Source organism: Glutamicibacter sp. AOP12-B1-11, assembly GCF_052379245.1.
Taxonomy (GTDB): domain Bacteria; phylum Actinomycetota; class Actinomycetes; order Actinomycetales; family Micrococcaceae; genus Glutamicibacter.
Window position 1 is genome coordinate 1 of record NZ_JBQSYL010000027.1, and the last position, 55,624, is coordinate 55,624.

General features: G+C 64.4%; 55 protein-coding genes. 19 read left to right on the plus strand and 36 right to left on the minus strand.

Translation table 11 applies throughout. From position 1 onward, the window contains the following. A partial coding sequence (locus tag ACT3UQ_RS15160; RefSeq protein ID WP_444637442.1) for a macrolide 2'-phosphotransferase occupies window positions 1–801 on the plus strand: 801 nt, incomplete at its 5' end. A 75-nt stretch (window positions 802–876) separates the two neighbouring features. Here ACT3UQ_RS15160 and ACT3UQ_RS15165 read toward each other — a convergent pair. Both ACT3UQ_RS15165 and ACT3UQ_RS15170 read right to left on the minus strand, forming a co-directional pair. Then, on the minus strand, window positions 877–1,416 hold the full coding sequence (locus tag ACT3UQ_RS15165; protein ID WP_096288890.1) for a 2'-5' RNA ligase family protein: 540 nt from the start codon (window positions 1,414–1,416) through the stop codon (window positions 877–879). A gap of 275 nt (window positions 1,417–1,691) precedes the next feature. Next, window positions 1,692–2,189 (minus strand): GNAT family N-acetyltransferase, encoded by a 498-nt coding sequence (locus tag ACT3UQ_RS15170; RefSeq protein WP_096288945.1) that lies wholly within the window; start codon window positions 2,187–2,189, stop codon window positions 1,692–1,694. Window positions 2,190–2,325: 136 nt separating this feature from the next. Between ACT3UQ_RS15170 and ACT3UQ_RS15175 the strand changes: the two genes are divergently transcribed. From ACT3UQ_RS15175 to ACT3UQ_RS15195, 5 genes are all read left to right on the plus strand, one after another. Then, window positions 2,326–2,703, plus strand: coding sequence for a PadR family transcriptional regulator (locus tag ACT3UQ_RS15175; protein WP_096288893.1), 378 nt, complete (start codon window positions 2,326–2,328; stop codon window positions 2,701–2,703). Further along, the gene (locus tag ACT3UQ_RS15180; RefSeq protein WP_444637443.1) at window positions 2,700–3,782 is read left to right on the plus strand and encodes a hypothetical protein; all 1,083 of its coding nucleotides are present in this window, start codon (window positions 2,700–2,702) and stop codon (window positions 3,780–3,782) included. The genes ACT3UQ_RS15175 and ACT3UQ_RS15180 overlap by 4 nt, the downstream gene beginning before the upstream one ends. Window positions 3,783–3,918: 136 nt before the next feature. After that, entirely contained in the window at window positions 3,919–4,626 is a 708-nt protein-coding gene (locus ACT3UQ_RS15185) for a histidine phosphatase family protein (protein ID WP_105553053.1), read from the plus strand. Window positions 4,627–4,635: 9 nt separating this feature from the next. Further along, a complete protein-coding gene (locus ACT3UQ_RS15190; RefSeq protein ID WP_444637444.1) occupies window positions 4,636–5,196 on the plus strand; it encodes a DUF3090 domain-containing protein in 561 nt (186 codons plus the stop codon). After that, entirely contained in the window at window positions 5,196–5,963 is a 768-nt protein-coding gene (locus ACT3UQ_RS15195; protein ID WP_444637445.1) for an SCO1664 family protein, read from the plus strand. The genes ACT3UQ_RS15190 and ACT3UQ_RS15195 overlap by 1 nt, the downstream gene beginning before the upstream one ends. A gap of 240 nt (window positions 5,964–6,203) precedes the next feature. Here ACT3UQ_RS15195 and ACT3UQ_RS15200 read toward each other — a convergent pair whose 3' ends face one another. Then, window positions 6,204–8,018 carry a 2-isopropylmalate synthase gene (locus tag ACT3UQ_RS15200; RefSeq protein ID WP_444637446.1) on the minus strand — a complete coding sequence of 605 codons (1,815 nt, stop codon included), beginning with the start codon at window positions 8,016–8,018 and terminating at the stop codon, window positions 6,204–6,206. A gap of 171 nt (window positions 8,019–8,189) precedes the next feature. On the opposite strand from ACT3UQ_RS15200, the gene ACT3UQ_RS15205 reads away from it, so the two are divergent. After that, complete coding sequence (locus tag ACT3UQ_RS15205) at window positions 8,190–8,858, plus strand: FadR/GntR family transcriptional regulator (RefSeq protein WP_096288905.1); 669 nt, start codon at window positions 8,190–8,192, stop codon at window positions 8,856–8,858. Between the two features lie 705 nt (window positions 8,859–9,563). Here ACT3UQ_RS15205 and ACT3UQ_RS15210 read toward each other — a convergent pair. The 5 genes from ACT3UQ_RS15210 to ACT3UQ_RS15230 all read right to left on the minus strand — a co-directional run bounded on the left by ACT3UQ_RS15210 (window position 9,564) and on the right by ACT3UQ_RS15230 (window position 12,278). Continuing rightward, window positions 9,564–9,866 carry a HigA family addiction module antitoxin gene (locus ACT3UQ_RS15210; RefSeq protein WP_096288907.1) on the minus strand — a complete coding sequence of 101 codons (303 nt, stop codon included), beginning with the start codon at window positions 9,864–9,866 and terminating at the stop codon, window positions 9,564–9,566. Then, window positions 9,853–10,134, minus strand: coding sequence for a type II toxin-antitoxin system RelE/ParE family toxin (locus ACT3UQ_RS15215; protein ID WP_096288909.1), 282 nt, complete (start codon window positions 10,132–10,134; stop codon window positions 9,853–9,855). The genes ACT3UQ_RS15210 and ACT3UQ_RS15215 overlap by 14 nt, the downstream gene beginning before the upstream one ends. Before the next feature lie 93 nt (window positions 10,135–10,227). After that, window positions 10,228–10,380: a hypothetical protein gene (locus ACT3UQ_RS15220; protein ID WP_176484299.1), complete on the minus strand. Its 153-nt coding sequence runs from the start codon at window positions 10,378–10,380 to the stop codon at window positions 10,228–10,230. A 1-nt stretch (window position 10,381) separates the two neighbouring features. Further along, window positions 10,382–10,618 (minus strand): dicarboxylate/amino acid:cation symporter, encoded by a 237-nt coding sequence (locus tag ACT3UQ_RS15225; RefSeq protein WP_141393613.1) that lies wholly within the window; start codon window positions 10,616–10,618, stop codon window positions 10,382–10,384. A gap of 703 nt (window positions 10,619–11,321) precedes the next feature. After that, window positions 11,322–12,278, minus strand: a complete 957-nt coding sequence (locus ACT3UQ_RS15230; RefSeq protein WP_444637447.1) for a GlxA family transcriptional regulator — start codon at window positions 12,276–12,278, stop codon at window positions 11,322–11,324. A gap of 71 nt (window positions 12,279–12,349) precedes the next feature. Between ACT3UQ_RS15230 and ACT3UQ_RS15235 the strand changes: the two genes are divergently transcribed. Further along, on the plus strand, window positions 12,350–13,294 hold the full coding sequence (locus ACT3UQ_RS15235; RefSeq protein ID WP_217990434.1) for an NADP-dependent oxidoreductase: 945 nt from the start codon (window positions 12,350–12,352) through the stop codon (window positions 13,292–13,294). A gap of 337 nt (window positions 13,295–13,631) precedes the next feature. Here the strand turns inward: ACT3UQ_RS15235 and ACT3UQ_RS15240 are convergent, their stop codons facing one another. Next, window positions 13,632–13,937: a helix-turn-helix domain-containing protein gene (locus tag ACT3UQ_RS15240; RefSeq protein ID WP_096288917.1), complete on the minus strand. Its 306-nt coding sequence runs from the start codon at window positions 13,935–13,937 to the stop codon at window positions 13,632–13,634. Window positions 13,938–14,353: 416 nt separating this feature from the next. On the opposite strand from ACT3UQ_RS15240, the gene ACT3UQ_RS15245 reads away from it, so the two are divergent. Together ACT3UQ_RS15245 and ACT3UQ_RS15250 are read left to right on the plus strand one after the other, a co-directional pair. Continuing rightward, window positions 14,354–14,728 carry a VOC family protein gene (locus tag ACT3UQ_RS15245; RefSeq protein WP_444637448.1) on the plus strand — a complete coding sequence of 125 codons (375 nt, stop codon included), beginning with the start codon at window positions 14,354–14,356 and terminating at the stop codon, window positions 14,726–14,728. A gap of 589 nt (window positions 14,729–15,317) precedes the next feature. After that, entirely contained in the window at window positions 15,318–16,883 is a 1,566-nt protein-coding gene (locus tag ACT3UQ_RS15250; RefSeq protein WP_444637449.1) for a hypothetical protein, read from the plus strand. A gap of 398 nt (window positions 16,884–17,281) precedes the next feature. Here the strand turns inward: ACT3UQ_RS15250 and ACT3UQ_RS15255 are convergent, their stop codons facing one another. The 3 genes from ACT3UQ_RS15255 to ACT3UQ_RS15265 all read right to left on the minus strand — a co-directional run bounded on the left by ACT3UQ_RS15255 (window position 17,282) and on the right by ACT3UQ_RS15265 (window position 19,660). Continuing rightward, window positions 17,282–18,439, minus strand: coding sequence for a low temperature requirement protein A (locus ACT3UQ_RS15255; RefSeq protein ID WP_444637450.1), 1,158 nt, complete (start codon window positions 18,437–18,439; stop codon window positions 17,282–17,284). A gap of 106 nt (window positions 18,440–18,545) precedes the next feature. Further along, window positions 18,546–18,875, minus strand: coding sequence for a nuclear transport factor 2 family protein (locus ACT3UQ_RS15260; RefSeq protein WP_444637451.1), 330 nt, complete (start codon window positions 18,873–18,875; stop codon window positions 18,546–18,548). A 29-nt stretch (window positions 18,876–18,904) separates the two neighbouring features. After that, on the minus strand, window positions 18,905–19,660 hold the full coding sequence (locus ACT3UQ_RS15265) for an SDR family oxidoreductase (RefSeq protein WP_444613861.1): 756 nt from the start codon (window positions 19,658–19,660) through the stop codon (window positions 18,905–18,907). A gap of 64 nt (window positions 19,661–19,724) precedes the next feature. On the opposite strand from ACT3UQ_RS15265, the gene ACT3UQ_RS15270 reads away from it, so the two are divergent. From ACT3UQ_RS15270 to ACT3UQ_RS15280, 3 genes are all read left to right on the plus strand, one after another. Then, window positions 19,725–20,417, plus strand: a complete 693-nt coding sequence (locus ACT3UQ_RS15270) for a TetR/AcrR family transcriptional regulator (RefSeq protein WP_444636007.1) — start codon at window positions 19,725–19,727, stop codon at window positions 20,415–20,417. 479 nt (window positions 20,418–20,896) lie between these two features. Then, on the plus strand, window positions 20,897–21,217 hold the full coding sequence (locus ACT3UQ_RS15275; RefSeq protein WP_146112441.1) for a hypothetical protein: 321 nt from the start codon (window positions 20,897–20,899) through the stop codon (window positions 21,215–21,217). 220 nt (window positions 21,218–21,437) lie between these two features. Next, complete coding sequence (locus ACT3UQ_RS15280) at window positions 21,438–21,665, plus strand: hypothetical protein (RefSeq protein WP_105553067.1); 228 nt, start codon at window positions 21,438–21,440, stop codon at window positions 21,663–21,665. Window positions 21,666–22,625: 960 nt separating this feature from the next. On the opposite strand, the gene ACT3UQ_RS15285 is transcribed toward ACT3UQ_RS15280, so the two are convergent. The 7 genes from ACT3UQ_RS15285 to ACT3UQ_RS15315 form a co-directional block, all read right to left on the minus strand. Beyond that, on the minus strand, window positions 22,626–23,501 hold the full coding sequence (locus ACT3UQ_RS15285) for a DUF6414 family protein (protein ID WP_444636008.1): 876 nt from the start codon (window positions 23,499–23,501) through the stop codon (window positions 22,626–22,628). Between the two features lie 88 nt (window positions 23,502–23,589). Then, on the minus strand, window positions 23,590–24,414 hold the full coding sequence (locus tag ACT3UQ_RS15290) for an alpha/beta fold hydrolase (RefSeq protein WP_444636009.1): 825 nt from the start codon (window positions 24,412–24,414) through the stop codon (window positions 23,590–23,592). Continuing rightward, window positions 24,411–24,713: a HigA family addiction module antitoxin gene (locus ACT3UQ_RS15295; protein ID WP_044496365.1), complete on the minus strand. Its 303-nt coding sequence runs from the start codon at window positions 24,711–24,713 to the stop codon at window positions 24,411–24,413. Before ACT3UQ_RS15295 ends, ACT3UQ_RS15290 begins: the two co-directional genes overlap by 4 nt. Continuing rightward, a complete protein-coding gene (locus ACT3UQ_RS15300) occupies window positions 24,700–24,981 on the minus strand; it encodes a type II toxin-antitoxin system RelE/ParE family toxin (RefSeq protein ID WP_028850008.1) in 282 nt (93 codons plus the stop codon). The genes ACT3UQ_RS15295 and ACT3UQ_RS15300 overlap by 14 nt, the downstream gene beginning before the upstream one ends. 33 nt (window positions 24,982–25,014) lie before the next feature. Then, window positions 25,015–26,100 carry a redox-regulated ATPase YchF gene (gene ychF / locus ACT3UQ_RS15305; RefSeq protein WP_096283047.1) on the minus strand — a complete coding sequence of 362 codons (1,086 nt, stop codon included), beginning with the start codon at window positions 26,098–26,100 and terminating at the stop codon, window positions 25,015–25,017. A gap of 46 nt (window positions 26,101–26,146) precedes the next feature. After that, a complete protein-coding gene (locus ACT3UQ_RS15310; protein ID WP_096283046.1) occupies window positions 26,147–27,241 on the minus strand; it encodes a 4-hydroxy-3-methylbut-2-enyl diphosphate reductase in 1,095 nt (364 codons plus the stop codon). Window positions 27,242–27,340: 99 nt separating this feature from the next. Next, window positions 27,341–28,435, minus strand: a complete 1,095-nt coding sequence (locus ACT3UQ_RS15315) for an SH3 domain-containing protein (RefSeq protein ID WP_444637452.1) — start codon at window positions 28,433–28,435, stop codon at window positions 27,341–27,343. Between the two features lie 373 nt (window positions 28,436–28,808). Here ACT3UQ_RS15315 and xseA point away from each other — a divergent pair, with 373 nt between their 5' ends. Genes xseA through ACT3UQ_RS15330 form a run of 3 tightly spaced genes read left to right on the plus strand, consistent with a single transcriptional unit; the run spans window position 28,809 to window position 31,082 of the window. Then, window positions 28,809–30,077, plus strand: a complete 1,269-nt coding sequence (gene xseA / locus ACT3UQ_RS15320) for an exodeoxyribonuclease VII large subunit (RefSeq protein WP_444637453.1) — start codon at window positions 28,809–28,811, stop codon at window positions 30,075–30,077. 9 nt (window positions 30,078–30,086) lie between these two features. After that, window positions 30,087–30,314 carry an exodeoxyribonuclease VII small subunit gene (locus tag ACT3UQ_RS15325; protein ID WP_096283043.1) on the plus strand — a complete coding sequence of 76 codons (228 nt, stop codon included), beginning with the start codon at window positions 30,087–30,089 and terminating at the stop codon, window positions 30,312–30,314. A gap of 48 nt (window positions 30,315–30,362) precedes the next feature. Continuing rightward, window positions 30,363–31,082 carry a ZIP family metal transporter gene (locus ACT3UQ_RS15330; RefSeq protein ID WP_444637454.1) on the plus strand — a complete coding sequence of 240 codons (720 nt, stop codon included), beginning with the start codon at window positions 30,363–30,365 and terminating at the stop codon, window positions 31,080–31,082. Between the two features lie 4 nt (window positions 31,083–31,086). On the opposite strand, the gene ACT3UQ_RS15335 is transcribed toward ACT3UQ_RS15330, so the two are convergent. The 4 genes from ACT3UQ_RS15335 to ACT3UQ_RS15350 all read right to left on the minus strand — a co-directional run bounded on the left by ACT3UQ_RS15335 (window position 31,087) and on the right by ACT3UQ_RS15350 (window position 34,599). Beyond that, on the minus strand, window positions 31,087–31,950 hold the full coding sequence (locus tag ACT3UQ_RS15335; protein ID WP_105553077.1) for a PPK2 family polyphosphate kinase: 864 nt from the start codon (window positions 31,948–31,950) through the stop codon (window positions 31,087–31,089). Window positions 31,951–31,971: 21 nt separating this feature from the next. Then, the gene (locus ACT3UQ_RS15340) at window positions 31,972–33,192 is read right to left on the minus strand and encodes a pyridoxal phosphate-dependent aminotransferase (RefSeq protein WP_444637455.1); all 1,221 of its coding nucleotides are present in this window, start codon (window positions 33,190–33,192) and stop codon (window positions 31,972–31,974) included. Between the two features lie 67 nt (window positions 33,193–33,259). Then, window positions 33,260–34,087, minus strand: a complete 828-nt coding sequence (locus tag ACT3UQ_RS15345) for a glycine betaine ABC transporter substrate-binding protein (RefSeq protein ID WP_444637456.1) — start codon at window positions 34,085–34,087, stop codon at window positions 33,260–33,262. 38 nt (window positions 34,088–34,125) lie between these two features. Beyond that, complete coding sequence (locus ACT3UQ_RS15350; RefSeq protein ID WP_105553079.1) at window positions 34,126–34,599, minus strand: NUDIX hydrolase; 474 nt, start codon at window positions 34,597–34,599, stop codon at window positions 34,126–34,128. Window positions 34,600–34,711: 112 nt separating this feature from the next. Between ACT3UQ_RS15350 and ACT3UQ_RS15355 the strand changes: the two genes are divergently transcribed. Next, the gene (locus tag ACT3UQ_RS15355; protein WP_444637457.1) at window positions 34,712–35,212 is read left to right on the plus strand and encodes an Lrp/AsnC family transcriptional regulator; all 501 of its coding nucleotides are present in this window, start codon (window positions 34,712–34,714) and stop codon (window positions 35,210–35,212) included. 61 nt (window positions 35,213–35,273) lie between these two features. Here ACT3UQ_RS15355 and ACT3UQ_RS15360 read toward each other — a convergent pair whose 3' ends face one another. Together ACT3UQ_RS15360 and ACT3UQ_RS15365 are read right to left on the minus strand one after the other, a co-directional pair. Next, window positions 35,274–36,053 (minus strand): hypothetical protein, encoded by a 780-nt coding sequence (locus ACT3UQ_RS15360; protein ID WP_444637458.1) that lies wholly within the window; start codon window positions 36,051–36,053, stop codon window positions 35,274–35,276. A 182-nt stretch (window positions 36,054–36,235) separates the two neighbouring features. Then, window positions 36,236–36,853, minus strand: coding sequence for a GNAT family N-acetyltransferase (locus tag ACT3UQ_RS15365; protein ID WP_105553082.1), 618 nt, complete (start codon window positions 36,851–36,853; stop codon window positions 36,236–36,238). Between the two features lie 74 nt (window positions 36,854–36,927). On the opposite strand from ACT3UQ_RS15365, the gene ACT3UQ_RS15370 reads away from it, so the two are divergent. Next, a complete protein-coding gene (locus tag ACT3UQ_RS15370; protein WP_444637459.1) occupies window positions 36,928–37,545 on the plus strand; it encodes a 5-formyltetrahydrofolate cyclo-ligase in 618 nt (205 codons plus the stop codon). 64 nt (window positions 37,546–37,609) lie between these two features. Further along, a complete protein-coding gene (locus ACT3UQ_RS15375; RefSeq protein ID WP_444637460.1) occupies window positions 37,610–38,308 on the plus strand; it encodes an RcpC/CpaB family pilus assembly protein in 699 nt (232 codons plus the stop codon). Here ACT3UQ_RS15375 and ACT3UQ_RS15380 read toward each other — a convergent pair. The 11 genes from ACT3UQ_RS15380 to ACT3UQ_RS15430 form a co-directional block, all read right to left on the minus strand. Beyond that, a complete protein-coding gene (locus ACT3UQ_RS15380; RefSeq protein WP_444637461.1) occupies window positions 38,305–38,604 on the minus strand; it encodes a hypothetical protein in 300 nt (99 codons plus the stop codon). The two genes, ACT3UQ_RS15375 and ACT3UQ_RS15380, sit on opposite strands and share 4 nt — an antisense overlap. Continuing rightward, window positions 38,601–42,695, minus strand: coding sequence for a DNA helicase (locus tag ACT3UQ_RS15385; RefSeq protein ID WP_444637462.1), 4,095 nt, complete (start codon window positions 42,693–42,695; stop codon window positions 38,601–38,603). The genes ACT3UQ_RS15380 and ACT3UQ_RS15385 overlap by 4 nt, the downstream gene beginning before the upstream one ends. Before the next feature lie 221 nt (window positions 42,696–42,916). Further along, window positions 42,917–44,503 (minus strand): glutamine-hydrolyzing GMP synthase, encoded by a 1,587-nt coding sequence (gene guaA, locus ACT3UQ_RS15390; protein WP_105553345.1) that lies wholly within the window; start codon window positions 44,501–44,503, stop codon window positions 42,917–42,919. Between the two features lie 149 nt (window positions 44,504–44,652). Continuing rightward, a complete protein-coding gene (locus ACT3UQ_RS15395) occupies window positions 44,653–45,117 on the minus strand; it encodes a DUF3817 domain-containing protein (protein WP_096283031.1) in 465 nt (154 codons plus the stop codon). Between the two features lie 36 nt (window positions 45,118–45,153). Further along, window positions 45,154–45,942, minus strand: a complete 789-nt coding sequence (locus tag ACT3UQ_RS15400; protein WP_444637463.1) for an SURF1 family protein — start codon at window positions 45,940–45,942, stop codon at window positions 45,154–45,156. A gap of 180 nt (window positions 45,943–46,122) precedes the next feature. Then, complete coding sequence (locus ACT3UQ_RS15405) at window positions 46,123–47,274, minus strand: GuaB3 family IMP dehydrogenase-related protein (protein WP_105553087.1); 1,152 nt, start codon at window positions 47,272–47,274, stop codon at window positions 46,123–46,125. A gap of 145 nt (window positions 47,275–47,419) precedes the next feature. Beyond that, entirely contained in the window at window positions 47,420–48,748 is a 1,329-nt protein-coding gene (locus tag ACT3UQ_RS15410; RefSeq protein WP_444637464.1) for a DUF4872 domain-containing protein, read from the minus strand. Window positions 48,749–48,939: 191 nt separating this feature from the next. Beyond that, entirely contained in the window at window positions 48,940–49,911 is a 972-nt protein-coding gene (locus tag ACT3UQ_RS15415; RefSeq protein WP_444637474.1) for a DUF222 domain-containing protein, read from the minus strand. Between the two features lie 898 nt (window positions 49,912–50,809). After that, window positions 50,810–51,640: a class I SAM-dependent methyltransferase gene (locus ACT3UQ_RS15420; RefSeq protein WP_444637465.1), complete on the minus strand. Its 831-nt coding sequence runs from the start codon at window positions 51,638–51,640 to the stop codon at window positions 50,810–50,812. Window positions 51,641–51,804: 164 nt separating this feature from the next. Further along, window positions 51,805–53,310 (minus strand): IMP dehydrogenase, encoded by a 1,506-nt coding sequence (gene guaB, locus ACT3UQ_RS15425; protein WP_096283025.1) that lies wholly within the window; start codon window positions 53,308–53,310, stop codon window positions 51,805–51,807. Window positions 53,311–53,423: 113 nt separating this feature from the next. Further along, window positions 53,424–55,523: an acyltransferase family protein gene (locus ACT3UQ_RS15430; protein WP_444637466.1), complete on the minus strand. Its 2,100-nt coding sequence runs from the start codon at window positions 55,521–55,523 to the stop codon at window positions 53,424–53,426. Window positions 55,524–55,624: the final 101 nt, after the last annotated feature.

Genomic DNA, 55,624 nt, shown 5'->3' on the forward strand with positions numbered 1-55,624 from the left:
CTAGGCTTGGATTTCCAGGTCGCCATCGGCACCACAAATTCCGGCGATTCCTGGGTACTGCGGATTCCACGTCGCCCCGATGTCACCGAACGCGCGGCGGTAGAAGGCCGGCTGCTCCACTGCCTAGCGCCGCACCTGGACGTAGCGATTCCCGATTGGAAAATCCATAGCGAGCAGTTGATCGCCTATCCGCTATTGCCCGGCGAACCGGGGCTCACCCTCGACGAGGCAGGGCAGCCACACTGGCATTTCGACCTGGAATCCCGGCACTACGCGCACTCCTTGGCGGATGTGATTGCGCAATTGCATGCGGTGGATCCACGGGTAGTTGCCGACAGCGGGATCGAGGTGTTCACTCCCGACTCCGTGCGCCAACGCAAGCGAGAGGACATCGCCACAGTCGTGAACGAATTTGAGGTAGCCCCAGATTTGCAGGACCGCTGGAACGCCTGGTTGGCCGATGACCGGTACTGGCCGCAGCACACCACCGTGACGCACGGAGAAATTTATCCCGCGCACCAACTGATGACCGGCGAGCGCATCGACAGCATACTGGACTGGACCACCGCGGCCATCGGCGACCCGGCCCGGGATTTCGTCTTCCACCAGGCAAGCGTTTCTCCGCAGGCGTTCGATGCCACCGTGGCCCGGTACGTAGCTCAAGGCGGGGTGGTTTCTCCGCTTTTGGCGGAGCACTGCGCCGAACTTTTCAGTACCGCCGCCGTTGATTACGGCCTCTTCGCGCTGCAGACCGGGGCCGACGAACATCTCAAGGCCGCAGCGGCCCAGCTCAATTCCTAGGCCGACTGCCCAGAGACTTTGCCGCCGCGCTGAGTACCGGACTTCGTCCATGGCTGTCCGGCCGACAAGTGCAATCTAGTCCGCTCGGATTCTTGTCTCGTGAGCGTTGCTCGCCTCGGCAAGTACGGTGAGCTCACCGCTGATTGGTTTCCACAGTGCCGCCCGGATAGCGGTGAGCTGCTCCAAATTCCGTGGAGTCAGCTCATCCAATGCACGAATGTAGTCCGGGACGATTTCTCGTGGCAACCGCAGGCCCATCGTCAGATGCGGAGTCCATCTCGACCCTCGACCATCCGGGTTCAGCGCGCTAATCTCGCGTGCAGCAGATTCCAGTTCTTCGGAGGTTTCAAGCAACCAGGCGACGGTTTGCTTTCGCTTCGTTCCGAAAACAACGGTGCCCACACGCTCCAGCCGTGCCGGGATCAGCGCAGGAAGCAACCGCGCAGAACATTGCGCAACCTCATCGGCCATTGCAGGTGAAAAGGTGATGGTGATATGCGGCGTCTGCTGTTGCACCGGAAACCCACACTCGGAAAGACGCGCGAACACCTCGCGGATCTGTTGCTCCTCGGCATCCGCCAATCGCAACAAGATGTTTTCTGGCGAGCTTCTCATCAGCGCTTCCTTATCCTGCACCTTATCCCTTGACGGCGACAGTTTACCGGTTGGGCTTCCCCACCATATCGCTCATGGAGCGGGTCGATGAAAAGGCAGAGGTATTCCCAATAACTCTCGTTGGCCGGGGTAAACAACAGAGTGCTTACTCCCTTGGCTTTGCCACAGCTTAGAGGCCTAGTGCTTGAGGCAGTTCAAGGGCTTCCCGGCGGTCCATATAATTGCGCGAATCCCGGATTGCAGTGCGGTACAGATCAGACCCAAGAATAGTCGGTTCAGCTTCGACGCCTGATTGTTGCCTTCGGGAATAGCGGCTTCACCATAATCAGACAAGGGGTATCTTCGCCCCACAGGTTGGTCTCCTCCAGAGCAAGAAAACCGCACTTTTCATAAAAGTGGCGCGTGCGTCGATATCCTTCATCCGGATGCGATGCTCCGAGCGTCTTCACTTCCAGCAGCTTGACCCCGTTGCCGAGCGCCTCGGCTTCGAGCGCCTCAACCATCGCACTGCCCACGCCGGATCCATGGAATTCACGATCAACAACTGTCAGATGGATTTCCGCGACGTGCGGAAAATGCCGGTCGACCAGCGTGAGTCCGATGACTTTCCCTGCGTTGTCCCGAACCGTCCAGGTTTCTTTGGTGCGCGCGGCGTCGATGTACTCCGCATTGGATTCAGGCTGCCCAAACCATTCGGGAACGGTTGACAACAATCGTGCGGTGTCTTCCGGGAGCTGGGCATCACGTCCCGCCGTCCAAGGTGCACTATTCATCTTCACAACCGCATCGACCTCTCGCAAAGCGCGCTAACCGTCCTATCCGAGCGTAGCCCAGCACGTCGATTGGCAGAGCGACAGTCATCCCTGATTTCGTGGTTCAAATATCTAGATACACGTTATACTTAGATACATGAACGACGATGAGGTGAAACCGGAATGGCCGTCAACGTGGACCCGCGCCGCACTGGGAACGGCTGTTCTCGCCAGTCTTGAGAATGGGCCGCTGCACGGGTACGGAATCGCGCAGGCAGTTAACGAACTTGGCTTCGGGCGCCCAAAAGGCGGATCCCTCTACCCGCTGCTCACCGGCCTGGAAAACGATGGCGCCGTGATCGCGCAATGGGAACAAGGGCAGAACGGCCCCGGAAAACGCAACTATGCACTGACTCCGCCCGGGTATACAAGGCTCCAAGAGGAACGCCGGGCCTGGCATGCTCTAGCCGAATCGCTAGGCGCGCCAAAACCAGCTACTGATTACGACTCGGACCTCCAAGGAAGGAAGCCATGACTCAGCATTCCCCACAACCACTCATCGAGCTTGATCTCACCGGGCTCATCGAAGAATTTCGTGCGGCCCGGGGAGCGGAAAGCGACGTTGAGTGGCTTCGAACCGTTGCAGGGCGCCTCATGCTCGACGACGTCAAGCTTTCTACCGCCAAAGAGGCACTCATCAAGCTTTTGCCGGTACTCAGAGATGCGCAGGAACCGGCGGAAGACCTGTTTGGGGATCCAAAGGTCTGGGCCAAGGATCAGCAGGAGCGCTGGCAGCAGTCCGGAACCCCTGCCTACGACCGGCACGAACTGCTCTCCACGGGGCAGTTCACGCAAGCCGTCTGCTTCAGCGCGACATTGATTGCGGTAGCAGTAACCATTGTTGCGCTGATCGACGATGGGTGGACAGCACCCTTGAGCTGGATGATGTTCGCCCTTCCCTTCTTTTTGGCAGCAGCAACCATAGGCCTAGTGCAGGTTTGGAATCTGGCGGTGCGCAAATTTACGCGCCCGATGGCGATGGTCTGGACCGCGGTGTCCTTAATCGTTGGCACTCTTGCCCTCAGCTCTCTCGCCATGCTCTTGCAAGGTTCGGCTGGGACAGGAAGCGTTCTTTGGTATCTGGCAGCGGTGCCGCCGTACGTGCTCATTCACTACGCAATCGGCGTCGTCCTGAAGCGCAAGCCAAAGACCACTACGCACCTCGCACCGGAAGCCACTGCAGTTTCTCAAGACGAATGGGTGGGCGAGCTCCAGGCGAATCTCCGGCTTCGTGGTGATCTCAGCGACCGGCGGATTCGCGTGATCGTGAACGAAACCCGCGCCTACGCCGCGGAGGCCGAGGCATCTCTGCAGGAGGAATTCGGTACTCCGGCCAGATATGCGGCCAGCTTCACACCGAATGAGCCCTATCGCGCACGCCGTGCAGCGTGGGCCTGGACTGCTGGCAGCGCGCTGATCGCGGCGCTCATCGCAGTTTCGATCCTCAACGCGCAATCATTCTTGACCTGGCAGACAACGATTTTCGCAGCATTGCTGGTCGGCACCCTCTGCTACGCAGTTCAGAGTTGGCGGGCGTCTTTCAAGAATCGGTAGCATCGAGCAATAATGCGGAGTTCGCGTCCGGCAGCGAAGCCCAGTTTTCGCCAATCCTGGCAGTTGCATGATTCCGCCACGGGCAACAGTGGAGCGGTCGCTGTGTTTGCCGATGGCAAATGGATAGGCTGGGTGGATGGCAACAGTTCTTCTCGTGCGGCACGGCCGCACCACAGCCAACGCCACGGGCCTGCTGGCCGGCCGGGCGTCCGGCGTCAACCTGGATCAGACCGGGATGGATCAGGCGGCACTGGCCGGAGAGCGGCTCGCCCAAGTGCCCTTAGCCGGGGTGGTCACGAGCCCGCTGGAACGCTGCCAGCAAACCGCACGCTACATTCTGGACCGCCAAGCCGGCGCTCCCTACGCGCCCACCGATCTTGATCTCACCGAATGCGACTACGGCCAGTGGCAAGGCCGCACGCTCAGCGAGCTGGCTGCCGAAGAGCTCTGGCCGGTGGTGCAGTCGCAACCCTCGGCAGTCACCTTTCCCGGCGGTGAATCCATGGCACTGATGCAGGCGCGATCGGTCGCGGCGATTCGACGCCACGATGCGGCCTTTGAAGCCGAGCACGGGCCAGAGGCCGTGTGGGTTGCGGTGAGCCACGGGGATATCATCAAGTCAGTTCTCGCCGACGCGCTCGGCATGCACCTTGACCTGTTCCAGCGCATTAACGTGGGCCCAGCCTCCATCTCGATCGTGCGCTACGGCGCCAGTCGGCCTAGCGTCTACGCAATGAACACCGATGCGGGTGATCTGTCGTGGCTGGCCAAAGGCCTCCACTCGGCAGATGCCCCGGTGGGCGGCGGCGCAGGGCAACAGACACCACGGACTTCAGGAGCCTAGAATATTTATATGCCTACACGTATTCACGAATTTTCCTGGCCCGATCGGGTCGTCGTTGGCGTCACCGGCCTTCCAGGGTCGCGTACGTTCTACCTGCAGGTGCGCGCGGGCAAGCAGCTGGTGAGCATCGTGCTGGAAAAGCAGCAGTCGGCTCAGCTCGCGGAGAATATCGATGACATTCTCGACCAGCTCCTCACCGTCGACGGCAACCCGTTCAGCATTCCCACCGGAACTCCCCCTGAACTTGTCGACAATGACCCGATTGAGGAGGACCAGGAGCAGTTCCGCGCTGGTGCAATGAGCCTGGGCTGGGACCCATCCACGTCCCAGATCGTGATCGAGGCCCATCCCCTCGCCGAGGAAGATCCCGATGCGCAGCTCGGCGAGGAGTCGCTTCACCCCGAGGAGGCCGAGGAGACCGAAATGCTGCGCGTCCGGATGCCGGTGGGCACCGCCCGCGCATTCGCCAAGCGCACCCGCGAGATCGTAGATGCCGGGCGTCCGATGTGCCTGCTGTGCGGCTATCCCGTGGACGCTGACGGACACACCTGCACCCTTCCCGAGGTCTAATGCAATCTCCTGAACTCATGGAAGCCGAGTTGGCGCTCACCGGCCGCATCACCACCGCGTCAAACGCCACCTTTCTAGGCAGCATCGGCGAGACGGTGGTCGTCTACAAGCCGATCGCCGGCGAAAGCCCGCTGTGGGATTTCCCCCAGGGAACGCTGGCCCACCGGGAGGTGGCCGCCTACCAGGTCTCGCAGGCCCTCGGCTGGGACGTGGTGCCCCGCACATGGCTGCGCGATGGCCCGCTCGGCGTTGGCATGGTGCAGCTTTGGCAGGAGCCGGACCCCGCCCAAGATGCCGTGAACCTTATCGCGTCGGAGCATGTACCGGCAGCTGGTTGGAAACAAGTTCTCCAGGGACAAGATGGGAGCGGACGAGCGGTCTCCCTCGTTCACGAAGACACCCCGGCGCTGCGACGCATGGCGGTGTTCGACGTCATCGTCAACAACGCCGACCGCAAAGGCGACCACATCCTCGCCCTGGCCAGCGGTCACCGGCACGGCGTGGACCACGGACTCACCTTTCACCGGGAGCACAAGCTGCGCACGGTGCTGTGGGGATGGCGCGGAGATAAGCTAACCGCCGAGGAAGAAGCGGGCATACACCGTGTTAGCGAAGGGCTGCACGGTGAACTGGGCCAAAGCCTGGCGGCGTTGCTCAGCGCCGAAGAACTCGCATCTCTCGCCGCGCGCTGCGCCAAGTTGCGCTCGGCAGGGCAGTTTCCGGCACCGAGCGGTGAGATGCCAGCGGTTCCCTGGCCGCTGTTCTAAGGGAATTACGAACACAATTTTCGCCGCTGGTTGGTTGTGCACAAAATCTGATTGCTGCACCAAGGTGGCAACCGCTCGGAAATGCGCATGACCGCCACGAACACTTGTTCATGGCGGCCATCGCAAAGGTTTAGCGTAGCTCAGGGACCACGGCATTGAACCTGAAATCACCACGTCGCCACACGAAACCACCGCCAGGCGTGCTCTGCCGGAAACCTGGCAGCTTCTCGAACGGGAAGACTACGGCAGGCCAATAACCCCCGATTTTTCCGGCTGCCTCTGTGCGGTCACCCGATTGGCCGCTGACATAACAGCCGACATGCTTGCCGCCAGCACCGAACGCCCACGCCCAGCGGTCCAGAAAATGCCGTCATCGGTTCGGCATTCAAGCAGAGTTAATGCCTCGCTGTCGTTGCCTGCACCCACGCTGGTCTGGTGCAAGCTGAGGACGTCAACTGCGATGCCGTGAATCTCCAGTGCGGAAGTCAAAGCCTCAACCGGCCCAACACCATCATGCGTGCTGCTGTGTTGCTGCCCGGAAACGTCGAGCACAACCTCTACACGAGCGGCTCCCTCCATATCTACAACCTGATAGCTGTGCAACGCGAGGCGCTCGGCCGATGAGCCCTGATGCAGATAGACCTGCTGAAAAACACTCCACAGCCCGGCTGCACTAGCTTCGCTGCCGGTGGAGTCCGTATGCCGCTGCACGTGGCGGGCGAAGTCAATCTGCAGGCGCCGTGGCAGCTCAATCCCGTACTCAGCTTCGAGCAGATATGCGATTCCGCCCTTGCCCGATTGGGAGTTCACGCGTATTACGGCAGCATAATTTCGCCCTAAATCTGCCGGGTCGATCGGCAGGTAAGGGACATTCCAGGGAATATCTTGTTCCGGACGCTGTTCGGCGCTTGCCTGAACGCGATGAGCGATAAACCCCTTTTTAATCGCATCCTGGTGGGTGCCGCTGAAGGCGGTGTGCACGAGGTCCCCGACGTAGGGGTGGCGCGGGTGCACCTCCAGACGATTGCAATACTCCACCGTTCGACGGATCTCATCGATGTCGGAAAAATCGATCATTGGGTCGATGCCTTGGGCATGGAGATTCAGCGCCAGAGTCGCGATGTCGACGTTTCCGGTGCGTTCGCCGTTTCCAAAGATGCACCCCTCGACGCGTTGAGCTCCGGCGAGGACCGCAAGCTCGGCGCAGGCGATCCCGGTACCGCGGTCGTTATGCGGATGCACCGACAGGATGACGGAATCCCGGCGTGCAAGATTTTTGTGCATGTATTCGATCTGGTCGGCATACACGTTTGGAGTTGCGATTTCGACGGTGGCCGGAAGATTGAGAATCACCGGACGCTCAGGCCTCGCATCCCACAGCTCTGTCATGCTGTTGCAGATGTCGAGTACATAGTCCGGTTCGGTCAGATTAAAAACCTCTGGGGAAAATTCGAAGCGTACGTTCGGCATGTCCCCGGCAAATTCGAGCACATCACGTCCACCGGCCAAAATCAGTTCTTTGAGCGCTTCCCGCTCGTAGCCGAGCACCAGGTTGCGCCACGTTGGGGCGGTCGCCGTATACATGTGGATCACGACCGGGTTGGAAATCCCCTTGATCGAGGCAACCGTCCGCTCGATGAGCTCTCGACGAGCTGGGGTGAATACGACGATCGTCACGTCATTCGGGGCGATGCCAGTTTCCGCGATCAGCCGCACGAAGTCGTAGTCGGTCTGTGATGCCGAAGGGTATCCGACCTCGATCTCTTTGTAGCCCATGGCGACCATGAGCTCGAAGAAGCGGCGCTTGCGTGCCGGGTCCATCGGCTCAGCGAGCGCTTGGTTGCCATCGCGCAAGTCAACCGGAACCCACTGCGGAGCCTCGGTGAGCTGCTTCGACGGCCAGTCGCGTGCGTCAAGTGGCACGTCGACTCGAGAGTAGGCATTGGTGTAGCGGTGCGAGGGCATCTGTGAATATCGCTGCTGGTTCCAGCTCGGTGCATTATCCGGCACGGCGCCTGCCGGAGTCGAGATATGGGGAAATGATGTCTTTGTCATTTTTGATTCCTTCAGTCCAAGAATTGCGACCGGCACAGCATTCGACTCCACGACGGGGAGCCGGTCCGGCTACGCCCCGCCGTGGCGGCGAAGTAGAAGGAAATTATCGAAGAACATGGATAGACTGTAGCACAACTCCTCAGACAAGCTGATGAGTTGGAAGGCGATAACGTGGCACAAGTGACTCGAACACCGTTGGCGGATCAGGTAGCGGATCTGCTACTCGAACGCATCCGGTCGGGCGAATGGGCGCTGGGAGAAAAACTCCCGGGCGAGACCACTCTTGCTCCCCAGCTCGGCGTCGGACGATCCACACTGCGCGAGGCCATTCGCCAGCTGGCAGGGCGCGGAGTCCTGGCCGCCCGGCAGGGATCGGGTGTCTTCATCACAGCCCTGGATGTCTCGGAAGACTGGGATATCGTCTTGCGTCGCGCCGGCATCATCTCGGTCATCGAGGCACGTATCGCCATCGAAACGGAAGCCGCCTCGCTCGCAGCCGCACGCCGGACCCCGGCGGATGTCCGTGCGATCCGGCAGGCCCTCTCCGCCCGCGCCGAATACCGCGATGAAATCGAGAGCCACGTCGATGCCGACACCGCGTTCCACCGCGCGATCGTGGCCGCAGCGCACAATCCAATACTTCTGGATCTGTTCGACAGCTTCACCCCGCGGCTTCGCGAGGCGATGATCGAAATGCTGCGAATCCGCAAGACATTTGGGCACACGGCGGACCAGGACCTTCACGGTGGGCTCGCCGACGCGATCTTCGATCGAGACGCGGACACGGCCGCTCAGCGCAGCCGCGCTCACCTGATGTCGCTGCGAGACAGCCTCGCATAGGCAAGTTCTAGCCGGCTCCTGCCAGAGAAGTATCGTTGGAAATGGTTCTCGCGGCGGCATCACCACGCCGGGTATAAAAGCCGTCCTCAGCCCGCGGGCCTACAAGCACTTTTCAATGAATTTTTACACGTTGAAGCTTAGCTCCACCGGGTTCTAGCACGGAGCAACCTCTCGCGAAATCGCATTCCGACAGAAATACTGTGGGCCAAATCTTCTCGACGGGCTCGCTCGACATAGGCGCAAGGCTTTCTGGGCGACAAGCCGTTGACGAGTGTCAGAGTCCACCTCGTCGGTCCGCTCCCTTGCCCGCACTCGTTCAGATCACGAGCCGGCAATTCTTTACGCCCGGATTCTCAGGAAGCAGCTGCTTCCCAAGAAACCGGCTTCACCCCATAGTTCAGCCTCCACCAGCGGCAAAAATCCCCCACTTCGCGGAGAAAGCGCGTGTACGCGTGAATCCGGCATCCCGATGAGAGGCTGCGAGCGTCTTCACTTCCAGGAAGCAGGCCCCGTGGTGGGCGGAGTCATCGATAACCCTGCGCATCGAGGTACCGAGGCCTGAACCGTGCACTGCTCGGCCGACAACGGTGAAACGCAGCTCGGCGTTGGATTCCGGTTGCCCGAACTACTGGGAAACCGTGACGAGCAGGAGCGCGACATCATTTGGCATGTGTCGATCGGGGCCTGCGACCCGCACTCCACCGTTCATGCCACCTTCAGCGGCGTGATCGAAGCTATCTGCTCCCCCGCAATGTCCTCTGCGCGATCGAGCTCGTAGTGGCTCTGCAGGTTGAGCCAGAACTCGGCCGATGTGCCGAAGTACTTCGCGAGCCGCAGCGCGGTGTCCGCCGAGATCCCACGCTTGCCGTGCACGATCTCGTTGATGCGCCGCGGCGGCACTCCGATCGACACAGCGAGCTTGTTCTGCGTGATCCCGAATCCCTCGATGAAGTCCTCCATGAGGACCTCGCCCGGGTGGATGGGCTGCATCTTCTCAGTGGTAGTCAACGATCTCCACCTCCTCTGGTCCGGCGTCTGTCCATTTGAAGCAGATCCGCCATTGGTCATTAACACGTATGCTGTGCTGGCCGGCCCGGTCGCCTTTCAAGGCTTCGAGCCGATTGCCCGGCGGACTTCGCAAGTCATCCAGGTTCGTCGCTGACCCCACCTGGCGGAGCTTGCGCAGCGCCACCCGGAGTATCCGAGGATCAATGGACGGCACGCGCTCACGAAGCCACAGACGCTCGGTATCCTTGCTGCCAAACGATCTGATCACAGTTCCAGTATATAACGGAGTGCGTCAATAACGCTAGACGTTAAACCTGAATACAGCCGCGTTCTGGCACGTACGCCATTGGAAAAGTGGGCACTAGCTGTAGCTCTCGCGGTCGGGCACAACGAATCTGCACAGTGTATTCGCCTCACGGATGTCCTCGTCTGACTCTCCCCCGGAGACCTCGCTCAGCATGCCCAGCAGCGACTGGCCTGAGCTGCCCAGACGGAACAAAAAGAAGGCCCCCACCTCACTTGCGATTCGTTCCCTTGGAACGCGGTGCTTCGTCTTTCCGCTGGTCGCGCAACGCGGTGGCTACGGCCACAAAGAAAGCGAATAACAATGCGACCCACAGGTTTTCAAGAACTTCTACCGGCGACCTACCCGATATCAGGCAATACGCTCCAATCAGCAGGCCCATGCCAAAAACGGAGATGCCGAGGTATAGCGCCACGCGTTGCATGGCAACCCGTGAAATTTTTCTCACTTGCGATACCTCCCACCTATAGATGTTTCTGAATACCTCGCTCAGGATAGGTGGCGTTTCTGAGCGGAGCAAATTGCCTCGCGATCACCTCAGCCACCCGTCTGAGGGTTGCAAGAAGATTAGGCGGCGGTGGGGTGCCGGACCGCGAGGGTCACGGCCAGATCCTAGATGGTCTCGTATTCGATGGGGCCAACAGGCCCAATCCGGTCTAGCTGCGATGATCGCAATTCACTGAGTCTTCCTCGACGATTGTGCCCTCGGGATTGATCCGATTCATGCCTGCCGGATGGCGCTCAGTTCTTGGCATCAATTCATGGATAGAGCCTGCTACGCTGCCGCTGTGGATCATGGAACCGGGCTAGCGCGACTGCGTCACGATCGCCATGCCTCGGGCCCTCCTGCATGACACAATAGCCCGGCTCAAGTTTAATGATTCGCCCGACGTTTATGCCTACGAACAACACCATAATCGTTCGCCGCAGGCGGGCTCGACGATGCCGAAGAAGACCGAGCGCTTGCCAAGCTTAGATATTGAAGCGGAACTCCACCGCATTACGGTACGGAATAACCTCTGACTCTGAGCCATACTGTCCCTCATCGATAGACCTCTCGCCGGTGGCCAAGGCGCAGAATCCGGGTTCCGATATTTCTATCCCTCGTCGCTTGCTGCTCCGGGGCGAGACTGGCATGCCGGGCCCTGTTGCTATTCGTGGAAACTGTTCCGATATTGGCTAGGAGACGTGCCAAGAGAAGCGCGGAAGTGGTCACGGAGCGTGAAGGCGCTTCCGAATCCGGCTTGCTCTGCGACCTGATCAATGGGGAGCGTTGTGGTCTCAAGGAGCGCTCTCGCGAGTTCGACTCGTTGTCGGGTGAGCCACTCCCCGACGCTTTGTCCGACTTCCGCGCGGAATCGTCGAGTGAAGGTCCGGCGACTCATTCCGGCGTGTTCGGCCAGCTCGGCGACGGGTAGCGGACGCTGAAGGTGTCGGAGTGCAAACGTTCGGGTCCCAGAGGTGCTCGAGTCGTCAGAATGGGGCACAGGTCTTTCCACGTACTGCGCCTGTCCACCGTCACGCCAGGGCGGAATGACGCAGCGTCGTGCAACATCGTTCGCAACCCGGCTGCCGTGGTCGATGCGGATCAGCTGCAGGCACAGGTCGATGCCGGCCGCGGCTCCGGCGGACGTGAAGATCCGTCCACTTTGCACATAGAGCACATCAACTTCTACCTCGATGGCCGGGTAGGAAGCGATGAAATGCTCAGTTCTCTTCCAATGCGTTGTGGCGCGACACCCTTCGAGTAGACCCGCCGCAGCGAGCACATACGACGCCAGGCAAATGGCAACGATGCGCGCAGCGGGCGGGACGAGCGCGACGGCGGCAGCGAGGTCCTCTGGGAGCTGCTCCGGCCCGGTGATGTTCGCGTGGTGTTCCCCCGCGGGGATGACGATAGTGTCCGCGGTCGCGAGAACGGACGCGTCGTGCGTCACCGTGATCGTGAAGTCTGCGGCCGTGCGGACCGGGTGCCCATCTGGTGAGCAGGTGATCACCTCATACAGAGGCTCACCATTCTCGTCGAGCGCGGAACCGAACAGCCGCGTCGCGATACTCAGCTCGAAGGGAAGCACTCCTTGGGATGCGAGAACTACAACACGATGCATGGCCCAATCCTCCCACATAATGGCCAGCGGGCCACTCGTCAGGGCGACGCGAGGAGACCAGAATTGGAACCATGACAGATCACACCATGCAAGCGCTCACCCAGAACATTCTCGGCGGGCCAGAAGTACTCCACTTGACTGAACAGCCGCGCCCGACCCCTGGACCAGCCGAAGTCCTCGTCCGGGTCCGCGCGACGGGACTGAGCCCGACAGACTGGGTGCACCGGCGTATCCCCGGATTCCTAGGGGACGGATCGAAAGTGCTCGGCTGGGATGTGTCGGGCGTCGTCGAGGAGGTCGGCCTCGGTGTCTCCATCCACAAGGCGGGTGATGAGGTGTTCGGAATGCTCCCTTACCCGCAGGGGCACGGAGCCGCGGCCGAGTTCGTCGTTTCCCCTGCGCGGCACTTGACCCGGAAGCCGGCGAACATCGATCATGAAGCAGCTTCTGCCGTGCCACTCGCAGCGTTGACCGCGTGGCAGGCGCTCGTCAATGTCGCCGACGTGCAACCGGGACAGCGAGTTCTCATCCATGCGGCCGCTGGTGGAGTTGGTCACTTCGCCGTGCAGATCGCCAAAGCCAAGGGTGCATATGTGATCGGGACGGCGAGTTCCAAGAACCATGAACTGGTCACGTCGCTGGGAGCAGACGAAGTCATCGACTACACCAAAGATGACTTCTCGGCAGCCGCACAAGACATTGACGTAGTACTGGACACAATCGGCGGCGACTACGTTCCTCGCTCCCTGCGAACCCTCCGAGCCGGCGGCACCATCGTCTCCATCGCATTGAACACCACCACTGACCATTCTGCCGAAGCCAGCGCCATCGGTGCCCGCCACGAGATGATGCTCGTAGAAGGCGACCAAGCGGGCATGCAGGCGATCGCCGAACTCCTCCACGACGGGGCTGTCCGCCCCGTGATCGCAGCTACCTTCCCTCTGAGAGATGGGCACCGCGCCCACGAACTCGGCGAGAGCGGACACGTCGCAGGGAAAATCGTTCTGACCGTCTGAGTTCGGGCACGCGAGAGCGAAGCCAACCGTGTCTTCAACGGAGTCCGGTTAGCTTCGCTCTCGCCCCTGGTGTCCTTTGTCGCCAACCACAGGCTGCTCGAACGTTAGGCTCAACGAAACCGACCCCGAACTCCGATGGCCGCCGGATCGAGGGACGATTGCTAGGCCTCCGATGGGCCCACCATCGAAATCAACACGTTCGCGACGGCTGCGACAAGTCGGCTACAGCTTCAACGAAACTACACCGATCTCAAGAAGGATAAATTCATTCTAGTCAGGAGTTTTAGGCGTTGAAGCGGCACTCCACCACGTCGCCACGGTTGGCAAACGTCTGGGCTCAGGCCACCCGGACGCGCTGGTCGCCGACCACGAACTCGATTGCCAGCCCGCCACCGACTGCCTCGAGGTAGCTGCGGATCGTGCCGATCTTCGCGCTGTCGAGGTCGCCATGCTCGATCTTGGAGACTTGGCGCTGGCCCACGCCGATGCGCTCGGCGAGCTGGGCCTGGGTCAGGCCCGCCCCTTCGCGCAACTCGCGGAGGCGGTACGCACGCACCTCGGCGAGCATCCGCTCCTTGTGCGCTTCAACGAGCTCCCGGTCCACGGGGTGCTTGGCGACGAAGTCCTTCAGGGTCTTGGCCATCTCGATCGTTCTCCTCTCGATCTGCGCAGGTGCTCATCGAACAGTACGTCAGCCAGTGGAATGCTCCTCTTGTACAAACGCTACTAATCGCCAGCCTTGTCGCCCGCGATCAGCTCGATGTCTACACTCCAGACGCCAACAGTTTAGACCCTGCAAGATCTGCAGGCAATTATCCAGAACTTGTGTGTCAGACGTTGAAGCGGAATTCAACCCAGTTCGGGCACCGAACAACTTCTGCGCTCTGGTCAGAACAAATGATGATTGACCTCCATCCAACGGGGAGGTAGGCTCTCCGCGATGATGACAAGTCAGGCCCAAGTCGGACGCACCGGGAACGGCTCTCTGGTTGTTCCCTGATTCGTGTCCATCCTTGCGTGAGGTCAGCGGAGCTCACTCACGCCACCACCAGGAGAATCATGACAGCGCACTTCAATCACACGATCATCGCCTCAACGGACCCTGCCGATATGTCCAAGTTCTATCGAGACCTGCTCGAAGCGGACGACGCTCCGGCCTGGGGTCCGTTCGTCAACATCAAAATCGCCGATGGTGTCCTGCTGCAGTTCGCAAGCCCACCGATGGAGTTCCCGCCGCAGCACTACGCCTACCTGCTCGATGACGCGCATTTCGATCGCGCATACGCGAAGATCGTCGACCGACGGCAGGAGCACTGGGCCGACCCTCAACGATCCCGACCCGGAGAGATCAACAATGAGCACGGCGGTCGCGGCGTCTATCTGCTCGATCCCTCAGGCCACTACCTCGAGCTGATCACACGCCCCTACCTGTGAAATCCGCTCGCAGTTAGCGTCTATCAGCCACCGTCCCGCAAGCTCTCCGGAAGCCGGAAGTCACCCGGCTTCCGGAGCACGATGTTCTAGACGTTGGAGCGGAACTCCACCACGTCGCCACAGATACCAACCTCTGAGCCGCTGTCTCGAAGTCGACCGACGTAACCTCTGAGAGCTACTCGACAAGAGGTAGGGAACGTACGAGAACCTAACCTTAACGGCATAGTGAAACTCCCATAGTTCTCTAAGAACTCCAGGAGGCGCTCATTGTGGTTGGCCAAGGACACGGCTTTCAATTTCTTTCCGAACGTCTAGTTGTAAAGATCGTTGTAGTCATCGATGTTGGAACCATCCTCAAAATCGGCATGATCGTGATCGAGGACAGAACTGAGTAAAACGGTACGTTCGCTGCCGGTCCTTTTAGCGTTCATCCCCACCGCATTTCGGTGGTGTGGGAGATCAGAACGAACTTCACGAAAGCACGTCCAGAATCAGCCTCTGAAAAACTCCTCATGCAGCTTCCCTTGGACGTGGTCTGCGGTGCTGAGTAAAAGGGCACAGCGTCAGATATCTTCGGTACAGTGCTTTCATGGACGGACTTGTAAACGAGCGGCAGCTCGAAGTTTTGCGATGGATCTCCGATGGTTGCCCTGAAGGCAAGTGGCCCGAGGACGGATTCCCCTATAAGACCAGTGCCGCCGCATTGAAGTCCCGGGGACTCGTAACGATCACGCGTCACGGCAGTACTTGGACCGCCGCTGTTACCAAAGCGGGAACCCACTACCTTGAGCACGGCACCTACCCGCCTAGCGCGTCGCCTAAGGCCCCTACCGTTCCCGCCGTCCGAGCCCACCGCGCCGTAGCAGTCGATCTCGGCCTTGGCGACGGCGCGTCAGAGACGCTCGCACAAGCGAAGGCCCTCATCGCTCAACTCCGGGACTCAGAACGAATCACCGTCGCGGACCCAGTGGAGTCGACTCGCGCCCGTTACCGCCGCGTTCTCCACGCGTGCAGGGTCCATCATCTGGTACCGGAAGACCACGAATTACGCTTCACCGGACGCAGCTCAGGTGAGATCGTCATCATGCTCAGCACGGGCTCGTCTGCAGATTCTTCCGACTGGGATCGCATCAGAACGACTACGCGAAAGATCACGACAAACCTCGACGTGCTCCGCAAAGCATTAGAGGCCTCATCGATCCTCGACCCGGTCAGCGAATCCCGCCGTCCCCGAGCCCTCAAGATAGTCATTGATCTCGCCGAGCACCTACGCGCGCATGACCTCAAGCTAGGTGCGAACACCAAGCTCAAGTCACCGAAGTTGTTCGTTCAAGCCGACACCCGCCGTCGAAATCTCTACCTTACCGAGATCCTGAATGAGGTCCCCCACGTTACGACGGCCGCTGAGAAGCGCGAAATTCTGCGTGCACCATGGACACGAATCCCGAAGTTCGACAGCTCGCCATCCGGCCGATTGCAACTCCATGTGGAACGAGACGGCACGCACGAGGTAAAGATCGACCGCCAAAACTATCGGTACGAACGCAACGGCGATACGTGGTCAGACGAGAAGAAGAAGCCCCTTGAACGTCAAGTCCGCGAAATCGCACGCGAGATCAAGAAAGGGGTGATCGATGACGACGACGCCCTCGAACGCCAGAAACAACGGCACGCCGAGGCGCACGAAGCACACCAACGCGAACAAGCTGCACAACTGCGCGCATGGGAGAACTTACGGGACCATGCCCGAGCGAAAGCGATCCTCGAACTCCGAGAAGCTACGTTTGCACGCGCGTTCGAGGCTTGGCAAGGAGCCCAAGAACTGCGGGCATTCGCGAAACAACTAGAGACAGAAGCCACGGCACAGGGACTGCTGGCGAACCGTCCGAAGTTGCGAGAATGGCTCGAATGGGCGCGTATTCGCGCAGACGACATTGATCCGCTTGCCAATCTCGAACACCTCGACGACGGTGTATTCGATGCCGAACCCTCAGCAGACGACCTTCGTCCCCACATGGAGGGCTGGGATCCTTTGCGTCATCGCAAGGACTACAGCGCCGGATTTGGCAAACCAGAGCAGCAACAGGTGCACTTACCGCAACCGCGCGCCTGGCACATGGGTATGCGCGACAGACCAAGCTGGTGGCGTTACTAAACCGACGTTCCCAGCATGAAGCTGCGGGCCAATCCGAGATTGGGATGCTATGCCCTGGACATCAAGTACGGGGCAATGCGCTCTGCAGACAATGGACTACCAGTTTTGAACTGGTCTTCCACACGAGTTCCGACATAGCCCAACCTCCGACTTCCAGTAGCTACGTTGCCATCGTTAGCGATCGCGAGGATCAGAGTGTTCCGCTGAGCAGGTCGTACTGTGCACGGCGGAGGCCAAGAGCGCGAAGCCACCTGCGATGCCCAGAAGCATATATGGGAATCCGGTCGGGCAGCTATGGCAGGCGACCGCTGTCGCAAAAAACAAGCGCGTCGCTCGATCCTGAGCACCGTGAACGGGGGCAAAGGAATCTCAGGTAAAGGTTGCTAGGCCATCGCCAATTATCCGAGCGCCGAATGTTTCGATGTCGTGTACGCGGTGTGGGCGGCGAGAACGGCTGTCACGGCAAGTACGGCTGCACTGAGCCCGATTACCGGCAAGTGATCCATCAGCAGCATCGCAGCGATCGTGATCACCACCAGCACGGCTGCTGCGATGAAACGGGACCGTGCGAGGCGTCCGAATCGGGACCGGAGGAACAGCAGGTTTCCTGCCAGGTATACGAGCGGACCTGCGGCCGTCACGAGAACGATTGCGGGCGTGAGGTGGTCGTGGGAGAGCCGCAGCTCGATGGAGACGGCGACGAGGATCGCGCCCAAGACCATAAAAGCATGCGCATAGGCGTAGGCCGACCTTAGAGCACCCGTGGAAGAATCTCCGCCTTGCGTATCTGGCCCGGCGAGTGCGAAGTAGTTCCACCAGAGCACGAACAGCGACGCGAAGCCGACGACCATGCTCAACGCGAGTGACGGGGTGAGCTGCCCGTGGGAGACGATGCTGCCGCCCATGAGTAGGATGGATTCGCCGAGGGCGATGATGAAGACGAGACGGTTGCGCTCGGCCAGGTGCTCGGCGTCCGTGTCCCAATGGTGCATGGGGGCTGCACCGATACCAGGGATCCGATAGTGGGCCAGCGGGGCCGCGTAGTCGATGAGCACTGCGATCAACCAGAGCCCCAGCCGCCATTCGAGGGGCAGTGCCGCACCGAGGACCCAGAAGATGCCGGCCAAAAGTGTCCACAGCAACAGCATGCGGTAGTTGGCTGCGAGCTGGTGGCCGCGGTAGGCGATCATCATGAACACTGGACGAAGTATGCCCATGAACAGGTAGCACCCTACGAACAACCATGCTCCATCGCCGAAAGCGTTGGGGATGGCGATCGACATGCCCAGTGCGGCAAGCATGAGCACCCCGGAGAGCAGCTGCACCGGGGTGCGGCTCGGATCCAGCCAGTTCATCGCCCAGGCGGTGTAGTTCCACCCCCACCACACGGCGGCGAACACCACGATGGTCTGGGCAGCGCCCTCCCAGGAGAGGTGCTCGATGAGCAGGTGCGAGAGCTGGATGATGGCGAAGACGTAGACCAGGTCGAAGAAGAGCTCAACGGGGCCAACCTCGGATCGGCGGTGCCCGGTGCGGGCGAGCGGGACGGTATTCATGGTTGGCGATCCTCGTATATGCGTGTCGTATGGGGGTCTCGAAGGCGACATCACCGAGCGGGCGTTCATCTGTCTGGACGCCGGATCGAGATGCAAGTGCCGGCTCTCAGCCTTCGCGGATTGTCATCTTCACGAGCTTGTCGCCGTCGATGTCGAAGACGAACTTCGACCGACCGTTGGCGTGGTTGGAGCGCCAGTCGCCGATGACCGCAATTGAACCACCTACGCTCTCGACTTTCTCGACGGTGAGCGTGCCGTGTGAGCCGATGAACTCTTTGTCGCTCCAGGTTTTGATCTGATCGCGTCCAGTGAAGTCGCGGCCCCAATCGTCGACGGCTCCCTGCGGAGTGAAAGCGTCCAGGAAGGCTTGTTCGTCGTGGTTGTTAACCGCGGTGATAAACGAGGCCACTGGTTCGGGGATAGTCGGTGCTGCCATGAGATACTCCTCTTTTCGTGGGGTCGAGCTCAGCGAGTGGTGTAGCCGCCGTTGGCGAAGATCGTCTGGCCTGTGATCCACCAGCCTTCGGAGGCGAGGAAGCGGACGATCGGGGCGATGTCTTCGATCTTAGTGAGCTGGTTGCCCATGCCCTGGGACTTGTGGAACTCTACCCGCTCGGGGGTCTCCTGGCTGTAGAAAAACGGCGTGTCCATGGGGCCCGGTGCGATTGCGGTGACGGAGATGCCGCGGCCAGCGAATTCCTTGGCCGCAGCTCGGGTGAAGTGCTCGACCGGGGATTTGCCTCCGGCGTAGGTTGAGTAGCCGTCGGTGAAGGCAGCCAGCAAAGCCGTGACGATGGTGATGATCTTGCCACCGTCGGCGAGGTTCTTGCCGGCCTCCTGAATGAAAAAGTAGGCAGCCTTGGAATTGATGTCGAACATCGAGTCGTACTCGTCCTCGGTGGTCTCCACGATCGGCTTACGCAGCACCTTGCCGGATGTGTTCACCGCAATGTCGATCTTTCCCAGAGCCGCCTGCGCATCAGCGAACAGGCGGGTCACGTTCGAGGGCACGGTGAGGTCTGCCTGGAAGATTGCCCCCTTGGCTCCAGCGGCTTTGACCGAAGCGAGTGTCTGCTCCGCGTCGGCGCGACTGGAGTCGGAGTTGTAGTGGATCGCGACGTTCGCGCCGCCCTCGGCCGCTTGGCGGGCGATCAACCCGCCGAGGTTCTTCGCGCCGCCCGCGATCAGAACGTTCTTGCCCTTGAGTGTGTGCTCAGCCATGATGTTCCCTCTGTATCGTCAGTATGCAACAGTATCATCCCGCTATATCAGCTAACATAGCATCATGACAGTAACGCCGACAAGCCATACACGGGAGCGATTGATTTTGGCGGCTGCCGACCTCATCGCTGCCGCCCCCGGGGAGGAGTTCTCGCTACGTGCGGTGTGCGAGACGGTCGGAGTGAAGATGCCGACGCTGTACCACTTCTTCGGCTCAAAGCAGGGTTTGATCGATGCGGTCATTAAACATGGTTTTGACCTGTATCTAGGCGAGAAGTCTTCGATGGAGTCGTCCGGGGACCCCATCCACGACATCCGCGTCGGATGGGACGCCCACGTCGCCTTCGGCCTGGCCAATCCCGGCTTCTACTCACTCATGTACGGCAAAGTTCAACCAGGCTACTCCCCTGAAGCGCAGTCGCGGCCAAGCGAAATCCTCCTCGGCCTCACGACGCGCGCAGCCACGCAGGGCCGGCTCGCCGTTCCTGCGCAGCAGGCTGCGGCACACATCCTCGTGACAAATATCGGTGTCACCCTGCGGCAGATCGTCTTGGCAGCGCCGGACCCTACCCTCTCTCAAGCTGTCCGTGAAGGTGCTATCTCAGCGATCACCGGTGCGGGAACACGAGCCGACAACCCGATCACCACCACCATCGAGCTCGCCGCAGCACAACCAGACGTCCTTGGCAGGGCAGAGACCCAGCTCCTCATCGAATGGCTCGGCGGGCTGAGCAGGGCGAACGAAAAGCGGCAGTAGGCCAGTGCGACGAACTTCGGAGAGAACTGCAGCCGTTCGGAGGGTAGCCAAGACATCTCCTCTCAAGCCAATTCTGCGCCCGTGGGCGGGACTCGCGTCCCCGTAAACAGAATGCTTAGTTCAAGGCGAGTCCGTCGTAGAAGTGCTCGATGCACCGATCATCGGGGACATGGAGTGTGGCTCTGTGCAGTCGTCCTTAGCAATCGCCAACGGGGCGCTCAGCCTCCTACACTTAGGGACCCCTGTGGATAGCTCACGCAAACTTTTTCCTGAGAGACGAAATCAACCGAATCGACCAGGTAACGACAGAATGCCGTTTAGCACCTGGAAACTCACCAGACATTAGATTGAAAAGCGGAACTCCACCGCGTTCCGGTACTTAACTGTGCGCGTTAAATTGCCGTCGACGCGAGACCCATGCAGACTTCGGACGAAGCTGCACCCGCGGCGAAGCCATTCAGCCCTCATGGTCGAAGCACGTGAGTCGAGGACTTTTGGGTTGCCCGGAACACGGTAAAGATCAGGACGGCCACAGCCAGAGCGCCGATTCCAAGATAGGGAAGCCTGATGGCATCCAGCCCGGCGGTCAGTACTGCACCGCCGCGCCCTCCGGCGGCGGCGATGTTGAACGCGGAGCTGTTGACAGCGAGGGCCAGCCCGGGCGCGATTCCATCGGCACTGGTAGCGATCCAGGTGTTCAGAGGCGGGAAGGTGGAAAATACGTGGCACCGACCGGACTGGCACTGACAAATCCTGCGACGAGCAATGAGAGTCCCGTGCCGGTGAGCGTGATCATGTGAGCACGGTTCAGCTCTCGATCCGCAACCGCCCACCCACGGCGTTCCCTGCCAGACACGCAGCACCGTAGATCAGCAGCAGCGGTGCGACAGCGCAGCCTTCTGCGCTGTTACCGTGGGAGCAGGCTGCATCATCTGCGTGGCTGGCTTCACTGCAGTTGCCGGCGCATCCGTCGGACCGTGCTTAATCGGTGTCAGCTAATCACGAGAAACGAACAAGCAAATGGCAACGATTCGGAATAAGCCGTCCACCGCAAGGAAGAGCGCCGTCGTGGTGTTTCTCTTCCTCGCAGTGTCCGCGATCAACCTGCCTCGCGTCCCTCAGCTCGTCGACTACACTGTGGGCGGCTGGGCCGTCGGTGGAGCGCTGCTGCTGACGGCACTTGTGCTTGCGATCAGCAGTTATCGAGCCCACACGAAGGCCAGCGCTTCGAGACCCGGGGGCGTTTAGCTAAGCAGGTTTAGACGTTGGAGCGGAACTCCACCACGTCGCTGCACGAAGCAACCTCATGCTCAACGAGGCAGACGATTCTCATCTTCATCGTCAGGCGTAATGATCATTCCCTCGTGTGTCACTGTCGCTCCGAGCATCCTTCCCCACTTGTCGAGGAACACCACATCAACATCGCCCAGCTCTGTCCATTGTTCCGAGCTCGCAGATTCAGGGAAGAAACACCCAAAACGGTCAATGGCTCGGATGATTTCTCGGTCATAGACAAACCTTCGCTTCACCACCGTCGGACGTGGCCGAAAATAGTATCCGTTCCCAGACTCGACGCCCACCGTTCTAATTGATTTCAGGTGAGCCAATGCCGCAAGCAACGGGTGGCCGTCGTCCCCGTTGTTGAAGGCGAATTCTATGTGAGCAGTGTTCGGTCGAAGTGAGTGCATCCACTCCGACTGTGCAGCGCGCGAAATGTATTTCCCATACCCAGAAACCATGTTCTTCCCTCTCGAAAACCTGTGGGTTACTGCACCACACAGTATCGCTGAATCCAGTCAGCTCGGCATGAATGCTCGCTGACCTCTCAGCCTAACGAAAGAGGGCTGGAACCGCACCGAAGTGCAGATCCAGCCCTCTCGCTGCAAAACCAATAGAGTTAAGAGCGAAACGAGATTAGACGTTGAAGCGGAACTCCACCGAGTTCCGGTACATACCAGCCTCTCAACAGTCACCACGCGCGACCGCGCAGGTCAACCTCACCGCCGGGCCAGGAAGCAAGTCGTCGTTCAATGGGCAGGAGGACGAGCGGCTGCCCTAACTGGTCGAAAACTGACTGCCCGGCACGGCCGATCGAACGCTTTGCAGCAGAGATCCGAGTCCATCCGCATGAAGTGTAGATCCGAACGCAGGCCGTGCTCCTCGCTGGCACGGGAAGCAAGATCCACGACTCCGCACTTCGACCAATGCTCAGCGGTAAATGGCGATTGGTTTGATCACCAAGACGGGCCCTTGCACGACGGACTCACTCGCCTCGACCTCGACTCCCAGCCCTTTCGCGGGCTCCACGAAATGCTGCACCGCGTCCTTCAACGTGTCGATCTCGAGAGGCGTCGGTGAGACATCCTTCGTTAGCCGAAGCACTGGGTATTCCTCTCCGGCTTCGACGATCTGAACAACTTGACCGACGATTCCGAAGGTCCCACCCAGCTGGCCCATACGTCCGATCAGCCATTTCTTTGAAACGGAGAGAAGAACCGAGGGCCCTGGCTGCCCCACAGGGGTCGCCAATAGCGGGACCTCGTCGTCATCATCCGACGCGTCGCCGAGGAGCTGTCGAATGCTTTTTGATGAGTTGGCGGTTGTTTTCCGCTCTTCACCCTTTTGGGAGAAAAGATTGCCATCTCGCGTTGCCTGGTCAGCGAACCAGAGGAACAATCGCAAAACCGTCTGGAGTGGTCCTTGCGACAGCTCCGCTCTAAACTCGATCGTGTCGCCCGGCTCTACGCCTTCGAGAGCGCCTTCGCCCCAGCCATCGAACGCGCCAACCGCTTTCTTCTCGTGCAGAAGCTGATACCACGCGTCAAAGATGGAAAAACGAGTCCGCGTACGAACCATCTCCTCTTCGATCTCAGAAGATGCCTTCTTGCTCGCACCGACCCCTAAATCGACTACTGGAATCTTGACCTCGCCACTAAACCCACCTTCCCTTGCGGTGGTGGTTCTAGAAACGATCTCGTCAACTTTTCCCGATTCCAGAGCCGAAAGGGAGTTGATCGCGACCTCGTCGTTCAGATAGAAGAAGTCACGGTGCAGTCGATTTTTGGGTGATTGATAGATAGCCATAACTATTTGTTCCCTACTCCCAGAGGTTAAAACGAAACACGACTAGACATTAAATCTAAACTCCACCACGTCGCCGCAGCTAACAACCTCAGCGGACACTGGTCCGCGAGTCGCTGGCCTGATCGCGAGATAACCAGCGGCGAAGCACGTCGATCCACTCGTCGAAGGCGTCGAGGTGCGCATCATGGCTGCCGCCAGAGAGATCGACTCTGACCGTCTCGGGCCTGCGCCGGATCAGCTCGTCCTTGTCGGCATCGCTGAACATCCCGTGCTTGGCGAAAATCGCGAGCGTCGGAACCTGCAGAGCTTCCCACTCGTCCCAGCGCGGTTCATGCACAGCCTCGATCGTGCGTTGCATGACCGCGGCGTCGAAACGCGGGACGAGCCCATCATCCGTCGACTGGAGATCCGCTACCCAGGCATCAACGATCGCGTCATCACCGAGGAACTCGCGGGCAGCGGCCTCGTCCCGGAACGGAACCGGCCAGGACGCGAAGTACGCGCCGAGACCAGCAGCCTCGCGCGGATCGTCACTCCCCGACACATGACCTTCGAGCATCACGAGCCCCTCGACCAGGTCTGGGCGCGCTGCTGCTGCGAGAAAAGCAGTGTGGGCTCCCATCGACTGCCCGACGAGCGTCGCTCGACTCCCTGGGGCGAGCTCCTCGATCGCCGCCACGACGTCGCCGACGAAGGCGTCGCGGGATAGATCATCGGGAAGCCGCGTGCTCGCACCGTGCCCTCGCTGGTCCACGAGCAGGACCCGATGGTCCTGCAACGCTCGCGCCGTGCGCAGCAACTCCCGCGAGCTCCCGGCAAGCCCGTGCAGCAGCACGACGACAGGGCCGTCGCCGCCGAGGTCGGTGACCGCGATGCAGACGCCTCCGGGGCGTTGCACGACGCAGCTGGTCACGCGACCTGTAGCGGCGCGATCGCCGCGATCTGCTCACCTGCTGCGTCCTCGGCGCGGTCGAGCTCATAGTGGCTCTGCAGGTTGATCCAGAACTCGGCCGACGTGCCGAAGTACCTCGCGAGCCGCAGCGCCGTGTCTGCGGTGATCCCCCGCTTGCCGTGCACGATCTCGTTGATCCGCCGGGGCGGGACGCCGATCGACACGGCGAGCTTGTTCTGTGTGATGCCGAAGCCCTCGATGAAGTCCTCCATGAGGACCTCACCCGGGTGAATCGGCTCGATCCTGTCAGTGGTAGTCAACGATCTGCACCTCCTCTGGTCCAGCGTCGGTCCACACGAAGCAGATCCGCCACTGGTCGTTGATCCTGATGCTGTGCTGCCCGACCCGATCGCCCTTGAGCGCCTCGAGCCGATTGCCAGGCGGGACGCGGAGGTCCTCGAGAGACTCTGCAGACCCCACCTGACGTAGCTTGCGCAGCGCGACCCGATGGATCCTCGGATCGATCGAGCGCACGCGCTCACGACGCCACAGCCGTTCGGTGTCCTTGTTGCCGAACGATCTGATCACGAAACCAGTGTATAACGGAGTCCGTCATTAACGCTATACGTTAAACCTGAACTCCACCACGTCGCCGTCCTTCATGATGTATTCCTTGCCTTCGATGCGCGCCTTGCCCGCGGACTTGGCGTTGGCGATCGAGCCGACCTCGACCAGGTCCTCGAAGCCCACAACCTCGGCCTTGATGAAGCCGCGCTGGAAGTCGGTGTGGATGACGCCGGCGGCCTCGGGAGCGGTGGCGCCCTTGTTGATGGTCCAGGCGCGGGTTTCCTTCGGGCCTGCGGTCAGGTAGGTCTGCAGTCCCAGGGTGTCGAAGCCGACGCGAGCCAGCTTGCCCAGGCCCGACTCGACGATGCCCGCATCTTCCATCATCTCTTCGGCTTCGTCTTCTTCCAGCTCGGCGAGTTCGGCCTCGAACTGCGCATCCAGGAAGATCGCCTCGGCCGGCGCGACCAGCGCCGAAAGCTTGGCCTGCATCTCGGTGTCGGCCAGTCCGGCTTCATCGGTGTTGAACACGTAGATGAATGGCTTGGTGGTCATCAGCTGCATCGGGGCGAGCTCTTCGAGGTCCACCCCGTCGGTCTTGGCCGCGGAGTACAGGGTCTTGCCCTCTTCGAGGATCTTCTGCGCGTTGAGCACCGCGTCCACGAAGGACTTCTCGATCTTCTTTGTGCGCAGCTCCTTCTCCAGGCGCGGCAGCTGGTTCTCGATGGTCTGCATATCGGCGAGGATCAGCTCGGTGGCGATCGTCTCGATATCCGAGGCCGGGTCGACCTTGCCGTTCACGTGGATCACGTCGTCGTTGACGAACGCGCGGGTGACCTGGCAGATCGCGTCGGCTTCACGGATGGTGGCGAGGAACTTATTGCCCAGGCCTTCACCCTCCGAGGCGCCCTTGACGATGCCGGCGATGTCCACGAAGGACACGGTGGCCGGCAGGATGCGCTCGGAACCGAAGATTCCGGAGAGCACCTTCAGCCGCGCGTCCGGCAGCGGGACGACGCCCACATTGGGTTCGATGGTCGCGAACGGGTAGTTGGCCGCCAGTACCTGGGCACGGGTCAGCGCGTTGAACATGGTGGACTTGCCGACGTTGGGCAGTCCGACGATTCCGATAGTAAGAGCCACGGGAGGAAATTCTACCTTTGCTTAGGAGATGCGGGAAATGAAGTGCTTAGCGGGTTTCTGAGGAGCGCCGTCCGCCCAGGGCCCGGGCGTCGTCGCCGGATTCCTTGAGCTTGCCGCGGATTTCCTTGGGCAGCGAGAAGATGATGTCCTCCTGGGCGGTGGTGACCTCCGCGACGTCGGTGAAACCGTAGTCGGCGAGCAGGGCCAGCACCTCCTGGACGAGCACATCGGGCACCGAGGCGCCGGAGGTGACCCCGATGCTGGACACGCCCTCGAACCAGGTCTCGTCCACCTCGTTGGCGAAGTCCACCCGGTAGGCCGCCTTCGCCCCGTGATCCAGCGCAACCTCGACCAGGCGCACCGAGTTCGAGGAGTTGGCCGAACCGACCACGATCACCAGCTCCGAGCTCGGGGCGATCTCCTTGATCGCCGCCTGCCGGTTGGTGGTCGCGTAGCAGATGTCATCGCTGGGCGGATCCTGCAGGTTCGGGAAGCGCTTGCGCAGCCGGCGCACGATCTCCATGGTCTCGTCCACGCTCAGCGTGGTCTGCGAGAGCCAGATGAGCTTGTCCGGGTCCTTCACCTGCACGGTGTCGGCCTCTTCGGGGTTGTTCACGATGGTGGTGACCTCCGGCGCTTCGCCGTAGGTGCCCTCGACCTCTTCGTGGCCTTCGTGGCCGATCAGCAGGATTTCGTAGTCGTTTTTCGCAAAGCGCACGGCCTCGCGGTGCACCTTGGTGACCAGCGGGCAGGTCGCGTCGATGGTGCGCAGGCCGCGGTCCTCGGCGGACTGCACCACCGCCGGGGAGACGCCGTGGGCGGAGAACACCACCAGCGCGCCGGTGGGCACCTCTTCGTTCTCTTCGACGAAGATCGCGCCGCGGGATTCGAGTTCGGAGACCACATGCACGTTGTGCACGATCTGCTTGCGCACGTACACCGGGGCCCCGTAGTGCTCCAGGGCCTTCTCCACCGCGATGACCGCGCGGTCCACGCCGGCGCAGTAGCCGCGCGGGGCGGCGAGCAGCACCTTGCGTTCGGTGACCTGCGAGGAGGCTGCGGCGATCTGCTCGGGAGTGCGGCGAATACGCGGAATCCGAGGGATCGGCAACGAGACCGGGACAGAAGTGGAAGTAGCCATATCTCTAGTCTACGAACCCGGCGCAAGTTAGCGCATGCTCATATGATGCGCGCCACCCTTAACGGGCTGTGAGATCTGCCTCCGTGGCCGTAATCGCTGCTAGCAAGGCAGGGAACTCGGCAGCCTGACCGGGGTGCGCACCACGGCGCCGACGCCATCGGTCCCGTGATAGGCACGGCACACGTTCACCCCGCGCTGCGCCAGCCTGGCCTTGATCTGCTTCAGCGCATCGGGTGAGAATCCGTACCATTGCATGTGCATCAGCACCGTGTCCCCGGGGACTGCCGCGCCGGCCCGAGCCACGGTGATCGACTTGGATTTCGCCTCCCAGTCCCGCGTGTCCCGCGTCCAGGTCCAGATTCCCATGCCGCGGCTGTCGTAGCCGCAGCGCACGCTGGCATCGATGGCGCCGTAGGGTGGCCGGCCGAAGTTCGTATGCACTCCGCTGCCGCTCAATTGGGCGCCGGCCTGCAGGCAGGACAGCGGACGCAGGTCCGGATGGCTGATCGAATGGTTGATGACCCATTGCCCCTTGGCCCGGGCCAGCGCCGCGAGGTCCACGCCGTAGCGCGATTTGTAGGAGCCGAGGCAATTACCGGTCGGAGCGAGCACCAGGCCGATGTTGTTGGTCGCCGCATAGGAAATGACCGAGTTGAAGGAGCTCAGGCTGCTCGGGCAGTCGTCGAAGGTCAGCACCACCCGGCTGGTCCGATTCGGGCCGGTGGACTGCGGGGCCGCCGGCGGCTTCGGATAGGTCGTGACATAGCTACCGCTGACCCAGCCGGTGCGCCCGGCATAACTGACTTTGTACCATCCGTTGCCCGCGCGTGCATAGGCCGGGATCGTGCTCCCGCGCGGAATGGTCACCAGAATCCTGTACGAGGTGGACGCTCCGCTGCGCAGATTCAGGCTGTCCAGGGTGCGCACCGTGGCGGCGACTACGTAGGATCCGCTGACGTAGCCGGTATGCCCTGCGTAGCTGACCTTGTACCACCCGTTGGAGGCGCGCCCGGAGACCGGGACCGCGGTGCCTTTGGGGATCGAGATCCGGATCCGATAGGCGGTGGACGGGCCGGTGCGCAGATTGAGGTTGTCGGTGGTGCGTACCTTGGCCGGCAGGTCGATGGACAGCTCCGCGGCCACAGCGATGGCCGCGCTCGCGGGGGCTGCCGCCGCGGCGGCCAGAGGCGCCATGCCCACCAGTAATCCCAAGGCCAAACAGGTCGCGGTGGACGAACGAACAAGATTTTTCTTCCCCAATGGCCACCGCATGATTCTGCATCTCTCTATGTAATTTTCCCCAATTACCGCTCAGTGTCCTCCCCCGCCCGAAGGCGGACAACGGCTTGAGGCAGGATTATCCCAATCGTTGAAAAACGCGCCGCGCACCGCCTGCGCGGCATGAAAATCCGTCATTTTTTGCCCGGATTGTGACCCTGGCACCGCCGCTCGCGCACCCCGGCGGGCACCCTGCAATCCGGCAAATCGTCGGCATTGTGCGATAGTCTCTCATGAGCCACCGGCACGTTTAATCACGGACGGGCCCCGGTTATGCAGGAGAGGACCCATGCCACCAGAAGCGCCGCGCACCATGCCGGCAACGGCCGCGGAGACCAGTGCCGAAAACCCGTGGCCGCTGCGCATACTGACCGAAAAACTGAAGATCCACATCGAGAACTCCCCGGTCACCTGGGTGGAGGGCCAGCTGCTCGAAGCGAATGTGCGCAATGGCCACGGCTATCTGACGCTGCGCGATGTGGACGCGGACAACTCCTTCTCGGTGACCGTCTGGTCCTCGGTGATGCGCAAGCTGGAATCCACCCCGGAGGTCGGCGCACGCGTGGTCGCCCGGGTCAAGCCGAGCCTGTATGCGAAAACCGGGCGGCTCTCGCTGAACGCCACCGACCTGCGCCCGGTGGGCCTGGGCGAACTGCTCGCGCGGCTCGAACGCCTGCGCCAGGCCCTGGGCGCCGAGGGCTTGTTCGCGATGGAGCATAAAATGCCGCTGCCGGTGCTGCCTCGCACCATCGGGCTGATCACCGGCCGCGATTCGGACGCCGAGAAGGACGTGGTGCGCAACGCGACGCTGCGCTGGCCTGCGGTGCGCTTTCGCATCATCAACACCGCGGTGCAGGGAAACGACGCGGTCGCCCAGGTGCGTGCCGCGCTGTCCGAGCTGGACGCCGACCCGGACGTCGAGGTCATCGTGATCGCCCGCGGCGGCGGCGCACTGGAGGATCTGCTGCCCTTTTCCAACGAAGAACTCATCCGCGACGTCTTCGCCGCCACCACCCCGGTGGTGGCGGCGATCGGGCACGAGGCGGACCGGCCCATCCTGGACGATGTGGCCGATCTGCGCGCCTCGACGCCGACGGACGCGGCCAAGCGCATCGTCCCGGATTTGAACGAGGAGTTCGCCGGCATCGAGCTCTCGCGCCAACGCCTGGACCGGGCGATCAACAACCTGCTGCAGCGCGAGGCGCAGACCATCACGGCGCTGCGCCAGCGCCCGGTGCTGGCCAATCCGCAGGCCATGATCGACGCGCGCGCCGAGGATCTGGGGCGCTGGCGGGAACGCTCGATGGCGCTGATCCGCCACCGGGTGCAACGCGCCGGGGATGAGCTGGGCCATCTGCGCGCGCAGATGCGTGCGCTCTCCCCGCAGCAGACCCTGGACCGCGGCTATTCGGTCACCCAGCTTGCCGATGGCACGGTGGTGCGCACCGCCGAGGAGCTGCAGCCCGGCCAGGGCCTGCGCATCCGCGTGGCCGCCGGCAAGCTGAGCGCCACCGTCGACGAAATTTTCCCGGCCGCACCGGCCACCGAAGCACTTTAAGGAAACCCCATGACCGAGCAAATCCCCGAAGATATCGCACAGCTCTCCTATGAGCAGGCCCGTGAAGAACTGATGGCGGTGGTCAATCAGCTGGAGACCGGCGGCGTGCCGCTGGAAGCCTCGCTGGCGCTGTGGGAGCGCGGCGAAGCGTTGGCCGCGCACTGCGAGAATTGGCTCAACGGCGTCTCCGAACGCCTGGACCAGGCCCGCCGCCGGGTGGAAAACTCGGCCGACTAGTCCGCTCTTGCCTGCCCAGCGGCCAGTATCTTGGCTACGCTGGGCATTATGAGCATGGCTTGGTGGGCACTGATCTGGGGTCTGGTTTCCGGGGCCTCGCTCTTATTGGGCGCCGCGGCGGGCTGGTGGCTGAAACTTCCGCGGGCTGCCGTGGCCGGGATCATGGCCTTCGGCGCGGGCGTGCTGATCTGCGCGCTGGCCTTCGAGCTGGTCGCCGAGTCCTACGCCACCGGCGGGCTGCTGGTCACCGCGCTCGGGCTGATCTGCGGCGCGCTGCTCTACTTCTTCGCGAACCGGATCGTGGCCAAGCGCTCCCGCGCCCCGGGTTCCGCCTCGGCCTCGGGCAATGCGCTGGCCGTCGGGGCGTTGATCGACGGCATCCCCGAATCGGTGGCCCTGGGTGTCGGGCTGGTCGCCGGAGGCGCGGTGAATCCGGCGATGCTCGTCGCCATCTTCATCTCCAACATTCCCGAAGCGCTGGCCAGCACGGCGCAGCAGAAGCAGTCGGGCAAGAAGGCCGGCGGCATCTTCCTGCTCTGGGGCTCGGTGACGCTGGTCGCCGGGGTGGCCTCCTGGGCCGGGTTCGCCCTGCTTTCGCTCACCGATCCGGGGTGGACCGCCTTCGCGATCGCGCTGGCCGCCGGCGGCATCCTGACCATGGTGGCCGATACGATGATCCCCGAGGCCTGGGCCGTGGAGCACGACTTCACCGGGTTGATCGCCACCGCCGGCTTCCTCACCGCCTTCGCGGTGCATGCCGTCGGCTGAGCTCCTACTTGGTCGCGTCCAGGCGCTTGCGTTCGGCGGCGACGTCGAAGTCGGCCTTCGGCCAGAGCGGGTCGATCTCCCGCAGGGTGTGCAGCAGCAGCTCCGCCACGCAGAGCCGCGCCCGCCATTTCTGATCCGCCGGGATCACATACCAGGGCGCATCCACCGTCGCGGTGCGTTCGATGGCCAGCTCGTAGGCGCGCTGGTATTCGGCGAAGAGCAGCCGGTCCTCGACATCGGCCGGGGAATACTTCCAGTGCTTGTCTTCGCGATCCAGCCGTTCGCTCAGCCGCGCGTACTGCTCCGCGGGGCCGATATGCAGCATCACCTTGTGCAGGTGGATTCCGCGTTCGTGCAGGGCGTGCTCGAAGTCGACGATCTTCGGGTAGCGCGCCTCGATCTGCTGAGTGCTGCTGAGCTTCTGCACCCGGTGGATCAGCACGTCCTCATAGTGCGAGCGGTCGAAGACGCCGATGATCCCGGGCCCGGGGAGCCGCTGCTGAACGCGCCACAAGAAATCGTGGGCCTGCTCTTCGTCGGTGGGTGCCTTGAACGCGTGGTGGTCCACGCCCTGCGGGTCGAACAAGCCCATCACGTGGCGCACGATCCCGCCCTTGCCCGCGGTGTCCATGCCCTGCAGCACCAGCAGCAGCGAGTCGCGCAGCTGCCCGTGCAGCGCGGAGGCGAATAGCCGCTCCTGCAGCTCGGTGAGCTCCGCGGCGATGGCCTCCAGCCGCTTGGCCGCCTTGCGCTTGCTGCGCGGGGCGTCCTTCGGCCACCAGTCGGGTTCGCCGGTGGCGCGCTGGGACAGGTCGACCTCGCCGACCACGCGAAGCCGGGCCAGCAGATTCTGTGGATATTCGCTCATCGCTTCAGCTTAGCGCCAGGCCTAGGCCCGGGCGCGCCAATCCTCGAGGAAAGCCGAGATGCGGCCCACCGCGTCCTTCAGATCCCGCACCGCCGGCAGGGTGACCAGCCGGAAGTGGTCCGGGGCCGGCCAGTTGAACGCGGTGCCCTGGGTGATCAGGATCTTCTGCGCCTTGAGCAGTTCCAGGGCGAACTTCTCGTCGTCGTGCATCGGGTAGACCTCGGGGTCCAGCTTCGGGAACATGTACAGCGCGCCCTTGGCCTTCTGCACGCTCACCCCCGGAATCGCCTGGAGCAGGTCGTAGGCGGCGTCGCGCTGTTCGCGCAGCCGGCCGCCGGGCAGGATCAGGTCATCGATGGACTGGTAGCCGCCCAGCGCGGTCTGGATCGCGTGCTGCCCGGGCACATTGGCGCACAGGCGCATGTTGGTGAGCAGGTTGATGCCCTCCACGTAGTCCTTCGCCAGGTGCTTGGGCCCGGAGATGGCCATCCAGCCGGAGCGGAAGCCGCAGACCCGGTAGGCCTTGGACAGCCCGGAGAAGGTCAGCACCAGCACGTCGTCGGCCAGCGCCGCGGTGTTGATGTGCACCGCATCATCGTAGAGGATCTTCTCGTAGATCTCGTCGGAGAAGACGATCAGGTTGTGCTTGCGCGCCAGCTCCAGGATCCCCTCCAGGGTCTGCTTCGGGTAGACCGCGCCGGTGGGGTTGTTCGGATTGATGACCACGATGCCCTTGGTGCGATCGGTGATCTTCGCTTCCATATCGGCCAGGTCCGGCAGCCAGCCCTCTTCCTCGGTGTTCAGGTAGTGCACCGGGGTGCCGCCGGCCAGCGAGACCGAGGCGGTCCACAGCGGGTAGTCCGGCGCCGGGATCAGCACCTCGTCGCCGTTGTTCAGCAGCGCGTTCAGCGACAGCGTGATCAGCTCGGAGACCCCGTTGCCCAGGTAGACGTCGTCCACCCCGATGGTCTGGATGCCGCGGGTCTGGTAGTACTGCGAGACGGCGGTGCGCGCCGAGAGGATGCCGCGGGAGTCCGAGTAGCCCTGCGCGTTGGGCAGGTTGCGGATCATGTCCACCAGCACCGCGTCGGGCGCCTCGAAGCCGAAGGGCGCCGGGTTGCCGATGTTCAGCTTCAGGATGCGGTGCCCCTCGGATTCCATCCGCTGGGCGTGCTCAAGCAGTGGCCCGCGAATGTCGTAGAGCACGTTGTGGAGCTTCGAGGATTGCTTGAATTCTGCCATGGGTACACTTTCTCATGATTGGGGCGGGGCGCGCGCCTTCTTGTCGGCGCATGAACACCCGCCGTGGTTAGTTGTTCAGCAGCTTGTACCGGGTGGCGGCGGTTTCCGGGTCCAGCGCGTCGGCTCCGCTGACCATCCGGTTGATGCCGATCAGCGCCTCCTGGTCCAGCTGCTCGCTGACTTGGTCCACGACGTTTTGCGCCGGCTCGTCGAGGTCCGCACCGGCCAGCGGCACCAGCGGCGCGTCCGCGAAGATCTCCTCGCTGCCCGGGACGATGTAGAAGCCCTCGTCGCCGATGATCGCATCGGCGGCCCCGAGCACCAGCACCCGATCCAGCGAGGCGCGCAGCTGCCCGGGCAGCTGCTCCGCGGCCACGGTTTTCACCTCGGGCTTGGCGCATCCGGCGTCTTCCAGGGCTTCCAGCAGCTGGTCGCTGGCCGGCTGGGCGCCGATGAAGCTCAGCTCCGGGCAGGCGGCGGCGAGGCTGGGCACCGAATCCACCGCATGGTGCTTGGCCTCGGCGGCGCTCATCACCAGGACCGCGGAGCCATTGGTGCCGCTGGCGGCCAGGCTGCGCGCCGCGGTTCCGGCGGTGGCCGCCCGCAGCTCGGCTGCGGTGGACTCGGCGAGGGCCACGTCGGCGTTGCCGTCGAGCACCTGCTGGTAGGGATCCGTGCTCGGCTGGAGCTCGGTGACCTGGTAGCCGGCCGCACGCAGCGCCTCGGCATAGATCTTTCCCAGCGCGCGCTGGGTGGGGTCCGTCCCGGCGGACAGGGAGAGCTCGATCCCCTTGGATTCTTCGACCGGCTCCGGGGACTGGCTCGTGCAGGCGGACAGCGTCAGCGTCGCGGCGAGGGCCAGCGCGCCGGCGGTGGTGATTTTAGCTAAATTCATCTCCCCTGAATTCTAGGCCAGCGGGTCTTGCTTTTGCGCTAGCGCACGCCGGGCGAGGTCAAACGCAGGATGCTGTCCACTCGTTCGATGCGGTTCAGCCCCAGGATTTCCTCCCGGGTGAACCAGGCCGCTTCGCTGGTGGAGCCGTCCTGCTCGTGGCGCAGTTGGCCGCCGAGCAGCCGCGCCCGGTAGGTCACCGCCACGGTCTGCATCGGGTGCCCATCCCCGGAGTAGCGCTTCGCGGCGGGGATGATGCCGGTGCTGACATCGAGCAGGGAGAGCTGGCCCACCCGGTAGCCGGTCTCCTCGTAGACCTCGCGGATGACCCCGTCGGTGGCCTGTTCGCCCAGGTCCACCCCTCCCCCGGGCAAGGACCAGCGCGGGGTGAATCTGGCATCGCGATGACGCATATCCCACAGCGTGAGCAGCACCTTGGACTCGTGCTCCACCAGGGCGTAGGCCGCCAGGCGGGTGTCGAAGGGTTCACCGGTGGTTTCGGAACGTCGTGTCATAGGCCCCAATATATCGGCCGGGCGCCACCGGAGGCGGGATCTGCGGGCTGAGGCGAAGCAGAAAACCGCCAAACATTTCAACGAACCGCGGCGGGTATGGTGAAATATTCTTATGTCATCGCACGCAGAGTCTTCCTTCGGCACCGATCTGGACGAGATCGATCGAATCATCATCGACGAGCTGGTCAGCAATGCCCGCATCTCCAATGCGACGCTCGCGCAGCGCGCGGGCATCGCCCCGTCCACCGCCTTGCTGCGCACCCGCTCGCTGGTGGACCGCGGCATCCTCACCGGCTACCACGCGGAGGTTTCGCTGGCCGCGGTGGGGCGCACCGTGCAGGCGCTGATCTCGGTCAAGCTGCGCGCCCACGACCGCGAGAAGATCGACACCTTCCGCCAGCGCATCCCGCAATTGCCCGAGGTGCTCTCGATGTTCCATGTCTCGGGCGGCACCGACTACCTGCTGCATATCGCGGTCTGCTCCACCGAGGCGCTGCGCGACTGGGTGCTGGACAACCTGGCCACCGACGAATCGGTCGGGCACACCGAAACCACGCTCGTCTTCGACCACCAGCTGGGAAACCGCGGTCCGCTGCCCTTCGGCGAGCTCTAGTCCCACCGGCATAGCAGAAGGCCCGCATCCTTGTCGATGCGGGCCTTCGTCATATGGTGTGCTAGGCGCGGCGGCGCTGCATCACGGCGTCCAGGTTCAGCTTCGGCTTGCTCGCTGCCGGGGCTTCGACCGGCTTTTCCGCCGGCGCAGGGGCTTCGGCCTTGGCCACGACGCTGGCGATCGAGGCGCGTTCTTCTGCGCTGACCTCGGCGGCCAGGCGCTTCGCGCCCTCGGCGGCCTTGAGGCTGATGTGCTTGGTCGGGCGCAGCGGTTCGGAGACCGGGATCGGCTCGGGACGTACCCGGGCGACGATTTCGCGCTGCGTCGCCTCGCGCACCTCCACGTAGGTGGGCTTGGGCACATTGGTCGGCTCCCAGGTGGCCGGCTGCTTGACGCCGCCGTCCCCGCGGGCCACGCGCACCGCCTCGGCACGCAGTTCCTCGGCGGTGATCGCCGGGGCGCGCCGGGCCGAACCCGGGCGGGCGTCGAAAACCTCATCCTCGCCCGACTTGCGGGTGATCACCTGGTTCGCCTCGTCGGCGAAGGCCGGGGTCTGCAGGGCCTGCTCGCGGGTGGCCTGCAGATGCGCCAGCAGCTTGCGGTTGCGATCGCGCACCGCCAGGGCGCGCAGCGTGGCCACCGACGCCAGGGCGATGGCGAAGAAGATGCCCACGGCGGAGAAGCTCAGCGCGGTGAAGGGCGCCAGCACGAGGCCGAGAAGCGTGGCGAGCACCGCCAACAGGCCGAGCACCGCCACCGCCAACCGCCCATAGCGCACACGTATCTTGAGTCCGCTCTCGGCAGACTGCGCTCGCGTTTCGCTCTGTGACGTGCCAGCCATGGGGTCCTCCAACACCGTTTGAACGGTCAGATCAGGTGGAAGCCGAATAGTTAGCTTCCTCGGTCAACACTATGCAACGCCGGGTGCATCGACGGGCAAATTTCTCGGTGTGTCCGCAAGAATTCGCAAGTGATGGGCACTTCTGGGCCCGCAGCGGGCTTTCGGCCAACGGGCGCACCGCTTTATTCGTAGATGCGTTCTAGCATGCTGGAATCCAGCTCCTCGCGGTTTAGTGCAAATGTTCGATGGTCGCGCCATTGCCCGTCGATATGCAGGAACCCCTTGCGCAGCCCCTCGTCGCGGAAGCCCAGCTTGTCCACCACGCGCAGGCTCGGGGCGTTCTCCGGGCGGATGTTGATCTCCATCCGGTGCAGCGCCAAGTCCTGGAAGCAGTAATCGATCACCAGCGCGCAGGCCTCCGGGACCAACCCGTAACCCGCATGGGCGCCGTCGATCCAATAGCCCAGCGAGGCGGAGCGCGCCGCCCCGTACTGGATCCCGCTGACCGAAATCTGCCCGATGATCGGCGGGTGTGCTCGGTGCAGCTGCGGCAGCGTCATAATCCAGGAGTACCCGGTGCCCTCGCGCGCCGCGGCCCGCTTGGCGACGAGCAGCTGCCGGAAGCTCATCGGCTCCGGCGGGCCCAAGGGATTTGTCGGGTCCCAGGGCTTGAGCCAGCTCGCGTTCGCCGAGCGCAGGGCAAGCCATTGCTCCTGATCGCGCAGCAGCAGCTCGCGAAGCAGCAAGCGCGAGGAGGACAACTCGGGCAACGCGGCTTTTCCGCGCAGAAAACTCAGCATGCACATATCGTATCCCCGCGGAGCTCACCTGCACTTTTATGACCCACGGCGCGGGTGGCGCGTAGAGTAAAACCATGAATGCAGCCACTTCCCCACCGCCGGGCGAGAGCAAGCAGGCCCGGCGCGCCGCCGTGCGGGCCGCCCGCCGGAAGATCACCGAGAACAGCTCGGCGCTGCTGGCCGAACAGCTCGCCGCGCGCGTGCTCGATTACCTGGACTCCTCCACCGGAACCGTCACCCGGGTCGGGCTCTACCTGTCCATGCCCGATGAACCGGACACCTCGGTGCTGCTGCCCCGGCTGGTGCAGGCGGGCATCGAGGTCTACCTGCCGGTGTGCGAACCGGAATACCAGCTGCGCTGGGCGCATTGGACCCCCGAGGTGCAGCTGGTGGACAGCGCGCGGGCCCCGGTGCGCGAGCCGGTGGGCGAACGCCACGGCGCGCGGCTCTTCGACACGGTGCACACGCTGTTCATCCCCGCGCTGCTGGTCGACGAGCACGGCCTGCGCCTGGGCCAGGGCGGCGGCTACTACGACCGCTTCCTGCCGCAGGTGGCGGACAAGGCCACCCGGATCGCCGCACTGGTCTACGCGGACGAGTACGTGCCCGCCGGACATTTCCCGGTCGACGCGCACGACCGCCCGGTGGACCTGGTGATCACCCCGGAGCTGGTGCACACCATCGACCCCTAGCCGGTTGCCCACAGTTCGCCGCCGGGCGCGCGGCGAGCGTGCCGGGCGGGGTTTTGCTGGGGGCATGAGCAATTTATCCCCACGCCGCACCCCGGTGATTCCGCGGCCCCGGATCCGTGCGGCGCGCAGCCGCAGCGAGCTGTTCCGCCGCTACCGCAAGCCGCTGGCGCTGGCCTTCACCCTGCTGGCGTTGGCCGCGGCGCTGAACGTGCTGGCCACCGGGCAGCTGGCCCAGCGGCAGGTGGTGGTCGCGCTGGCGGATATCGCCGCCGGGCGCACGGTGAGCGCGCAGCAGATCGAGGTGCAAAGCGTTCCGCTGGCCCCCGATGACCGGCAGGTGATCAGCGAGCCGGCCGCGGTGCTCGGCCAACGATTGGCGGTAGCGGTCCCCGCGGGCACGGTGCTGCGCGAGCACCTGCTGGTCGGGCCGAATCTGCTCACCGGTTCCGCCGCCGGGACCGTCGCGGTGCCCATCCGGCTCAGCGATCCGGCGACGGTGACCCTGATTCATCCGGGCCAGCTGGTGGATATCGTCTTGACCACCGGGGACGGGTTCGAGCAGCAGATCAGTTCGCGCACCATCGCCCGCGCGGTGCCGGTGCTCTGGGTGCCCAGCAGCGATAGCGGCGGAGAGCTGGGAATGTTCAGCGCCGCCAGCACGCCCGGCGAAGGGATCATCGTGGTCGCCGCCGCCAATGCCCGCTCCGACGAGCTGGCCGGGGCGGTTTCGCGCGGCAAGGTCTCCGCGGTGCTGGTGAACTAGCCCCAGTGCGGCGGCTTGTCCCGCTTCATCGCTTCGGCCAGGTCCTCGTCCGGCTCTCCCCACATCCGCGGGTCATCGTCCTTGGCGCGCAGCTCGTCCAGCGGGTTCTGCGGTTGCTCGGCGGCTGGCGCGGAACCGTCCCGGCTTGCGGCCAGCGCCCGATCCACCGATTCGGTGGCGGGCACCGGCGCATAGCTGCCGGTCAGTTCGGCCTTGACGCTCAGCTGCTGGGGAGGGGCGATGACGCGCGGACGCTTCGCCCGGCCAGCTGGCTTGCCGGCCGGCTGCTTGCTCATTTCCCGTCGGTTTTCGGCTCTGCGCCTTCCGCGCGCGCCGGGATCGGCGCGGGAGTCGGCACGGCCTCCTCGGCGGGCTGCGCGGCCGCCGGTTTCGGCGCTGGCTTCTGCGCTGGCTGCTCCGCCGGCTTGGCCGCAGGTTTCTTCGCGGCCGGCGGGTCGGCGGTGACGGAGCTTGCGGAGACCGGCGGGGCCATCGGCACCCGGGTGCGCGGCCCGGTGTGCGTCGCCGCGGAGGCGGCGGGACTCAGCTCCAGGCTGCGGGCCAGCCGGTCGGTGACCGAGGCAGGGTCGGTGAACACGTCGATGGTCCACAGCGGCACGTAGCGCCAGCCGTGGTTCTCGAAGAATTCCGGGCGCAGCCGGCTGCGTTCGCGCACGGTCAGCCCGGCATAGTGCTCGGTGCCGTCGTAGACCACGGCCAGCGGGCGCACGGCGCCCGCCCCGTCCATATCCAGCGCGTGGGCCGAAAGATCCAGTACCCCGCGGTAGTCCTCGGCCACGATCGCGCCGCGTTCGCGCAGGCGCCGGGCCAGATCGGAGACGAGCGCGTCGAAACGCGGGCTGCGCATGGAGCTGACGCCGGAATCCCCGGCCTGCACGCGGCCGAAGAGCTCGAAGAACTGCCGCGCCCCGCGGTACACCCGGTCCAGATCCACATCGCTGGGCAGCAGCCCGGACACCAGGGTCATCCGCTTGCGCGAACGGGTCATCGCGGACACGAACAGCTGCTCCCCGCCGGGGCGGGAAAGCGCACCGAATTCGTGCAGCGTCTTGCCGTGCGGGGTCCGCCCGAAGCCCCAGGCGAAGATGACCGCGTCGCGGCGCACCCCGATCAGCCGGTCCATGGTGGTCACCACGAAGGGTTCGACCTTGGAGCGCAGCGCGTTCATCGCGTACTTGTGGTTGGGCAGCTGCACGCGGATCGCCTCGGCGATGGCCGCGGCATGGGCCCGGTTCGAGGCGATCACCGCGAGCGACTCGGTGGAGTGCGCGGCGAAGTGCGCGAAGACCAGGTCCACGACCTTGGCGACCTCCGCGGCGGTGGTCTGCACGCCCTCCTCGCTGCTGGACAGCGTTCCGGTGGCATCGGGCACGTACACCCCGGTGAGCCGCGGGCTGCTTCCGGTGATCGTCACGGCCACCGGCAGCCGCGAGATGGCCGAATCATAGTAGGTGTTCGAGAGCTGCTCGACCAGCCCCTCGTCGATGCCGCGGTACACGGTGGACAGGGTGCCGGTGACCAGCACGCGGTTCAGCGCGGTGAGCGCGGAGAGCCCGGGCTTGCGTTCCTTCAGCCGCGCGGTGGGGTCCACCGACACCTCGAAGGTCTTCGGGCCGCCGAGCATCTCATCGCCGATCGCGATGACCTGCTTGGAGCGGCGCACCGCATCGAGCACCTCGCGCAGCGTCAGGTAGTTGGCCTCCAGCAGGATCACCGCATCGAATTCGGTGTCTGCCGGCAGCGCGCTGCCCAGCAGCAGCGGAGCCGAAACGAACACCGGGGTCAGCGAGTTGACCAGCGCCGGACCGAAGTCGAGCAGGCCGGCGACGGTGGGGGTGCCGTCCTTCAGGATGCCGCGCAGCGCCTTGGAGGCGGCCCGGTGGTCGGCCAGCGAGGCCTTCCAATTGCGCGCCAGCGCCCAGCGGATCCGGGAGGGGCCCGAGGCGATATGCGCCCCGTCGGCCAGCCGGAAGTCCGCCTCGATCTTCTCCAGCTTCGCGCCGTCGTTCATCGCGAGGAAGTCGTCCCCGGAGATCATCGCCTCCAGCGCCGACTGCCACCAGGCGAGCTCGAGCTCGGCGTCCACCGCATCCGCGTCGATTTCCCGTTCGGCGAAGTCGGCCAGCAGATCCGACAGCCCGCCCTCGGAGAGCTGTTCGGCGATCAGCGTGCGTTCGGGCAGCTCGGCCAGGTCTTCCTTGCGGTCGACCAGCGCGGCGATGGTGTCCAGCAGCGTGGCGATCGGCATTTCGCGCAGCCGCGCACCGAGCTGGGCCGGCAGCACCGCGGCGAGCTTGTCGATCCGCGCGCCGGCGTCGTGGTATCCGGCTTCCACATCCAGCAGCCCGCCGGGAACCGCGGGGTTCCGCTGGCTGGTGGCGTAGATCCGCCAGGCGTCGCGCTGGACGGAGACCGCCTGCAGGGCCGCCTGCAGATCGGAGACATGCATGCCGGGGCGCACGTACTCCTTGGCGATCTTGCGCAGCCGGGAGCGGACGATGGAACCCATCTCCACCCCGTGCTCGCGGCGCCAGGCGCTGGAGGCGGTCGCGGCGATCAGGTCGTCGATCTCGCCTTCGAAGATGTCCGCTTCGAACTTGTCCAGCGAACCGCGCACGGCGACCAGCAGCTGGAGCTGGTCCCCCCACTTGTCGTAGCTGTCCTCCAGGCGGATCTGCGACTGCGCGGCGATCTTCTGCATGTGCTCGTGCAGGATCGGCAGGTCCCGGCCCAGCCCGCTGGCCAGGGTGAGCGCCTGCTCGGTGGCTTCCTGGTTGCGCAGCGGCGCGCCGAACCAGGGGCTGGTGGTGTGCGATTTGGAGAAGGCGCCGAGTTGCGCGGCGCGCTTGAGCTGCGCGGCGACGTGGCCGCGCTGGCCCATGGAGTCGAGCACCGAGCGTTTGAGCCGCACGGTGGTGGACGGGGCCGGGTCCAGCGAGGTGAGCCGGGCCAGCTCCTGCATCGCCTGGTAGGGCGAGCAGCCCCAGCGGCTGCGCACCGAATGCAGCGACTTGACGTGCTCGTGCAGCGCATTGCGGCTTGCGCGCAGCTTTTCCAGCAGGCTGCCCAGCTGCGGTTCGGTGGCGCGTTCGTTGCGCAGGATCGCGCGGATCAGCAGATTGCGCAGCGCCTCGGGGTCCTCGTTGGGTTCCAGCAGCAGGCTGCCGGCGTCGAGCTGTTCGTTGAAGCGGCGCACGAATTCCTCGGCGGCCGAACGCTGCTCGGCGACGACCAGCACGCGCTTGCCCTGGGCGGCGAGCAGGCCGGCGGCGTTCAGCGCGGTCTGCGTGGCCCCGGTGCCGGCGGCGGCGTTGATGCTCACCGATTCGCCCGAGGAGATGTAGTCCAGCATGCGCGCCTGGGACTCGTCGGCGTCCAGCAGGTAGAGCTCTTCGGCCGGGTCGCGTTCGTCGCTGTTCTTGGCCAGCACGCTGGTTCCGGTGTGCACCTTGCGGGTGGAGCCGCCCGGCGCCGGAGCGCTCGGCTCGCCGGAGCGCCGGGTTTTGGAGGAGTCCTTGATCAGGCTGGCGACGCGGCGCAGCCGCGAGCCGCCCGGCTCTTCGGTTTTGCCTTCGGGTTCCGCCTCGGTTGGCGTCTCGGAGTCCGCGTCCGCCGGAGCCTTGGCTGGCGCGGCTGGCTCGGCTTCGGCGGGCTCGCCGGCATTTTCCTCGGCGCGGATCAGCGCCTCGATCACCGGGTGCGAGCCGGTGAGCTTCGCCGGGTCGGCCGGGTCGATCAGATCGGAGAAGGTGGAGACCAGCAGGCGGTGGCCGATGACCACGCCGGGAACCTCGGAGAGCTGCTGGCGCAGTGCGTCCATGCCGCGGACCGGGTCGAAGCGGGCGATGGAGTAGGCGGCGGCGTCCACCGCGTCCACGTCGATGCGGGCTTCGTGGTCGGATTCGAATTGCCTTACGAAGGCCGGGGAAATCTCCGCGCGGCCTACCAGCTGCACGTCGTAGTCGTCGTGGTCCAGGTGCTTGGTCAGGGTGATCCGGCCGAGCATGATCGGGGCGGATACCGGTTCGCTTTTGCCCTCGTGCACGGCACGCCAATTGGCGACACCGGCGGCCAGGTAGCCCACGTCGATGCCCCGCTCTTCCCAGAGCTCGGCGGTTTTGGCGCTCAGCGCCCGTGCGGTGCGCCGCGCGGCGGCAAACTGCTCCGCATCATGCAGCAAGGTGGACAGGCGGGTGCGCCGACCTGCAAGAAACTGGGCCAAACCCGATGGATTTGCGTGAGTGATGTCGATGCTGTTCGACATCGACGGCGCAAATCGCAAGGTGGTGTCGGCGCCGGCACTCTGGCCCAGGGATTTCACCCAGGTGGCGACGCGCTCGGCAGCAGCATTTTGGCCACTAGTCACGACAGTTATTCCCTTCACTGAACCGACCATCACGGCGCGCCACAATGACAGCGCGCCTCCTTCCTAACGTAGTGCACGCACCGGTGAGAACCGGGGCGCGAAACACGTTTTAAACCCGGCAAGCGGAACCGGACCTCACCGAAGGTCCCCTAGGGGCGCTGCAGGTGAGGCGGTTCCGCTTGGCGGCCACGGGCGGACCCGTGCCAGCTAGTGCTGTGGGATTACTCCCACTCGATGGTTCCCGGTGGCTTGGAGGTAACATCCAGTACCACGCGGTTGACCCCGTCCACCTCGTTGGTGATGCGGTTCGAGATCTTCGAGAGCAGGTCGTAGGGCAGGCGCGACCAGTCTGCGGTCATCGCATCCTCGGAGGAGACCGGGCGCAGCACGATCGGGTGGCCGTAGGTGCGGTGATCGCCCTGGACACCCACCGAGCGCACGTCGGCCAGCAGGACGACCGGCATCTGCCAGACTTCCTCGTCCAGGCCGGCCGCGGTCAGCTCGGCGCGGGCGATGGCGTCGGCCTTGCGCAATAGCGTCAGGCGTTCCTCATTGACCGAACCGATGATGCGGATCCCCAGTCCCGGGCCGGGGAACGGCTGGCGTCCCACGATTTCCTCGGGCAGGCCGAGCTCGCGGCCCACGGCGCGGACCTCGTCCTTGAACAGGGTGCGCAGCGGCTCGACAAGCTCGAAGTCCAGGTCCTCGGGCAGGCCGCCGACGTTGTGGTGGCTCTTGATGTTGGAGGCACCTTCGCCGCCGCCGGATTCGACGACGTCCGGGTACAGCGTGCCCTGGACGAGGAACTTGACCGGTTCGCCCTTGCCCGCTTCCTGCTTCAGGATCGCGATCTCCGCGGCCTCGAAGGCACGGATGAATTCGCGGCCGATGATCTTGCGCTTGGTCTCCGGGTCGGTGACCCCGTCCAGCGCGGTCAAGAAGCGTTCGCGTTCGTCGGCGATGTAGAGCTTCGCGCCGGTGGCGGCGACGAAGTCCTTCTCCACCTGTTCCGCTTCGCCTTCGCGCAGCAGACCGTGGTTGACGAACACGCAGGTGAGGTTGTCGCCGATGGCGCGCTGCACGAGGGCTGCGGCCACGGCCGAGTCAACGCCGCCGGACAGGCCGCAGATGGCCTTGCCGTCGCCGACCTGGGTGCGGATGTGCTCGATCTGCTCCTCGGCGATGTTGCCGGCGGTCCAGTCGGCCTTCAGTCCCGCACCGTTGTAGAGGAAGTTCTCCAGGATGTCCTGGCCGAACTCGCAGTGCTTGACCTCCGGGTGCCACTGCACGCCGTAGAGGCGCTTGGCCTCGTTGGCGAAGGCGGCGACCGGGGCGCCTGCCGTGGTGGCGAGCACCTCGAAGCCTGCAGGTGCCTCGGAGACGGAGTCGCCGTGGCTCATCCACACGTTCGGTGCCTTGTCGGCACCGGCGAGCAGCGAACGGGCATCGCCGTTGAAGGTGGTTTGGGTCGAACCGTATTCGCGCAGGCCGGTCTCCGCGACGGTGCCGCCCAAAGCGTTTGCCATGGCCTGGAAGCCATAGCAAATACCGAGGACCGGGATACCGGCTTCGAAGAGGTCTGCACCAACACTCGGCGCACCCTCGGCGTAAACGCTGGAGGGACCACCGGAGAGGATGATCGCTGCAGGGTTCTTGGCCAGGATGGCTTCGGTGGACAGGGTGTGCGGAACGATCTCCGAGTACACACGGGCCTCACGTACGCGGCGAGCGATGAGCTGCGCGTATTGGGCCCCGTAGTCGACGACCAGAACCGGCTTATGTTCTGGGGTGAGGGGAGCAGTAGTCACGAGCTCTAGTCTACGCGGTTCGCCGGGCGCGAAATAGCGCATGACGTGTCATCAGCGTCACCCGGAGCATGAGGCGGCGCGCACGCATCGGGCGCGGGAAGCAAAAATCCCCGCCACGGCGATGCGTGACGGGGATGCTGCGGATCAGCCTAGTAGCGTTTGGCGGCCTTGGGGTGGGCGGCCAGCTCGGCGTCCACCTCGGCGTGCACCGTGCGTTCGGTGAAGAAGGAGAGCAACGGGATCACCCCGCCCAGGGCGATGGTGATGAAGCGGCTAAATGGCCAGCGCATCAGCGACCAGAGGCGGAAGTCGGCGAACAGGTAGACCACGTACATCCAGCCGTGCACGATCAGGATGCCCAGCGAGATGTTCACTCCCCCGCTGATTTCGGCGCGGTTGAGCATCGAAATGGTGTTGGCGGTGCCGCCCAGCAATTCGCCGCCGACAAACAGCTCCAGCTGCCAGAAGTACTTGAAGATCATTTCCGCCACCAGCAGCAGCAGCATCACGCCGGTGGCGTAGGCGAACACCTTGTAGAAGATGGCGGCCGAGCGGATCTGGGCCGGGGTGCCGCCGAATTTGCGGGGGCGGGCGGCGGGAGTGGTGCTGGACATCTGCAAGGAGTCCTTTCCGAAGGTGGGAGGTGGGGGCTAGTTCTCTAGGTGCTTCTCGCGGGCGGCGGTCTGCGCGGCGGCTTCGGCGATCTCGTCCATGCCGCGCTGGTAATCATCGCGCACCAGCCGGTACCAGAGGAAGAAGGCGAAGCCTGCGAAGACGACCCATTCGATGCCGTAGAAGACGTTCAGCCAGTTGATCTGCGGCTCCTGGGGCTGCGGACCGACGTAGATCGCATCGATGCCCGGCTGGGCGGCCGGCTGGCCGTCGACGCTCAGTGCATGTGCGGTGACGAACCCGGAGTACAGGTTCTGGTCCCAGATGTTGGCCAGCTGCGCGGTGGACAGGGTGGCCAGCGCCGGGTTGCGCACATCATGGTTCAGCTCCGGGCCTTCCGGCGGCAGCAGGCGCCCGGTGATTTCCACCGAGCCCTCGGGAGCCGCGGACGGGGTGCCGGTTTCCGGCTGCCAGCCGCGGACCACGGCCATCGCCTCGCCATCCGGTGCGCCGTCCACGGCGAAGGCCGTTACCACCCAACTGCCGAGGCGGTCATCGTCCACGCGGCCCTCGACCAGCACGTCGGTGCCGGGAAGGAATTCGCCGGAGAAGGTGACGATCTGATCCGATTTGGTGCCTAGCATCTCCACGCCCGGGGTGTAGTGCTCGGTCAGCGGGACCGGAACCTCGGTTTCGTCGATCTTGACGGCCGGTTCGGTGGAGGAAGCCCCGAATTGCCAGCCCGAGAGGGCCACGAATCCGGTGGCCACGAGCAACGCACCGAGCAATGCGGCGATCCATTTGGGTTTCAGAGCGGTTTTCAGCACACTCTAACCGTACTTCGATTGCTTGTAGAAGTTCCACTGGGCACGGGGTGAGATTGGCCTAACCCGATAGCTTGCGCACTTCGGGAACCATCTTGCCTCCTCGTTCGTTGAGGGGCAGGTTAAACGCCGCAGTCCCGCCGCGCCAAAGATTCGGCGTGGCGGGACTGCGGTGCAAGGAGCTTAGAAGCGGTCCGACTCGTAGGGCGAGAGAACCACGTCGACGCGCTGGAATTCCTTGAGCGTCGAATAGCCGGTGGTGGCCATCGAGCGGCGCAGCGCACCGACCAGGTTGGAGGTGCCGTTGGTCTCGTGGGACGGGCCGAAGAGCACGTTCTCCAGGGTGCCGACGGTGCCGATCTGCGCGCGGTCGCCACGCGGGCTGGCCTCGTGCACGGCCTCCATGCCCCAGTGGAATCCGGCGCCGGGAGCCTCTTCGGCACGCGCCAGGGCGGTGCCGAGCATCACCGCGTCGGCGCCCATGGCGACCGCCTTGACGATGTCCCCGGAGTTGCCCAGGCCGCCGTCGGCGATCACGTGCACGTAGCGTCCGCCGGTCTCTTCGATGTAGTCGCGGCGGGCCGCTGCCACATCGGCGATGGCCGTGGCCATCGGGGCGTGGATGCCCAAGGTGCGCCGGGTGGTCGAGGAGGCGCCGCCGCCGAAGCCGACCAGCACGCCGGCCGCGCCGGTGCGCATCAGGTGCATGGCCGGGGTGTAGCCGGCCGCGCCGCCGACGATGACCGGGACGTCGAGCTCGTAGATGAACTGCTTAAGGTTCAGTGGTTCGGTGGTCTGCGAGACGTGCTCGGCAGAGACCGTGGTGCCGCGGATGACGAAGATGTCAACGCCGGCATCGAGCACGGTCTTGTAGTGCTCTTGGGTGCGCTGCGGGGTCAGCGAGCCTGCCACGACCACGCCGGCGTCGCGGATCTCGGAGAGCCGGGAGCTGATCAGCTCCGGCTGGATCGGCGCCGCGTAGAGCTCCTGGAGCTTCGCGGTGATCTTCGAATCGTTGCGGACCGACGCCTCGGACTTCAGCCCAGCGATTTCGGCGAGCACCGGTTCGGGGTTTTCGTAGCGCGTCCACAGCCCTTCGAGGTTCAGCACGCCCAAGCCGCCGAGCTTGCCCAACGCGATGGCGGTGGCCGGGGAGGTCACCGAATCCATCGGTGCGCCCAGGATAGGGGTGTTGAACTGGAAGGCGTCGATCTGCCAGGACACCGAAACGTCCTTGGGATCACGGGTGCGGCGATTCGGTACGATCGCTACGTCGTCCAGGGAATATGCCTTCGTGGCCCGCTTGCCACGGCCGATCTCAATCTCGTTACTCACCAGACAAGGTTACCAAGTTCCGCGCAGATTCCCGCTTTATCTCGCACGGCACGCCCCGCACCAATACAGGCACGGGGCGTGATTCCGGGAGAAAGCGGTGAGCAAGCTCACCGCTTTCCGCGCGCCGGGGCGGGCGGATTCCGGCTTAGCCGGCCGGATTCAGCGTGGCCAGGGTGCCCGCCAGGGCGGTGGCGGCGCGTTCCTCGGCCTGCGCGATGCGTTCCATCTGATCGGCCATGCGCCCGAAGAGCTCGCTGCGGGCTTCGGGATCCACGTCCGGATCGATCATTTCGCTCAGGTCGATCCAGTCGGCGCTGAGCTGCGCGTAATCCGCGGCGTGCTCTGCCAGCGGTTCCAAGCCGGGAAGTTCCGCGCATTCGTCGAGGAAGTCCGCGTAGAGCCCGCGCAGGCCGCCGAATCCACCGAAGCGGGTATCGGTCATGAAACCGTGCAGCTGGGCCAGCCCCGCGCTTAAGCGCTGCGGATCGGCGAAGATCTGCGTCCAGCCCTTCTTGGTGCTGGTGTCGCGCAGCCGTTCGGCCCAGGTGTGCATGCCGGCGATGCCGAAGCGGTTGGCAAAATGCACCGGGATCCCCTTCAGCTCGGCGGTGCCCAGCAGCCGGCCGTTGGTTTCGGTGATCGCCTCGAGCACATTGGCGGTGAGCGTTTCAAGCTTGGGCGAACGGCGCGAAGGGATCCACGCCTGCCAGTGCTTTTCCTTCTTGCGCTTGGCGCGGGCGGCGGCCAGGTCGCTCGGGCTGATCGGCATCAGCGAGCCCGATCCGTCGTCGACGAGCAGGTCATCCTCGTGTTCGCCGACGATGGCCAGGTCGATGGTTTCGGCCTCGTCGACCTCGCTGGATTCGATCCAGGGCAGGGCGCCGACGGCCACGCGCACGACTACCGCGCGTCCGGCGTCCAGCGCGTGGTCCAGATATTCGGCGGCGCGCTGCGCCGAACCGGTGGTGCGTTCGTTGACCTTCGCCCCGCTGCGGGTGAGCAGGTTCTGCGTGTACGGCTCGGGATGTGCGCGGGTCACGATGGTCGCGGTGGTCACCTCTTCGTACTCGAAGGTGAAGACCATGAAGCCGATGCCTCCGGCCAGACCGGCCAGCAGGGCCTCGCTCATCGGTTCTCCGGTGGCGGGATTGGTCACTCCGGCCTGGGTGAACACCCGATGCCAGAGGCCCGCGTCGTACTGCACAACGTCGGTCGGAGCCGGGTATTCGGGAAGCTCCTCCTCCGGTGAGGTGGCCGGTGGTGGCGCAGGGGCCGGCTTGGGCTTCTTGCCGGTTTTCTCTGCCGCCCTGGCATCCCGTGCTTCCTTGGCGTAGTTACGGGCGGCAGCGGCGCGCACGGCTTTGGGGCCTTCGGGCTTGTCGGTCAGGATGTTCTTGCGCGCGGTCGTATAGCTCTCCCCGGTACGTTCCATGCGTTCGCGGGCGAGCTTCTTCAGATTCGCGGGTTGTGCCAAGATAATGTCCTTCGTTCACGGATACGCGCAGGCGGGTAGCTCCCGCGCACCGGTGGGTGCCGCCGTGCCTTCATTCTACGTGGGCGCGGCTCCCGCTTTCATCCCCTCGACGCGCGGAGCTTGGCGTTCCGCTTTGGCTCCCGCGGTGGCGTGCCCCGCGCGGTGGGCGGAGTTCTCCCGCTCACCAGTGGCTAGTCCCAATACGTATTACGCCGCGGCTGCTGCTCCGGATCAACATGCTTCGGCAAAATCACATGCGGCAACCCATCCACCAATACCACCTGGATCCGCCCCGCATCGGCATCCATATGCGCACCACGGCACAAAGCCCCCAAATTGCCCAGCTTCGTCTCCCCGCCCTTCCACCACGGATCAATATGGTGGAACTCCACCTTCTCCGGCGGCTCCGTGCACCCGGGCACAATGCACCCGCGATCGCGGGCCAGCACCGCCCGCTTGAGCTTCTCCGGCACGATGCGTTGGGCTCGGCCATAATCAAGCAGTTCGCTCTTCGAATTGAACACCGCCGGTATGATCTCGGCCTCGCACAAGAGCCGTCTCAGCTCGCCGGGCGGCAGATGCACCCCGTGCGCGGTCCGCGCATCCCCGGCAGCCAGATCCTGCAGGTTCTCCAACTTCAGATGCACGATCACCTCCGGCCGGATCCGCGACCCTCCACCAGCAGTGGTGGTGGTGAGGATGTCCAGCAGCGCGTTCAGCGCCCGCTCGGGCACGGTCGCGATGGTTTCGGTCTCTTCGGGGTCCCAGCGTGCTTCGTTGCCCACGCCTTCGGGAAGGAAATCCGGGAAGCCCGGACCCGATGCGGCTTTGGTGCCGGCTTCCGGTGAAGGGGCTTCACGATCTGCAGCGCTTTGAGTGTCAGCGACAACGGCTTCCGGTACCGCCGGTTCGAGAATGCTCGGATCCACGGCCGACGCAGCGTCTACAGCCTTGTCGGTGCCGTTTTGTTCGCTGCTGGTCGGGTCGATGGCCTCGGATGCTTCTGCTTCGTCGTGGGACGGTGCAGGGTCACCCGGGTTCGTGCGCACCGCCTGCCCCACCCGGGTGCGCGGATTATTGGCCTGCGCGATCAACGAATCGAGCACCTCGCCCTCCAGCGTGCTCACCCGCAAGAGGAACTCCCGGCTCAGCGCATTGCGCACCGGCAACGCATACAACCCGCGCCGCACCGACGCTTTGGTCGCGGTACCCGGCGTGGTGGCGGCGCTGCTGATCAGCTTCGTCACGTGCTTCTCGGCTTCCTTCACGCTCTGCGCCCCGCGCAGCACCTCGGCGGCGTGTTCCTCCATCGCCCGCCCGTCAGTGTGCAGCAGTGTCGGTTCGGTGCCGGTGCCTTCGAAGGTCAGGTCCTTCGGTTCGCGTTTGGCCAGCTTGCGGCTGGTCTCCTGCACGAGGGACGGATGCAGCACCGGGTTTCTGGTGGGGTCCGGGGCGGTGAACAGCGCACCGAGGTGGGTGAAGCGCGGCGGGACCGACTGGCCTGCCGGGTTCCGGCGGCCAATGAGGTCGCTCGCGTCCTGGACGAGCGTGGCCGCTTCGCTATAGGGCAGGTGCAGCCAAGACGCGAGCAGCGCGGCGGGGTCCAGGAAGCTGGCCCGCCCGGCGCAGCGGCGCGCTTCCCGGGTGGTGTCGGCGCCGGCGGTGCGCAGCGCGTCGAGTTCCTCGGGGTGGAGGGTGTGGGCGTTGGTGGCCGCGAGGCGGTCCGCGGCGGTCACGCGCATGCGGGCGGCTTCATCGGCCAGCGCCTGTCCGGCGGTGGCCAGTTCCAGGGCGAGGCGTGGGTCCTCGGTGCCGGCCAGGTGTTCGCGCAGGGTGCTGAGCAGCTGTGTGGTGTGGGTGAACAGGGCCCGCAGGCTAGTGCCTGTGAGGTTCGGGGCGCTCGCGGCTGGGCCGGTGAGCTCGGTGAGCTCCCGGTCCAGCTGGCTGAGGGTGTCCCCGAGGGCGGTGGTGTTCATGGGTTCGAGTATGCGCCCGGACAAACGGAGGTGAGCGTGCGGAGCGCGGACTGTGGATAAGCTTCCGCGCGGGGGAAACTAGGTGCTATGCGGGCCGGTCCCCCGGCTTGCTTGCGAGCATCAGCAGCGGGACCAACTGCCGGGAGGTGATCGCCGCGCTCAGGTTTGCCATGGCCGCCGGGCCGTCCTCGCGCAGGACCAGCGGGGTGGCCAGCGGGTCGGTTCCCGCCGCCAGCGCCCCGCGCATCTGCTCCAGCACTTCGAGCACCTCCACGGTGCGCTCGACCTGCCCGGTGACCGCAAACCCGGCATCGGCCAGCGCGCCGGCGTAGTCCGCGGCGGATTCCACGAAGGAGGCCTCGGCCCGCTCGGCCCACGGCATCGGGTAGGACAGGTTGTTGGTGCCCATCAGGTCGTAGATGCCGAATACCGCCCCGGGGCGCAGCAGCCGCCAGACCTCCGCGAAGACCGAAGGCTTGTCGGCCAGGTTCATGCCCACGTGCATCAGCACCGCCGCGTCGAAGCTGGCGTCGGCCAACCCGGTGTCGTGCCCCGGGCGCTGCAGCATGGTGATGGATCGATCCAGCGCGCAGTTCGCGTCCAGCTCCCGGGCGAGGTCCACAAATTCGGCGGTGATGTCCACCCCGGTGACCAGGGCGCCGCGCATGGCGAAGCAGCGCGCCGGCCCGCCCAGGCCGGCGCCCACGTCGAGCACCCGGGTTCCCGCGCCGAGTTCGAGGGAATTCGCCACGAAGCTGGTCGCCTGCAGCCCGCCGGTGTGGAAATGGTCCGCCTCGCGCAGCTCCGCCGGCTTGAAGGCCTGCGGATCCACTCCCGCGCTGCGCAGCGCGGCGAAGACCCGATCGCGCAGGGTGCCGCTGGTGTACCGGTCGAAGGATGGCTCGATGCTGTTCATCACTTGCTCCTTGGCAGCCGCGAGAGACGTGCAGGTCCCCGAGCTCGCGCGGGGTGCGCCTCTCCTGTGCTCTTTAGTTTAAACCCTGCGGCCCCTTCGGGAACATGGCAAAGCGCCCCGGTCCTTCCGCTGGGGGAAGGTCCGGGGCGCTGGGCCTGGCTGCTTTAGCGTGAACGGTAGTTCGGCGCCTCGACGGTCATCATGATGTCGTGCGGGTGCGATTCCTTCAGCCCGGCCGAGGTAATGCGCACGAACTTGCCGCGGGCCTTCAGCTCGGGGATGGTGCGCCCGCCGACGTAGAACATCGTCTGGCGCAGGCCGCCGGCGAGCTGGTGGACCACCGCGGAGAGCGGGCCGCGGTAGGGAACCTGGCCCTCGATGCCCTCGGGGATCAGCTTCTCGTTCGACGGTGCGTCGGCCTGGAAGTAGCGGTCCTTGGAGTAGGAGGTGTTCTTGCCGCGGGTTTCCATCGCGCCCATGGAACCCATGCCGCGGTAGGCCTTGAACTGCTTGCCGCCCATGAAGACCAGATCGCCCGGGGATTCGGCGGTGCCGGCCAGCAGCGAGCCGAGCATCACCGAGTCGGCGCCGGCGACCAGCGCCTTGCCGATGTCCCCGGAGTGCTGCAGGCCGCCGTCGGCGATCAGCGGCACGCCGGCCGGGATGGCGGCCTTGGCCGCCTCGTAGATGGCGGTGACCTGGGGCACGCCCACGCCGGCGACGATGCGGGTGGTGCAGATCGAGCCCGGGCCCACGCCCACCTTGATGGCGTCGGCGCCCGCGTCGATCAGCGCCTGGGCGCCCTCGCGGGTGGCGGCCTGGCCGCCGATGACGTCCACATGCGCGGCGGCCGGATCCTTCTTCAGCCGCGCGATCATGTCCAGCACGCCCTGCGAGTGGCCGTTGGCGGTGTCCACCACCAGCGCGTCCACGCCGGCCTCGATCAGCGTCATCGCCCGCTCGTAGCCTTCGCCGAAGAAGCCCACGGCGGCGGCGACGCGCAGCCGGCCGTCCTCGTCCTTGGTGGCCAGCGGGTACTGCTCGGCCTTGTCGAAGTCCTTGACGGTGATCAGCCCGGTGAGCACGCCGGAGTCGTCGACCAGCGGGAGCTTCTCGATGCGGTTCTTGGAAAGCAGCTCGATCACGGTATCCCGGGCGACGCCTTCCTTGGCGGTGACCAGCGGCATGCCGGTCATCACCTCGTAGACCTTGGTGGTCATGTAGTTCTCGCGCGGCACGAAGCGGGTGTCGCGGTTGGTGATGATGCCCAGCAGCTTGCGGTTCTCATCGATCACCGGCAGGCCCGAGACGCGGTACTGGGCGCAGAGGTCGTCCCATTCGGCCAGGGTGGCGCCGGGGTGCACGGTGACCGGGTCGGTGATCATGCCCGACTCGCTGCGCTTGACCTGGTCCACCTGCTTGGCCTGGTTCTCGATGGACAGGTTGCGGTGGATCACGCCGATGCCGCCCTGGCGAGCCAACGCGATTGCCATGGAAGCCTCGGTTACGGTGTCCATCGCCGCCGAGCTGATCGGGGTCTGGATGTTGATGCGCTTGGTGAAGCGGGTGGTGGTGTCCGCGTCGGAGGGGATCACATCCGTGGGGCCAGGCAACAACAAGACGTCGTCGTAGGTGAGTCCTTCAAAGGCAAAGGGGTTGAACTCAGTCACGTAAGAACCTTTCGGAGCGAAAGCGGAGGTTGCTTAAATGGTAGATCCCTTTTGGGGTGCTGACGATTCCCGTTGGTGATCTGTGTCTAAGCTAACGTCACAGGGCCGGTTTTTTATTCCTTGTTCCAGCCGGTGGCCCGCGTGAAGGAGGCGGCGAAGCGATCGGCGGCGCTGGTCACAAAAGTCTTGGACAAATGCGAATCATCCAGGTACACCAGCACGTTGCCGATCACCGCCTTGCAAGTGCCCTCCGGGCAGAGCATCTCGGTCAGATCCAGCGAGACCACCCGGGAGCCGTAATCGTGGGTCTGGAGGAACCGGTCCACCGGGTTCACCTCAGCCAGCTTGTCGGTGGCCGGGGCGTCGCAGGCCTCGGGAGCGGCCCGGTTGCGGTCCACGCATTCGGGGATGGAATATTCATAGCGCGGGGTGTCGCGCATCGCGATCACCTGGCTGCCGGCCTGCACGAAGGGCTCGATGGCGCCGGCGTAGTCATCGGCCATGACCTCCTGGGCTCCGGCGCTGCGCCCGGCGTCGTCGGTCCAGGTTGCGGTGCGGGTGGCCACGGTGAGCACCATTTCCGGGGCCAGCGCCTCCACGTAGTCGCGGGCCGCGGGCAGGAAGGCGGCGCATTCGGGGTCATCCAGGTTATCCGTGGAGCCGTAGCGGCAGCCGGGCTGGTAGATCATCACCCAGCTGCCGCCGGCCTCTTCGACGGTGCGCGCGGCGGCCTCGGACCAGTGCTGCATGTGGGAGTCGCCGAGCAGCACCAGATCGGGCTTGGCTGCCGGATCCCCGCCCTGGTTGCAGAACAGGATCGCCGGGTCCTTTGGGGTGTGTGCACCGCTGCAGTTCTCACCCGGGGTCTGCCATTCGGTGTCCAGTTCGGTGCGCAGCGGCAGGGTGAGCGCGGCCGGGGACGGGTCCCAGGTGTCGGTGGCCATCGCCCCGGGGTTCTCCTCCGGGGCTTGGGCGGCGGCCTGCGCGCGGCGCTTTTCGACGTTTGATTCCCAGGCGGCGATCGGCACGGAGGCCACCGAGAGGGCCACCACGATCACCAGCGCCTGGCTGACCAATTGCGGTTTGCCCAGGAAGCGCAGCACCGGCAGGGCGCCGGCGCGCTGCACGGCCAGCAGCGGTTTTTCCACCCAGCGGGTGCTCGCCGCCGACAGCGCGATGGAGCCGAGAATCAGCAGCGCCCCGGCCAGCGGCGAGGCGTGGTCCACCGGGGCCAGGTGCAGGTAGAAGACCAGCAGCGGCCAGTGCCACAGGTACATGCCGTAGGACAGTTCGCCGAGCTTCACCAGCGCCGCGTTGCCCAGCCAGCCGGCGGGGTTCACCCGGCGTGCGGTGCCCGGGGCGATGACCAGCAGGGCGGCGCCCAGGGTGGGCACCAGCGCGAGGAAGCCGGGGAATTGGCCCTGCACGTCGAGCAGCGCGCCGCAGCTAATGATGATCACCAGACCGGCCCAGCCGCCGATCCGGCGCAGCGCCTCGGGCAGCCGGGAGAGCGCTGGCAGGCCCAGGGCCAGCAGCGAGCCGAGCGCGAACTCCCACAGCCGGGTGCCGGTGTGGAAGTAGGCCAGCTGCTGATTGGCCGCGGTGAGGTAGATGGAGTAGCCCAGCGAGGCGGCGAAGATGGCGGCGAACATGATGGCCGCGATCTTCGCGAAGCTGTGCCGGGAGAAGCAGCGCCGCCAGATCAGCGCGGCGCCGATGAGCAGCAGCGGCCAGAGCAGGAAGATCTGGCCTTGGACCGAAAGCGACCAGAAGTGCTGCAGCGGGGAGGCGGCGGAGGTGTTGAAGGCGTAGTAGTCCACCTCGGCGGTGGCCAGCGTCCAGTTCTGGATGAAGAACAGGGAGGAGAAGGCTTCCTGGATGAGCGCCAGCCAGCGGGTTCCGGGCAGCACCAGCCAGGCGGTGAGCGCGGTGGCGATGATGATCAGCGCCGCCTGCGGCAGCAACCGGGAGAATCGGTGCAGCCAGTGGCCGAGCACCGAGGGCTTGTCCCCGCCCTGGAGCTTGCGCGCCAGCGAGCCGGTGAGGAAGAAGGCCGAGAGCATCAGGAAGATGTCCACGCCGCCGGAGACCCGTTGGAACCAGATGTGGTAGCACATCACCAGCAGCACGGCGAGCGCGCGCAGGCCCTGCAGATCGGCACGGAATTCCGTGCGCGGCACGGTGCTCCGTGGGCTGGGGATCGCTGGTGACACGCGGTGCCGCTTTCCTCGTCGATTGGTGGGCAATTGTCCAAGATGGCAGTGATCGGCACCGGACAACCAAAGATTCTACCAAGGGCAGCTTGCTTTGCGCA

What these genes read in the sequence shown, in the direction of transcription:
- ACT3UQ_RS15355 (WP_444637457.1), top strand. Translation starts at nt 34,712, where the DNA reads ATGTCATCGCACGCAGAGTCTTCCTTCGGCACCGATCTGGACGAGATC.
- ACT3UQ_RS15365 (WP_105553082.1), bottom strand. Translation starts at nt 36,853, where the DNA reads ATGCTGAGTTTTCTGCGCGGAAAAGCCGCGTTGCCCGAGTTGTCCTCC.
- ACT3UQ_RS15280 (WP_105553067.1), top strand. Translation starts at nt 21,438, where the DNA reads ATGGCAACGATTCGGAATAAGCCGTCCACCGCAAGGAAGAGCGCCGTC.
- ACT3UQ_RS15380 (WP_444637461.1), bottom strand. Translation starts at nt 38,604, where the DNA reads ATGAGCAAGCAGCCGGCCGGCAAGCCAGCTGGCCGGGCGAAGCGTCCG.
- ACT3UQ_RS15190 (WP_444637444.1), top strand. Translation starts at nt 4,636, where the DNA reads ATGCCTACACGTATTCACGAATTTTCCTGGCCCGATCGGGTCGTCGTT.
- ACT3UQ_RS15175 (WP_096288893.1), top strand. Translation starts at nt 2,326, where the DNA reads ATGAACGACGATGAGGTGAAACCGGAATGGCCGTCAACGTGGACCCGC.
- ACT3UQ_RS15340 (WP_444637455.1), bottom strand. Translation starts at nt 33,192, where the DNA reads ATGGCAGAATTCAAGCAATCCTCGAAGCTCCACAACGTGCTCTACGAC.
- ACT3UQ_RS15420 (WP_444637465.1), bottom strand. Translation starts at nt 51,640, where the DNA reads ATGAACAGCATCGAGCCATCCTTCGACCGGTACACCAGCGGCACCCTG.
- ACT3UQ_RS15360 (WP_444637458.1), bottom strand. Translation starts at nt 36,053, where the DNA reads ATGGCTGGCACGTCACAGAGCGAAACGCGAGCGCAGTCTGCCGAGAGC.
- ACT3UQ_RS15235 (WP_217990434.1), top strand. Translation starts at nt 12,350, where the DNA reads ATGACAGATCACACCATGCAAGCGCTCACCCAGAACATTCTCGGCGGG.
- ACT3UQ_RS15170 (WP_096288945.1), bottom strand. Translation starts at nt 2,189, where the DNA reads ATGAATAGTGCACCTTGGACGGCGGGACGTGATGCCCAGCTCCCGGAA.
- ACT3UQ_RS15370 (WP_444637459.1), top strand. Translation starts at nt 36,928, where the DNA reads ATGAATGCAGCCACTTCCCCACCGCCGGGCGAGAGCAAGCAGGCCCGG.
- ACT3UQ_RS15310 (WP_096283046.1), bottom strand. Translation starts at nt 27,241, where the DNA reads ATGGCTACTTCCACTTCTGTCCCGGTCTCGTTGCCGATCCCTCGGATT.
- ACT3UQ_RS15185 (WP_105553053.1), top strand. Translation starts at nt 3,919, where the DNA reads ATGGCAACAGTTCTTCTCGTGCGGCACGGCCGCACCACAGCCAACGCC.
- ACT3UQ_RS15335 (WP_105553077.1), bottom strand. Translation starts at nt 31,950, where the DNA reads ATGAGCGAATATCCACAGAATCTGCTGGCCCGGCTTCGCGTGGTCGGC.
- ACT3UQ_RS15240 (WP_096288917.1), bottom strand. Translation starts at nt 13,937, where the DNA reads ATGGCCAAGACCCTGAAGGACTTCGTCGCCAAGCACCCCGTGGACCGG.
- ACT3UQ_RS15255 (WP_444637450.1), bottom strand. Translation starts at nt 18,439, where the DNA reads ATGAATACCGTCCCGCTCGCCCGCACCGGGCACCGCCGATCCGAGGTT.
- ACT3UQ_RS15325 (WP_096283043.1), top strand. Translation starts at nt 30,087, where the DNA reads ATGACCGAGCAAATCCCCGAAGATATCGCACAGCTCTCCTATGAGCAG.
- ACT3UQ_RS15265 (WP_444613861.1), bottom strand. Translation starts at nt 19,660, where the DNA reads ATGGCTGAGCACACACTCAAGGGCAAGAACGTTCTGATCGCGGGCGGC.
- ACT3UQ_RS15270 (WP_444636007.1), top strand. Translation starts at nt 19,725, where the DNA reads ATGACAGTAACGCCGACAAGCCATACACGGGAGCGATTGATTTTGGCG.
- xseA (WP_444637453.1), top strand. Translation starts at nt 28,809, where the DNA reads ATGCCACCAGAAGCGCCGCGCACCATGCCGGCAACGGCCGCGGAGACC.
- ACT3UQ_RS15260 (WP_444637451.1), bottom strand. Translation starts at nt 18,875, where the DNA reads ATGGCAGCACCGACTATCCCCGAACCAGTGGCCTCGTTTATCACCGCG.
- ACT3UQ_RS15345 (WP_444637456.1), bottom strand. Translation starts at nt 34,087, where the DNA reads ATGAATTTAGCTAAAATCACCACCGCCGGCGCGCTGGCCCTCGCCGCG.
- ACT3UQ_RS15375 (WP_444637460.1), top strand. Translation starts at nt 37,610, where the DNA reads ATGAGCAATTTATCCCCACGCCGCACCCCGGTGATTCCGCGGCCCCGG.
- ACT3UQ_RS15245 (WP_444637448.1), top strand. Translation starts at nt 14,354, where the DNA reads ATGACAGCGCACTTCAATCACACGATCATCGCCTCAACGGACCCTGCC.
- ACT3UQ_RS15285 (WP_444636008.1), bottom strand. Translation starts at nt 23,501, where the DNA reads ATGGCTATCTATCAATCACCCAAAAATCGACTGCACCGTGACTTCTTC.
- ACT3UQ_RS15180 (WP_444637443.1), top strand. Translation starts at nt 2,700, where the DNA reads ATGACTCAGCATTCCCCACAACCACTCATCGAGCTTGATCTCACCGGG.
- ACT3UQ_RS15195 (WP_444637445.1), top strand. Translation starts at nt 5,196, where the DNA reads ATGCAATCTCCTGAACTCATGGAAGCCGAGTTGGCGCTCACCGGCCGC.
- ACT3UQ_RS15230 (WP_444637447.1), bottom strand. Translation starts at nt 12,278, where the DNA reads ATGCATCGTGTTGTAGTTCTCGCATCCCAAGGAGTGCTTCCCTTCGAG.
- ACT3UQ_RS15200 (WP_444637446.1), bottom strand. Translation starts at nt 8,018, where the DNA reads ATGACAAAGACATCATTTCCCCATATCTCGACTCCGGCAGGCGCCGTG.
- ACT3UQ_RS15250 (WP_444637449.1), top strand. Translation starts at nt 15,318, where the DNA reads ATGGACGGACTTGTAAACGAGCGGCAGCTCGAAGTTTTGCGATGGATC.
- ACT3UQ_RS15330 (WP_444637454.1), top strand. Translation starts at nt 30,363, where the DNA reads ATGAGCATGGCTTGGTGGGCACTGATCTGGGGTCTGGTTTCCGGGGCC.
- ACT3UQ_RS15165 (WP_096288890.1), bottom strand. Translation starts at nt 1,416, where the DNA reads ATGAGAAGCTCGCCAGAAAACATCTTGTTGCGATTGGCGGATGCCGAG.
- ACT3UQ_RS15315 (WP_444637452.1), bottom strand. Translation starts at nt 28,435, where the DNA reads ATGGCGCCTCTGGCCGCCGCGGCGGCAGCCCCCGCGAGCGCGGCCATC.
- ACT3UQ_RS15350 (WP_105553079.1), bottom strand. Translation starts at nt 34,599, where the DNA reads ATGACACGACGTTCCGAAACCACCGGTGAACCCTTCGACACCCGCCTG.
- ACT3UQ_RS15395 (WP_096283031.1), bottom strand. Translation starts at nt 45,117, where the DNA reads ATGTCCAGCACCACTCCCGCCGCCCGCCCCCGCAAATTCGGCGGCACC.